This window comes from Tabrizicola sp. (assembly GCF_016793705.1).
In the GTDB taxonomy this organism is placed as follows: Bacteria; Pseudomonadota; Alphaproteobacteria; order Rhodobacterales; family Rhodobacteraceae; genus Tabrizicola.
In genome coordinates, this window is record NZ_JAEULO010000067.1 from 1 (window position 1) to 55221 (window position 55221).

A 55221-nucleotide genomic window follows, 5' to 3' on the forward strand; every position below is an offset into this window, starting at 1 on the left:
CACGGCATCGCGATCAACGTCGAGCCGGACCTGACGCATTTCGACGGAATCATCCCCTGCGGCATCCGCGACCACGGGGTGACAAGCCTGGTCGACCTCGGCCTGCCGGTGACGATGTCCGACCTCGACGCCGCGCTGATGGCGACCTTCCCGCGCCGGTTCCAGGGCTTCTGTTCCAGCCGGGATGTGGCATAGCATCAGGATGCTATTGCATAACAGCCGCCCCCGCCCCCATGTTTCGCCCGTGGAGGCGCTGCGATGCGCGCCCCGAACCAAGTGAGGACATCATGACGAAGTTCATCCTTCTTGCCGTTGCCGCCGCTGCCCTGGCGGCCCCCGCTTTCGCGGGCGACCCCGCGGCGGGCGAGGCTGCGTTCAAGAAGTGCAAGGCCTGCCATTCGGTCATCGGCGCCGACGGGACCGAGATCCAGAAGGGCGGCAAGACCGGCCCGAACCTTTATGGCGTGATCGGTCGCGCGGTGGCCTCGGACCCCGACTTCAAGTATGGCGACGGACTTCTGGCCGCCGGTGCCACCGGCGCGGTCTGGGACGAGGCCTCGCTGGCCGCCTATGTCGCCGATCCGAGCGCCTGGGTGCAACAGACCAGTGGCGATGCGGCGGCCAAGTCGAAGATGTCCTTCAAGCTTGCCTCGGGCGGCGAGGACGTCGCGGCCTACCTCGCCTCGGTCGCGCAGTAACGCCGCCGCCTGCGGTCGAACGCAAGGGCGCGATCCCCGCCGGGGTCGCGCCCTTTGCTTTTTCACCGGAATTTCTGCCCTCTGCGGCAAAGTCATGCATTGCGACCTTTCCTCTGCGGGGCTAAGACGGGATCGCAAGGGAAACCGGGCGGGCCTGCGGGCGCGTGAACGGACAAGACGAAACGACCATAGCGGGAGCAGCCAATGGCGGACGCAGCCATCCACGGCCACGAACATCACCGACCCGGGTTCTTCACCCGCTGGTTCATGTCGACCAACCACAAGGACATCGGGATTCTCTATCTCTTCGTCGGCGGTCTCGTCGGCCTGATCTCGGTCATCTTCACCGTCTACATGCGGCTCGAACTGATGGAACCGGGTGTGCAGTATATGTGTCAGGAAGGCGCGCGCTTCATCGCCTCCAGTGAGGTCTGCACGCCGAACGGGCACCTGTGGAACGTGATGATCACCTATCACGGCGTCCTGATGATGTTCTTCGTGGTGATCCCGGCGCTTTTCGGTGGCTTCGGCAACTATTTCATGCCGCTCCAGATCGGCGCGCCGGACATGGCCTTCCCGCGGATGAACAACCTCTCCTTCTGGCTCTATGTCGCCGGGACCTCGCTGGGCGTGGCCTCGCTTCTGTCGCCGGGCGGCGGTGGCGACCTCGGCTCGGGCGCGGGCGTGGGCTGGGTGCTTTACCCGCCGCTGACCACCACGGCGGAAGGCGGCTATGCGATGGATCTCGCGATCTTCGCCGTCCACCTGTCGGGCGCCTCCTCGATCCTGGGGGCGATCAACATGATCACCACCTTCCTGAACATGCGCGCCCCCGGCATGACGCTGCACAAGGTGCCGCTCTTCGGCTGGTCGATCTTCGTGACCGCCTGGCTGATCCTCTTGGCCCTGCCGGTGCTGGCAGGCGCGATCACCATGCTTCTGACCGACCGCAACTTCGGGACCACCTTCTTCACCCCCTCGGGCGGCGGCGACCCGATCCTCTACCAGCACATCCTGTGGTTCTTCGGCCACCCGGAGGTTTACATCATCATCATTCCGGCCTTCGGGATCATCTCCCAGGTGATCGCGACCTTCTCGCGCAAGCCGATCTTCGGCTACCTGCCGATGGTCTATGCGATGGTGGCGATCGGCGTCCTGGGCTTCGTCGTCTGGGCGCATCACATGTACACCGTCGGCATGTCGCTGACCCAGCAGAGCTACTTCATGCTGGCGACCATGGTCATCGCGGTGCCCACGGGCGTGAAGATCTTCTCCTGGATCGCGACGATCTGGGGCGGGTCGGTGGAACTCAAGACGCCGATGCTCTGGGCCTTCGGTTTCCTGTTCCTGTTCACCGTCGGCGGCGTGACCGGGATCGTCCTGAGCCAGGCCCCGGTGGATCGCGCCTACCATGACACCTACTATGTCGTCGCGCACTTCCACTACGTGATGTCGCTGGGCGCCGTCTTCGGCATCTTCGCCGGGGTCTATTTCTGGATCGGCAAGATGTCCGGCCGCCAGTATCCGGAATGGGCGGGCAAGCTGCATTTCTGGATGATGTTCATCGGCTCGAACCTCACCTTCTTCCCGCAGCACTTCCTGGGCCGCCAGGGCATGCCGCGCCGCTACATCGACTATCCCGAGGCCTTCGCCTACTGGAACTGGTTCTCCTCGGTCGGCGCCTTCATCTCGTTCGCGTCCTTCGTGTTCTTCATCGGCATCGTATTCTATACCCTGACCCGCGGCGCGAAGATCACCCAGAACAACTACTGGAACGAATACGCCGACACCCTGGAATGGACCCTGCCCTGCCCGCCGCCCGAACACACGTTCGAGCAGCTGCCGAAGCAGTCCGACTGGGACCGCAGCCACGCGCATTGAGCGCCTGACCTGATCGAAGGCCCCGGGTTGCGACCGCACCCCGGGGCCTTCTTCTTTCCGAAAGGGGCGCCCGATGCGTGTCGTGGTCTTTCTGGTCGTGCTCGTCGCCGTGGCGCTGGTGGGCTATGTCGGCATCAGCGGTTTCTTCCTGGCCCATACCGCGGCGGGCCTGCTGACGGTCGGGCCCCTTGCCGCCGCGCTGGCGACAGCCGAACCGCCGAGCGATCCGCTCGCGCTCGGCTACCGGGGCGATCCGATGGCGGCGCTTTCGCTGCCGTTCGAGACGGTCTCGCTGGCGACGCCCCTCGGCCCGGCCGAGGCCTGGCTTGTCCCCGCGGAGGGCGCCGAAGTGGGCCGCGCGGTCTATGTCCACGGCATCGCCGGCGCGCGGGAGGACGGCTATCGCGCGTTGTCCATCCTGCACGAGGCAGGGTGGTCCGTGCTCCTCATCACCTATCGCAACGACCCCGGCGCCCCGGCCAGCCCCGATGGCAGCTACGGTTTCGGCCTGACCGAATGGCCCGACCTGGAAGCCGCCGTCGCGGAACTGGCCCCCTCGGACAGCGACCCGAAACTCCTGATCGTCGCCGAGTCGATGGGCGGCGCGATTCTCGGCCAGTTCCTGATGCAAAGCCCGCTTGCCACCCGCGTGCAGGCTGTCGCCCTCGACAGCCCGGCAATCAGCTTCGGTGCCGTCATCAACCATCTCGCCGTACAGGGTGGCAAGCCCCTTCCCCGGCTCGTCTCCTGGGCGGCGCAACAGATGCTGACCGTCATCTCTCCCCTGCCTCTCGCCCGGTCGGACGTCGCCGCCGCCTTCGCTGCCTTCCCCGGGCCGCTGTTCCTAGCCCATGGCAGCGCCGACCGCATCGTGCCCATCGGCCCCTCGCAAGCCCTCGCCGCCGCCCGCAGCGTGCCGACCGTCAGCCTCTGGACCGGCGCCGACCACCTCGGCTCTTATGCCGAGGATCCGCAGGCCTACCGCGCCGCCTTCCGGGACTTCCTGGCACAGCTTTCACCCTGACGGCCCATGCCCTATGAATGGCTCCCCTCCGAGAGCGAAACCCACCGGCTGCATCTCTGGCCGCACCGTTCGCTGACGCAGCGCGGCTTCGTCTGGTTCGTCGGCCTCACCGCCGCGCTGATCGCCGTGCCGCTGTTCGCCCATCTTGGCAGCCCCGTCCTCTGGGCGCTCCTTCCCTTCCTCGTGGGCACGATCTGGGCGATCTGGTTCGCCCTGCGCAAGAACGGCCGCGACCGCGACATCGTCGAGGAGCTGACGCTTTCCCCCGACCGCATCACGCTGGTGCGCCACGGGCCGGGGGGCAAGCGGCAGGACTGGGAGGCGAACCCCTACTGGCTGCGCGTCACCCTGCATCAGACCGGCGGCCCGGTGCCGAACTACCTGACGCTGAAGGGCGAGGGCCGCGAGGTGGAACTTGGCGCCTTCCTGTCGGAAGAGGAGCGTGTGGCGTTGAAGGACGAACTGCAGGACCGCATCGCCCGGCTGCGTTGACTGCCCTTCGCCCCGGCTCGCTTCCAAGGGGCCGGCGCCTACCCCAGCCGCGCCTTGACCAGCGCGCCGACCGCGCCGAAATCCATCTGGCCGGTGTAGCGCGCCTTCAAGGCCGCCATCACCTTGCCCACGTCGCGGATCGAGGCCGCCCCCGTCTCGGCCACCGCCGCATCGACCGCCGCCGCAACCTCGGCCTGATCCATCTGGCGCGGCAGGAATTCCTGGATCACCCCGATCTCGGCCAGTTCCTTCTCGGCCAGCTCCAGCCGCCCACCCTCTTCATAGGCGCGGGCTGATTCCTGCCGCTGCTGCACCATCTTGCCCATGATCTGAAGGATCTCGGCCTCGCCGACCTCGCCGCCGTCCGCTTCGCCCCGCACGGCGATCTCGCGGTCCTTGATGGCGGCGTTGATCAGGCGCAGCGTCGACAGCCGGTCGGCCTCCTTCGCCTTCATGGCCTCTTTCAGGGCCGTCTGCAGACGGTCGCGCAAAAGCATGGTCGGTCTTTCCGGTAGTTTCCCCAAGGATCGGACATTACTCTGAACCGCACTGGACCGCAACCGTAGCGAATTTTTCCAAGATATTGATTTTATGTGAAAAACCTTTTAGCGCCCGCCCTTGACCCTGCGCGCCCCGCCCCTTAGTTTCCGCGCAATTTGCCAAATGGAGAGTCGATATGCCCGCCCCGCGCGATGCGACCGCCTGCCTCGCCCTTGCCGACGGCACGCTCTTCTACGGCAAGGGCTTCGGCGCCACCGGCGAAACCGTCGCCGAACTGGTCTTCAACACCGCGATGACCGGCTATCAGGAGATCATGACCGACCCCTCCTACGCAGGCCAGGTTGTGACCTTCACCTTCCCGCACATCGGCAACACCGGCATCACGCCCGAGGATGACGAGACGGCCGCCCCCGCAGCCGCCGGCATGGTGGTGAAATGGGATCCGACCGAACCCTCGAACTGGCGCGCGACCGGAGAACTGACCCAGTGGCTGACGAAGATCGGCCGCATCGGCATCGGCGGGATCGACACCCGCAGGCTGACCCGCGCCATCCGCCAGCAGGGCGCGCCGCATGTGGCGCTTGCCCATGACCCCGAGGGCCGCTTCGACATCGAGAAACTGGTTGCCAGGGCCCGGGCCTGGCGCGGCCTTGTCGGCCTCGACCTCGCCAAGGACGTGACCTGCGCCCAGTCCTACCGCTGGGACGAGAAACGCTGGGCCTGGCCCGAGGGCTATACCCGCCGCGACGGCCCCGGCCTGCGCGTCGTGGCGGTGGACTATGGCGCGAAACGCAACATCCTGCGCTGCCTTGCCTCGGTCGGCTGCGAAGTGACCGTCCTGCCCGCCACCGCGACCGCCGAGGACGTGCTGGCGCTGAACCCCGAAGGCGTGTTCCTCTCGAACGGCCCCGGCGACCCGGCGGCGACCGGCGAATATGCCGTACCGATGATCCAGGGCGTGCTGCAGAAGGACCTGCCCGTTTTCGGCATCTGCCTTGGCCACCAGATGCTCGCCCTCGCTCTCGGCGCCAAGACCCGCAAGATGAACCACGGCCATCACGGCGCGAACCATCCGGTGAAGGACCTGACCACCGGCAAGGTCGAGATCACCTCGATGAACCACGGCTTCACGGTCGATGCAGATACCCTGCCGAAGGGCGTCTCCGAGACGCATGTGAGCCTCTTCGACGGCACCAACTGCGGCATCGCGGTCGATGGCAAGCCGGTCTATTCCGTCCAGTACCACCCCGAGGCCTCGCCCGGTCCGCAGGACAGCTTCTATCTGTTCGAGCGTTTTGCCGAAGCGATGAAATCCCGCCGCGCCGCCTGAGCGGCGTTAACGGCCCGTTAACCCGCCGCGCGCAAGCTGAGGCGCGGACAACGGGGACCGGGCATGGGTGCGGCCGAAAGGATCAGGGTCGAACTGCCGCCAGTGGGGGCACGGGGTCCGCGCCGCAGCTTTGCGGTTGGCGCCTCGCTCTTGCGCGAAGGCGTGGTCTCGCCCGACGAGATGCTGACCGCCCTTTCGCATCAGGGGCGCGAATCGGGGCGGCTGCCGGATGTGCTGCGCGCGCGGCCTGGTGGTGGAACGCGACCTTCTCGGCGTCGACGCCCGGAACTGGGGCATTCGCCTTGTCGATCTTGACGCAGCCCTTCCCGATCCCCGGTTGATCGATGCCGTCGGCGTGCAGGATTGCCTGCGCCACGGTCTCGTCCCGTGGCAGAAGGCGGGTGACGTGACCATCGTTGCCACCTCCCGGCCCGGGGATTTCCGTCGGCTGCGCCCGATGCTGGAAGCGCGGCTCGGGCCGGTGGCGGCGGGCCTCGCGTCCCAGCGCGCGATCCTGTCCGCGATCCACGCCCGTCGCGGCGACCTTCTGGCCCGGGCGGCGGAAAACCGGGTCGCCGCCGCCGAAAGCTGCCGCAACTGGCCGGGTCTGCACCGCTCTCGCCTCGCGATGGCCCTGCTTGCGGTCGCGCTCGCGGCGCTGCTGATCGCGCCCCTGGCGACCGGCCTTGCCGCGCTGGCCTTCGCCGTCGTCTCGCTGGCCTGCATCGTCCTTCTGAAACTCGCCGCCACCATCGCCGCGCTCCGTGCGCCGCCGCTCAGCCCCGACCCGGCCAGCGACGCGATTCCGCCCGTGGTTTCGGTAATCGTGGCGCTTTACCGTGAGGCTGACATCGCCCCCCGCCTTGTCCGCCGCCTCGCGCGGCTTGATTATCCGGCCGAACTCCTCGATGTGATCCTTGCGGTCGAGGCCGAGGATCGCGTCACCCTCGACGCGCTCGCCAGCGCCGAGCTTCCGCCCTGGATGCGGGTGGTGGTCGTGCCGGAAGGTCAGGTCAAGACCAAGCCGCGCGCATTGAACCACGCGCTCGACCATGCCCGCGGCGCCATCGTCGGGGTCTACGACGCCGAGGACGCGCCCGACCACGACCAGTTGCAGCGCGTCGTCGCGCGCTTCCAGCGCTCGGGGCCGGAGGTTGCCTGCCTGCAAGGCATGCTCGACTACTACAACCCCCGCACCAACTGGCTCAGCCGCTGTTTCACCATCGAATATGCCGGCTGGTTCCGCCTGGTCCTGCCCGGCCTCGCGCGCCTCGGCCTCGTGGTTCCCCTCGGCGGCACCACGCTCTTCTTCCGGCGTGACGTGCTGGACCAGCTTGGCGCCTGGGATGCCCATAACGTGACCGAGGATGCCGATCTCGGCATCCGCCTCGCCCGCCACGGCTACCGGACCGAATTGATCGATACCGTGACGCAGGAGGAGGCGAACTGCCGCGCGCTGCCCTGGATCAAGCAGCGCTCGCGCTGGATCAAGGGCTACATCATGACCTGGGCTGTCCACATGCGGCAGCCCGTGCTTCTCTGGCGGCAGTTGGGGTGGAAGGGCTTTCTCGGCTTCCAGGTCCTCTTCCTCGGCACCATCGCGCAATTCCTGCTGGCGCCTTTGCTCTGGTCCTTCCTGCTTTTACCCTTCGGCTTCGTCCATCCACTCCACGCCGCCCTGCCCGGCCCCGCGCTCTGGACCATGGCCGCCGTCTTCTTCCTGTCCGAGGTTGCCAATATCTCCATCGGCGCGCTCGGCCTTCGCCGCACCCGGCATGGACTCAGCCTCCTCTGGGTGCTGACGCTGAAGGTCTATTATCCGCTCGCCTCGCTCGCCGCCTACAAGGGCCTCATGGAACTGGCGACCCGCCCCTTCTACTGGGACAAGACCACCCACGGGGTTTTCGACCACACTGAAGGGAAGGGCTGACGCGCCGCACCTGTTTACATGCAGCGCATCGACGGGGTTTCCCGGGGCTCACCGCGTCCGCAGTTCCCCGGCCTCCACCCGCAGCCGGGTCTCGAAGGCCTGACTGATATGCGACTTGAGCGCGAGGTAAGCCGCCTCGCCATCGCCCGCCTCGATCGCCGCGACGATCTTCGCGTGCTCGTCCAGCGCCACCTCGTCCCGCCCCTCGGCGGCGAAGGAGGTGTTCGCCATCAGGGCCATGCTGCGATGAACGAGGTCCAGCTGCTGCACCAGAAACCGGTTGTGGCTGGCAAGATGGATCTGCTTGTGGAACCGCTTGTTCGCGCGGGACAGCGCCTTGGGGTCGCCCCCCAGCAGCGCCCGGTCCTCGGCGACCATGCTTTTCAGCACCCGCACCTCCTCGGGCGTCGCGTGCCGGGCCGCCAGCCGCGCCGCCAGCCCTTCGAGTTCCGTCCGCACCGCGTAAAGCTCGGCCAGCTGGTTGTGGTCCAGCGACGCCACGATCAGGCTCCGCCCGTCCCGCGTCAGCATCGCCTGCGTCTCAAGCCGTTGCAGCGCCTCACGCACCGGCGTGCGGGAAACCCCCAGCCGTTCGGCCAGCTCGCTTTCCACCAGCCGGTCGCCGGGCTTGTAGACCCCGGCCTCGATCGCTTCCATCAGCAGCGTATAGGCGTCTTTCTGCACCGCATTGGCCCCTTCCCTTGCGGCGCGGACCCTAGCGCGCCCTGAGCCTTGCGATCAACCCTTCCCAATGCCGCAGTCCCGCACTACACCCGTTCCCATGCCGAAACAGGATTTCACCCCCGATTTCGCCCAGGTCACCACCTGGGTCTTCGACCTCGACAACACGCTCTACCCGCCGCACATGCGGCTATTCGACCAGATCGAGGTCCGGATGACCGACTGGGTCATGCAGGCGCTGCAGGTCGACCGCGCCCACGCCGACCATTTGCGCGCCTATTACTGGGCGACCTACGGCACCACGCTCGCCGGCCTGATGCGCGAACATGGCGTCGACCCCGGCCCCTACCTGAATGAAGTCCACGACATCGACTTCTCGGTTCTCTCGCCCGACCCCGACCTCGCCCGCAGCATCGCCTCCCTGCCCGGCCGCAAGATCATCTACACCAACGCCTGCGCGCCCTATGCCGAGAAAGTCCTTGCCGCGCGGGGGCTTGCCGGCCTTTTCGACGCGATCTACGGGGTGGAGCACGCCGAATTCCACCCCAAGCCCGACGCCCATGCCTTCGCCACCGTCTTCGCGAAGGACGGCCTCGACCCGACGCGCGGCGCGATGTTCGAGGATGACAGCCGCAACCTCGCGGTGCCGCACGCGCTGGGGATGAAGACCGTCCATGTCGCGCCCCGGCCCGAACCTGCGGACCACATCCACCACCACACCGACGACCTCGCCGCCTTCCTCGCCCGCCTTGTGGGGTGACACTCCGCCGCATCGCCCCTGCGCGCCATTGCCCTAGATGACCGGCATACGCTGCGCGAGGATGCCGATGACCGCCACCACCCTTCCCGCCCCCGGCCTGCCTGGCCGCCTTGTCCGCGCCCTTCCGGTGATCGGCCGCGTCATCCGCGAGGTGGAGCGCGAGATCGACGCCGTCTACTACCTGCTCACCATCTTCGTGACCGCCGTCGTCCTCGCCGTCCAGACCTGGGGCCTGCCCGCCCTGGTCCTGACCGCGCTCGCGCTGGTCCCGGTGATGTTCGTCCTCCTCGTCATCCTCGCCCGGCCCTGAGGCGTCCTGCCCTCTGGCCCCGGCCCGCGCCCCGCCCTATGCTGGCGACCGGAGACCCGACGATGCGCGAAACCACCGATATCCTGATTTCCGGCGGCGGCGTCGCCGGGCTGACCGCCGCCTGTGCCTTGGGCGCGGCGGGGTTCCGGGTGATCTGCGTCGACCCCACGCCCCCGGTCACGGAAGGCGAGGCCGAGGGCGCCGACCTGCGCACCACCGCCTTCCTGCAACCCTCGATCCCGGTGCTTGAGGCCGCAGGCCTCTGGTCGCGGCTGGAACCCCATGCCGCCGCGCTTCAGGTGATGCGGATCATCGACGCGGGTGGCCCCGAGCCCGAGGCGCGCCTCACCAAGGAGTTCGACGCCACCGACATTTCCGACGCGCCCTTCGGCTGGAACCTGCCCAACTGGCTCCTCCGCCGCGAGATGGTGGCCCGCCTTGCCGAACTGCCGAACGTGAGCTTCCGCCCCGGCACCGGCTTCGCCCGGATGCTGGCGCGCGAGGCCGAGGCTCTCGTCACCCTCACCGACGGCCGCCAGATCGCCACGAAACTGGTGATCGGCGCCGATGGCCGCAGCTCCCCCGTCCGCGAAGCCATTGGCATTGCAGCGAAAACCATCCGCTACGGCCAGAAGGCGCTGGCCTTCGCCGTGGCACACGACCTGCCACACCGGAACGTCTCGACCGAAGTCCATCGCAAGGGCGGCCCCTTCACCCTCGTGCCGCTGCCCGACCGAGAGGGCAAACCTGCCTCCGCCGTGGTCTGGATGGAGACGGGACCGGAGATCGCCCGCCTCGCCGCCCTGCCCGTACCGGCGTTCGAGGCCGAGATGACCACCCGCTCCTCCGGCATCCTCGGGCCGCTCAAGCTCCTCACCCGCCGCTCGGTCTGGCCGATCATCAGCCAGATCGCCGACCGGATGTCCGGCCCGCGGACGGTGCTGATGGCCGAGGCCGCGCATGTCGTCCCGCCCATCGGCGCGCAGGGGTTGAATATGTCGCTGGCCGATCTTGCCGTGCTCCTCGACCTGGCCGAGAGGCACCGCGAGGACCCCGGCGCCCGCGCCGTGACCGAGGCCTTCCACCGCGCCCGCCACCTGGAGGTGCAGGCCCGCGTCACCGGCATCGACATCCTGAACCGTGCCTCGATGGCCGAGACGCCGATGCTGCGCGACCTCAGGGCGCGGGGGCTGGAGGCGCTATATTCCACCCGTCCCGTGCGGCAGGTGCTGATGCGGGCCGGGCTTGGGGTCAGGTAAGGCGGGTTTCACCCAGCCTTCGAAGGCCCCGTAGAGTGGGTGAACCCTCCACCCCTCACAACACCGCATCCACCGCGCGTTTCAACCGCGCGACCGTGCCCTCAACGTCCTTCAGCTTGTCCAGCCCGAAGAGCCCCAGCCGGAAGGTGCGGAACTCCGGCCCCTCCCCCACCTGCAGGGGCACGCCCGCCGCGATCTGCAAGCCTTCGGCGCGGAACTTCGCGCCGTTCTGCACCTCGGGGTCGCTGGTGTAGCTCACCACCACCCCCGGCGCCTGGAAGCCTTCCGCCGCCACGGAGGGAACACCCTTCGCCGCCAGCATCGCCCGGACCGCGCGGCCGAGCGTCCATTGCGCCGCCTTGGCCTCGGCAAAGCCCATGTCCCTGGTCTCGACCATCGCATCGCGGAAACCCAGGATCGCATCGGTCGGCATGGTCGCGTGATAAGCGTGGCCGCCCTTCTCATAGGCCTCCATGATCGCGCGCCATTTCTTCAGGTCCAGCGCGAAACTGTTGGACGCCGTCTCTGCCAGCCGCGCCTCCGCCGTGGGCGACAGCACCACCACCCCCGCGGAGGGAGAGGCCGACCAGCCCTTCTGCGGGGCGGAGATCAGCACATCCACCCCGGTCGCGGCCATGTCGACCCAGACGCAGCCCGATGCGATGCAGTCCAGCACCATCAGCGCGCCCACCTCATGCGCGGCCGCGGCGATCTGCGTGATGTAGTCATCCGGCAGGATGATCCCCGACGAGGTCTCGACATGCGGCGCGAACACCGCATCCGGCTTCACCTCGCGGATCTTCGCCACCACCTCCTCGATCGGTGGCGGGGCATAGGGCGCACGCGCATCGTTCCCCGCCTGCCGCGCCATCACCACCGTGGTCTCGGCGGCGAAGCCCCCCGCCTCGAAGATCTGCGTCCAGCGATAGCTGAACCAGCCGTTCCTGACGATCAGCGCCCGGCCCCTGCTGAACTGCCGCGCGACCGCTTCCATCGCATAGGTCCCGCCCCCCGGCACCAGCGCCACCGCCGAACCCTTGTAGACCTCCTTCAGCAGCCCGGAGACATCGCGCATCACCTCTTGGAACCGCGCCGACATATGGTTGAGGCTGCGGTCGGTGAAGACCACCGAGAATTCCTGCAACCCCTCCGGGTCGATATGCGGATGCGGCAAAGTCATGTGGGCCTCCCTTTTTCCGGAAGCGTAACGGGGCGGCGCAGGGTGGGCAATACTGCCAAGGCTACCCCAGCGGCCCCGGCCTCCGCTCCTCGGTCAGCAGCACGTTGGCCTCGACGTTGCCCACCCCCGGCAGGGTCATGATCCGCCGCCTTAGCACCCGCTCGAAATCCGCCAGGTCGCGCGCCACCACCCGCAGCCGATAGTCGAAAAGCCCCAGCACATGCTGCACCACCTGCACTTCCGGAATCGCCTGCACCGCGCGCTCGAAATCCTCCAGCGAAACCCGCCCCTTGGTCGCAAGCTTCACCCCCAGGAAGACCGTCACCCCGAAGCCCAGCTTCTCGCGGTCCACCTCCACCGCCAGCCCCTTCAGCACCCCGGCCTCGGTCAGCCGCCTGACCCGCCGCCAGGCCGCCGGCTGCGACAGGCCCAGCCGTCGCCCCAACTCCCCCGCCGACAGCGTGCCCTCTGCCGAGAGCGCCCGCAGGATCGCGCGGTCGGTGTCGTCGAGATCCAGGCTCACAGCGGCAGCCCCCCGGTTTCCTTGATCGTGGCGACCAGCATCAGCGCCTCCACCTCGGCGATATGCGGCAGGGTCAGGATGCGGTCGCGGTAGATGCCGGTCCAGTGCCCCATGTCGCGTGCGATCACGTTCAGCCGCACATCGACCCGGCCGAGAAAGGTCTCGATGAAGGTCACTTCCGCCACCTCGCGCGCGGCCTGGATGAACTCGTCGAAGGCGCGCGGGTTGGTCTTGTCCAGCGTGAAGCGCAGCGAAACCTCCACGGCATATCCCAGCGCCCGCCAGTCGATCGCCGCGCCTTCCGCCTTGATCACGCCGCCCTCGCGCAGCCGGTCCAGCCGCCGCCACAGCGTCGCCGCCGTCACTCCGGCCCGTTCGGCAAGCTCGGCCCGCTCCAGCCCCGGCTCGGCCAGCCAGTGACGCAGGATGCGGCGGTCGGTGTCGTCGATCTGCATGAAAATCTCTTGATCAGGCTATTATGCGAATGATCTTTCGCATATCTTGCAAAATTCGTCAAAGATTGCACGGTCCGCAGCCGCCAGATCGCTATTGTCGCCCCATCAACCAGATGGAGGACGCCAAATGCGCGTTTACTACGACCGCGACTGCGATGTGAACCTGATCAAGGACAAGAAAGTCGCGATCCTCGGCTACGGCAGCCAGGGCCATGCCCATGCGCTGAACCTGCGCGATTCGGGCGCGAAGAACCTGGTCGTGGCACTCCGCGAAGGCTCGCCCTCGGCCAAGAAGGCCGAAGGCGAAGGCCTGAAGGTGATGGGTATCGCCGAGGCCGCCAAATGGGCCGACCTGATCATGTTCACCATGCCCGACGAACTGCAGGCCGAAACCTACAAGAAATACGTCCATGACAACCTGCGCGAAGGCGCCGCGATTGCCTTCGCCCACGGCCTGAACGTCCACTTCGGCCTGATCGAGCCGAAAAAGGGCGTCGACGTCATCATGATGGCCCCGAAAGGCCCCGGCCACACCGTGCGCGGCGAATACACCAAGGGCGGCGGCGTGCCCTGCCTCGTCGCCGTCCACCAGGACGCGACCGGCAAGGCGATGGAACTGGGCCTGAGCTACTGCTCGGCCATCGGCGGCGGCCGGTCCGGCATCATCGAGACCAACTTCCGCCAGGAATGCGAAACCGATCTCTTCGGCGAACAGGCCGTCCTGTGCGGCGGCCTCGTGGAACTGATCCGCATGGGCTTCGAGACCCTGGTCGAGGCGGGCTACGAGCCCGAGATGGCCTATTTCGAATGCCTGCACGAGGTGAAGCTGATCGTGGACCTGATCTACGAAGGCGGCATCGCCAACATGAACTACTCGATCTCGAACACCGCCGAATATGGCGAGTATGTCTCTGGCCCGCGCATCCTGCCCTATGATGAAACCAAGGCCCGGATGAAGGCGGTGCTGCGCGACATCCAGACCGGCAAGTTCGTGCGTGACTTCATGCAGGAGAACGCCGTCGGCCAGCCCTTCTTCAAGGCCACCCGCCGGATCAACGACGAACACCAGATCGAGAAGGTCGGCGAGAAGCTGCGCGACATGATGCCCTGGATCAAGAAGGGCAAGATGGTCGACCGCGCGCGGAACTGATCGCGCACCTGGCATGGACAACCGAAAGGGCGCCCTCGGGCGCCCTTTTCCTTTGCCGCAGTTGCAGGGCTGCGCCACAGTCGGGCGGCCCTTGCCAAGGAAAGCCGATGCGCCGCTGGATTCCCATCGCCCTGATCACCCTCGCCGTCCTCTGGTTCATCCTGACCAATGTCGGCTCCAGCCTGGCCCTCGCCGACATCGGCGCCCGGCCCATCCTCGCTTTGGCCAAAGGCGGCCAACGCATCCCGGTGGGACAGCCCGGCCAAACCGCCGCTGGCGACGAGGCGCGGGGTCAGGGCGGCGAGGGCGTGATGTTCGGCTATCGTTTCACCTACCTCTTGCCGGGCGGCGAGACGGTCGCCTGCACCATCCGCTTCAGAAGTCTTACTTGCACCGGCGGCTGGATACCCGAACGCACCCCCTGACCACGGGTGCGTCCCGCTACCCTTGACGCCGCGCGCCCCGACCGGCAACGCTTACTTGGCACGGCGCTGCCTCGGGGGAATAATGGCCACACTTCTGATCCTGATGCCCACCGGCGGCCGGATCGACACCCCCGCCGTCCACAGCTTGCTGGGCCTCACCCAGGCCCTGCCAAGGCGCGGCATCCCCTTCGCGCTGAAGACCTACGAATGGTCCGACCTCGTCATCTCGCGCAACTACCTGATGTCCTGCTTCCTCGCCGACCGGAAGTTCAGCCATGCGCTTCTTCTCGACAGCGACATGAGCTATCAGCCGCAGGTCTTCTTCGACCTCCTCGACTTCGATGCCGATTTCACCGTCGCGCCCTATCCGCAGCGGCAGATGCGCTGGAACTCCTTCCGCGCCCTGATTGAACGCGAGGCGGCGAAGCCCGAGGCCGAGCGTGCGCCGACCGACAGGCTGATCGCGGAATCCCTGCGCTACAATGTCTCCGAAGTCTTCGATGCCGGACAGCCCTGGCCCCACGAGGCGCGGGGTGGCTTCCGCAAGGTTCCGGGCGCGGGCACCGGCTTCATGCTGATCCGCCGCGCGGTTCCGGAGCGGATGGTCGACGCCGGCGTGGCGCAACCCGTTCCCGGCTTCAACGGCCCGGGCTATCCCGGCGCGGATTTCCACGATTTCTTCAGCCACCTGCGCGGGCGCGGCGGCGCGATCATGCATGGCGAGGACACTTCGTTCTGCCGCCGCTGGATCGAAGGCTGTGGCGGCGAGATCTGGTGCCACGAAAGCGCGAAGATCACCCATCACGGCGATCTTGCCTATCCGGGCGACTACGCGCTGGCCCCGAAGCCGCGCGGGTGAACTGGCCACCCCGGCGTCAGTTCTCGCGCTGGACAAACCCCGTCGCCGCCGTCCAGGTCCATGACGGTACATCCGGTCGACCCGGCGCGATCAATGTGACGACGCCATCCTCCGCCTTCACCGCCAGCGGAACGCAGCTCGTCAGCGGCCCGAACGGGTCTTCCGGGAAAAGGCCCAGCTTCACCACATAGTAGTCCAGCGGATCGCCGCCGTCGCAGGTCTGCGTCCCGGTAACTGATGCGACAACGAGCGGTGCCCCGAACAGCGCCTCGTTTTCCGTCCCATCGGCCACCGCGACGATGTCCACTTCCGCCCCGGACAGCATCTCGACCTGCTCGCTCCCCGAGGCGCTGATGCTCAGGACTTCCATGCCGTCGGCTGCCGTGATCGTCGCCACCTTGTCGTCCATCAGCCGGACTACCTGTGGCTCGGCCAGCGCCGCCGTGGTCGTCAGGATCATTCCCGCAAGAGCCAGCCGTGTCCTCATTCGCCCATCTCTCCGTTCAGTGCCGCCCAGGCCTCGACAGGCCAGTCGCCGGAATCCTCCGGCCAGAGATGCGGCTTGGCTTCGCCTGACACCGCCCAGGCCGCGAACACCCGCTGGCTTGCCGCGTGCAAATATAGCACAGCCCAGTCCGTCTCGCAGCTATACTTCAGGCAGGCCCGACCCAGATAGCCCTCGGCCGTCAGGTCGCCCGAGCCGAGGTCGGAAATCCGTTCCGCGAAGACCGGATAGTCGGCGCCAAGCCCCGTTTCCAGCGCAGACAGCACCGGCGCCAGCTTCATCGCATCGACCGGATGCGCCTGTGCCAGCGTCGGCAGGGCCTCCCATCCGGCACCGCTATCCGCACTGAACTCCTCGGGCAAGGCTTCGGTCAGGCCAGTGGTCGGGTTCCAGACCCAGACTTCGCCCGGCTCGGACGGCAGGGGTTCGATGGAAAACACCAGCGCCTCGGGCTGAACCTGCATCGTGAACTCGCGGCAGCTGTCGAGCGGCCCGTAAAGTGCAGGACCCGTTTCTTCCGGCAGCGCCAGCACGAAGGGCGCCGCCCCGCAGGCGTTCCCGCCGGACCCAGCAACCCCGGTGACGACCGTGACCCCGGCCAGCGTCTGCACTGCCTCGTCCAGGTAGATCACCCCGTTCTCGTGCAGCACCTCGCCATCGACCAGAAGGGCCGCACTGCCCATCCCGTCATCGGTGACGCTGAGCTTGTGCCCGGCAATCGTCAGGTCCTCGGCCCAGGCCGCCGAACTCCACAGCAGCACCGTCAGGCCCATTCCCTCGACCAGCTTCCGCATCTTTTGCTCCTGTCCTGTCATGTCCGGGCCAAGCTTGCCCGGCCAGCCAGCCCCGCACCAGATCGGAAAGCCTGACCTTCATCGCCCGCACCCAAGGCTTAAGATCACCTTAACAAGAAATGACAAGATGCTGTTTTTGCAGGATTTCGGAAGATTGTCCACCGTGGACAGGTTTCAGACCGCCGCCTCCACTGCCCCCACGATCTCGTCCACCACCGCCGTCAGCAGGGCCTCGTCCTCGCATTCCGCCATCACCCGGATCAGCGGCTCGGTCCCCGATTTCCGGATCAGGATGCGCCCCCTCCCCTCGATCCTCGCCTCGCTCGCCCGGATCACCGCCTGCACCGCTTCCACCTCCAAAGGCCGCGCACCGGCGGCGAAACGGACGTTCTTCAGCAGCTGCGGGACCGTCGCGAAGGACCGGGTCAGCTCGGACGCGGGCCGCCCGGTCCGCACCATCTCGGCCAGGAACTGCAAGCCCGCGACCAGCCCGTCGCCGGTGGTCGCATAATCGGTCATCACGATATGCCCCGACTGCTCGCCCCCGAGGTTGAACCCCCCCTCGCGCATCCGTTCCACCACATACCGGTCTCCCACCGCCGTCCGCTCCAGCCGCAGGCCCCGACCCTCCAGGAACCGCTCCAGGCCGAGGTTCGACATCACCGTCGCGACCAGCGCACCCCCGGCCAACCGCCCCTCATCGGCCCACCGCGCCGCCAGCAGCGCCATGATCTGATCGCCATCGGCGACCCGGCCGGTCTCGTCCAGGATCATGATCCGGTCCGCATCGCCATCCAGGCTGATCCCGACATGCGCGCCGTGGGCCACCACCCCCTCGGCCGCCGTCTCGGTGTGGGTCGAGCCGCAGCGGTCGTTGATGTTGGTCCCGTTCGGGGCGACGCCGACCGGGATCACCTCGGCCCCAAGCTCCCACAGCACCTCCGGCGCCGCCTTGTAGGCCGCCCCGTTGGCGCAGTCGATCACCACCTTCAGCCCGTCCAGCCGCAAACCGTTCGGGAAGCTCGTCTTGACGAACTCCTGGTAGCGCCCCCGCCCGTCCTCGATCCGCTTGGCCCGGCCGATGTTCTCTGGCTTGGCCGGCGCGATCTCGCCCTCCACCATCGCCTCGATCTCGGCCTCGGCGGCATCGGACAGCTTGAACCCGTCCGGGCCGAAGAACTTGATCCCGTTGTCCTGGTGCGGGTTGTGTGAGGCGCTGATCATTACCCCCACATCCGCCCGCATCGAGCGCGTCAGGTAGCCCACCGCCGGGGTCGGCACCGGGCCCAGAAGCAGCACGTTCATGCCCGTCGAGGTGAACCCCGCCGTCAGCGCGTTTTCCAGCATGTAACCCGAGAGCCGCGTGTCCTTGCCGATCACCACCCGGTGCGCGGCCGAGCCATCCCGGCGGAAGTAGCGCCCCGCCGCCGCACCCAGCTTCAGCGCCAGCTCCGCCGTCATCGGCCAGCTGTTCGCCCGGCCGCGCACGCCATCGGTGCCGAAAAGCTTGCGGGTCATGCGTCGTCCTCCAGATGATCGGTGTTCAGCGCCTGCCAGAGCCGCAGCGCCTGCCGCGTCTCGGCCACGTCATGCACGCGGATGACCTGCGCCCCCTGTGCCACCCCGGCGAGAGCGGTCGCAATCGACCCGGGCGCGCGGTCCTGCGGGTCGGATGCCCCGCCAATGGAACCGATGAACCGCTTGCGCGAGGTGCCAAGCAGGATCGGGCAGCCGAGGCCGTGGAAAAGCGACAGGCCCCGCAGGAGCGTCAGGTTGTGGGCTTGCGTCTTCCCGAAGCCGATGCCGGGGTCGAGCATGATCCGGGCGCGGTCGATCCCCAGGGCTTCGGCGCGGGCCAGCCGGGTGGCGAGCGCATCGTAGACGTCGAGTAGCACGTCGGCATAGCGCGGGTCGTCCTGCATGGTCGCGGGCACGCCTTGCGCGTGCATCAGGATGACCGGCACGCCCGCCCCCGCCACCAGGGGGCCAAGCGTGGGGTTGAAGTCGAAGGCCGAGACGTCGTTGACAAGGCTCGCCCCCGCCTCCAGAGCCGCTTCCGCGACCGGGGCCTTGCGGGTGTCGATGGAGATCGGCGCGGTCAACCCGCCCTCGCGCAGGGCGCGGATCACCGGGGCGGTGCGGGAAATTTCCTCGTCGACCGGCACCTCTGCCGCGCCGGGGCGGGTGCTTTCGCCGCCGATGTCGATGATCTCGGCCCCTTTCGCCATCGCCCGGGCTTGCGCCACGGCGGCCTCGGCGCCGAGGAACCGTCCTCCATCCGAAAAGCTGTCCGGGGTCACGTTCAGGATGCCCATCAGCCGGGGCCTTTCCAGCGCCAGCCCGGCGAACGAAGCGCGCGGGGCAGTCAGGCGGTGCAGGACCGGTGCGGGAAGCTCGGAGGCGGCGATGATCCGGCCCGCGACGGAGCGCGACAGAACCTCGACCCGGTCGAACCAGCACCAACCCCCGGCGAGCGTCAATGCCCCCGAAGGCCGGGCGACATCCGTCATCGCGATGGGGCGGAAATACTCCATGGGTTTGGGAGTGGCCGATGCCAAAGCCCTTGGCAAGGGGGAAGCGTCAGGCGCGTTTCACGGGGACGCGGCTTCCCGCCGGAACTGCAACCTGTCCGTGAACGACCAGCGCGGTGGCCGACATTGTTTCGGCAAGCCACAGGGCAAGCCCCACCGGATCGCTGCCCTTCGGCCCGTCCACCGCATCCAACACCAGCTTCGAGGGCGCCCAGACCACCGACTGCCCGCGCTTGATCGCCCAGTCGATCTCGGTCCGGGTCGCCACCACCACGCAGCGCGGGTCGCGGGCGGCAAGGGTCCAGGCGTTCTGTTCCACCGCCAGAAGGTCCACCCGGCGCTGGGTCGGCTTGTGGCCGGTGACGGGGCGCGGCAGATCGGGCAGGCCGACGGTCAGGATCAGCGGCAGACCTTCGGCCAGCAGCGCATCCAGCCGGGCGGAGAGGTCGGGCGCATGGATCGTCGCATTGTCGAGGAAGACGACCAGCGGATGCACCGCCTCCAGCCCCTCGTCGCCATGCTTCTGCACCGGATGCTCGGCGCGGGAGCGGACGATCTCCACCCCCAGCGCATAGGGGCCGACGTCCAGCTTCTCGATCCGCACGAAGACCCGCATCGCGGCGGGTTCGGCCAGGATGCGCTCGGCCACACGCTCGGCCAGTGTCTCCAGCAGGTTAAGCCGTTCCGCCGCGAGTTCCGCCGCGATGGATTCGGTGATCCGGTCGTAGCTGAGGATGCGGTCGACGTCATCCTCCAGCGGCTCTGTCACCGGGCGCACCTCGACCACCACGTTGAAGCGCAGGCGCTGCTTGTGGCCGCGTTCCTTCTGGAAGGCGCCGATATCGGCCTCGACCACATGGTCACGCAGGGAAATCCGGTCGCGCGGCGCGGCCCCGGCCGAGGCTTCGGCCCGGTCTTCCGGATGGGCAAAGGCCAGCTCGATGTCGGACATGGGGCGCGCGCAGCTCCTCGGCGGTTCGGCCCCTCATACCACGCGGAACGCGCGGGCCAAGCGATAAGGCGTCAGCTATGCAGCGATTGGCGACATCAGCCCTTGGCGCCAGGCTGACGATAGAAGAGATGCGCGCCGATGGAGGCCGTCTTGGCGAAACGCTTGGACCAGCTGGGGCGGACGCCCTTCGTGTGGAAATGCGTCGCACCATCCGTCAGGATCCGCGGCGCACCGTCCAGCATGGCCCGGGCAATACGGCCCGCGACGTCCCGGGCACCCTTCTCGCGCATCTTGGTCTTGCCGTTGCAGACGTAGGAGAACTGGCAGCCGCCACCGCCCCGCTGCTTGACCACGCCGCACACCGTGCGCGGGTAAAGCGGGCTGTCGACGCGGTTCAGGATCACCTCGGCCACGGCGATCTGGCCTTCCAGGCTTTCGCCGCGGGCCTCGAAATACAGCGCCTGGGTCAGGCACTCCCATTGCTCGTCACCCGTTGGCTCGGGCCGAGCCATCAACCAGTCCTCGGTGATGCCATTGGTCATCGCGATGGCCGGCAGGGGACCGTTCAGATCTGGCGCGGGAAGGCGCCTGAGGTCGGCTTCATAGGAGGCCGGGGTCGGCATCAGGCCGAACATGCCGGTCGCCCAGCTGGTATCTGCCGCAGCGGTACTGGCTGCCAGCGCCATCGCCAGCGCGAGGGCCGCAAGGTCGCGTTTCATTCTGCTCTTCCGTCTTTGGTTTCCCGGCGGAAGTCTCCCCGCCTTGGCAAGCTGGCGGCGAGGTACGGGAACCGCGGGCATGGGTCCACCGCTGTTGCGGAAATGCCACGGAAATTAATGCTGCATGAGCGAAATGTCGCCGAAAAATCGGCAGAATCTCTTAAGATTATTCAGCAAGCAACTGATATTAAATATCTTTCGTCCTGTCGTTGAGCGCGAGATGCGCCGCCGCCAGCCTCGCCATCGGCACCCGGTAAGGCGAACAGGAGACATAGTCGAACCCGGCCCGGCGGCAGAAGTCGATGGATTCCGGGTTGCCGCCATGTTCGCCGCAGATCGACAAAGTCAGATCTTTCCGGGTCTTGCGGCCCCTATCGGCCCCGATGTGCAGCAGTTCGCCCACCCCATCGACGTCGAGGATATGGAACGGGTCTTCCGGGAAGACACCCTGCCGGACATAGGTGTTCATGAACCGCCCGGCGTCATCACGGCTCAACCCGTAGGTCATCTGGGTGAGGTCGTTGGTGCCGAAGGACAGGAAGGCTGCGTGCTGGGCGATCTCTCCGGCCCGAAGCGCCGCGCGCGGGGTTTCGACCATCACCCCGAGCTTGTAGTCGAACCCGGCCCCCGCCTTGGTGCGCACCATCGCCGCCACCGCGTCGATCCGGGTCTTGACCAGTTCCACCTCGCGCCGGGCGCTGACCAGCGGGATCATGATCTCGGGCACCACCGGGGCGCCGCGGCGGGCGCTTTCGATGGTCGCCTCGAAGATCGCCTGGGCCTGCATGTCGTAGATTTCCGGCAGGACAACGCCCAGCCGGACGCCGCGCATCCCGAGCATCGGGTTCACCTCGGTCAGCGCCTCGGCCCGGCGGGTGACTTCGCTGAGGGGCCGGTCCAGAGCTTCGGACAGGTCGCGCAGGCCTTCGCGGTCCGAGGGCAGGAATTCGTGCAGGGGCGGGTCGAACAGGCGGATGCAGACCGGCAGTCCCTGCATGATTTCAAAGAGCTGCACGAAATCGGCGCGCTGCATCGGCAGAAGCCGGGCGAGCGCGGCGGCCCGGTCGCCGGGGCTGTCGGCGAAGATCATCTCGCGCATGACGATCAGACGATCCTCGTCGAAGAACATATGCTCGGTCCGGCAGAGGCCGATCCCTTGCGCCTCGAACTTCCGCGCAGTTTCGGCATCGGCGGGGGTATCGGCATTGGCGCGGATACCGATGTCGCGCACCTCGTCGGCCCAGGCCAGCAGCCTGCGGAAACTGTCGTCCAGCCCGGGGGGCAGCATTTCCGCAGCACCCGCCAGCGCCTCGCCCTTCGATCCGTCCAGGGTCACCACGTCGCCCTCGCGGAAGATGCGCCCGTCGATCGCGGTCAGCTTCCTGTCGCGCGCATCCAGCCGCAGTTCCGACGCGCCCACCACGCAAGGCAGCCCCAGCCCCCGCGCGATCACCGCGGCGTGCGAGGTCATGCCGCCGCGTTCGGTCAGCACCGCCGCTGCCGAATGCATGCCGCGAATATCCTCGGGCGCGGTTTCCCGGCGGACGAGAATGCAGGCCTCGCCCCGCGCCGCCGCTGCCTGCGCTGCGGTGGAGGAAAACACCAGAATCCCCGTTGCCGCCCCGGGTGAGGCCGCGATTCCCCGGGCGATCACATCGCGTTCCCCGCGCGGGTCGACCTGGTGGTGAAGGAGTTCGGACAGCGCGCGCGGTTCGACCCGCAGCACCGCCTCGTCCTTCGGGATCACCCCATCCTCGGCCAGCGCCACCGCGATCCGCAGCCCCGCCCGGGCCGAACGTTGCACCTTGACAGCGTCCAGCACGGCCAAGCGGCCATCCTCGATGGTGAATTCGACCTGCATCTCCTCGCGGAGACGGGTGCGGCAGGTGGTACCGAACTCCACCAGTTTCGCGAAGATCTCGGGCGAGACATCCTCCAGCGAGGGCCCACGCGGGTCGCGCGTCAGATACAGGGCCTCGGTCGTCTTCAGCGCGTCGCGGCCCTGGCTTTGCCCCAGATAGCGCCCGGTGATCTGCGGTTGGCCCGTCACCGGATCGACGAACTGGATCACACCCGAGCCGGAAATGCCCTGCCCGATCCCCTGCGCCATCTCCTGCACGACAAGGCCCAGCGCCGCCTCGTCCGGGGCGCCCTTGGCCTGGCGCAACAGGCGGGCGGAAGTTCCTTCCCACGCCCGCGCCATCGACCGCAGAACTTCCGACAGCTGCTGAGCGGGATCCTGCGGGAAGGGCTCGTCGGTCTCGACCTCGTATTCCCGCAGCGCATCCTTCAACGCGCCCGGCCCCGGCTTCAGCCCGTCGAACACGTCGGGGTCGAGCCTTGCCACATGGATCGCATAGGCCTGCACGAAGCGCAGATACAGCGCATCCGCCGCCGCCTCGCCATGGGTTTCGGCCAGCCGGGCATGGCGCTTGGCGTTGAGGCCGATGTTGAGGATCGTCCCCGGCCCGCCCCAATCGGGGTTCGCGGGGCTGGGGCGCACGCTGATCAGCGGGCCATCACCGAAATGGTCGAGGATACCGGCAGCATCCACCCCATGCCCTGCGGCGATGGCGCGGATGGTGGTTGCGGGCAGGGCCACGGATTTCGGCACCGGCAGGTCCAGCCGCACCAGCCGTTGCAGGCATTTTGCCCGCCAGCCATGCGCCGCCGTCGCGATCTGCGCCGAGGGCGTGATCTGGACGAACTCCGCGATGGGATCGTGTTTCTGCACCGCAGCACCTTTTGTTCAGGTGCAGAATACGCCGAAAGACCCGTCACGCAAGCGTCACATGGGGCGTCGGTGCTGAATCTTCGGGCGACAGGAAAACCCGCCCCGGACTTGATCCGGGGCCTCGTGGGTCAAAGGGAGGCCCCGGATCAAGTCCGGGGCGCTCTCCCTAGCCTTCGATCCGCGTCAGATCGGCAACGCCGGAACAGATGGTCCTGATGCGGTGGAGGAGGTTCAGCCGGTTCCGGCGGATGATCTCGTTGTCCGCGTTCACCTGAACGGCGGTGAAGAAGGCATCGATGGGCGCGCGGAGGGCGGCCATCGCGGACATGGCGGTGGCGAAATCCTCTTGTGCCATAGCGGGCGTGATGGTCGCCTCGGCCTTGTCCAGCGCGGCGAATAGGGCGCGTTCCGCATCGGTTTCGGCGAACTTCGGGTCCGCGCCGAAGGAATATTCCACGCCGTCCTTGGCCTCGGCTTGGCTCAGGATGTTGTTCGCCCGCTTGAACCCTTGCAGAAGGTTCGCCCCGTCCTCGGTTTTCAGCGTTTCCGACAGCGCCGTGGCCCGCTTGACGAGGAGCGTCAGGTCGTCGTTCCCCGGCATGGCGAGGCAGGCGTCGATGACATCGTGCCGGATGCCCTGGTCCTTGAGGTAGACCTTGAGGCGGTCGTGGAAGAAATCCAAAAGCGCCTGGCTCAGTTCCTCAATCTTATACTGGATCTCTTCAGCCGTGAGCGGCTCAACCCTTCTTTGATCGTGCTGCTGCGAGCGCACAGCGTCTTCCAACGCCCCACGGTAGATTGCGCTAATCGCCAAATTCTTCACTTGATTATTCAGTACGAGGCGAATGCATCCAATGGCTGCGCGTCTCAGAGCAAACGGGTCTTTCGATCCGGTGGGCAACTCTTCAATGCCAAAGAATCCGCCCAAGACGGCACCCTTGTCGGCCAGCGCCACGGCGACCGAGACCGGCTCGGTCGGCACCCCGTCCCCCTCCCCCTTCGGCCGCCAGTGGTCTCGCGCCGCATCCGCCACCGCAGGCTTCTCCCCCGCCTCCAGCGCGTAATAGCGGCCCATCACGCCCTGCAACTCGGGGAACTCGCCCACCATCGAGGAGCGCAGGTCCAGCTTCGCCAGCCGCGCCGCGCGTTCGGAATCCTCGGGATCGGCCCCGACCAGCGGCGCAATCTCCCGCGCCAATGCCGCGATCCGGTCGATCCGTTCCGCCTGGCTCCCGAGCTTGTTGTGGAAGGTCACGGCCTTCAGACCCTCGGCCCATTCGGCCATCCCGGCCTTGGCAACCCGCAGGTCGTTTTCCCAGAAGAACTTCGCGTCGGAGAGCCGCGCCGCGAGGACCTTCTGGTTGCCCTTCAGGATCACCGCGCCGCCGTCCGGGGCCTCGATGTTGGCGACCGTCACGAAGCCCTCGATCCGCCCGGTCTTCGGGTTCCTGACCGAGAAGAACTTCTGGTGCTCCTTCATCGAGGTCTGCAACACCTCCGGCGGCAGGGCGAGGAACTGGTCAGCGATCCGCCCCATCAGCGGCACCGGCCATTCGACCAACCCCGCGACCTCGGTCAGCAGGCCCGGATCGCCGACCACTTCCATCCCGGCGGCGAAGGCCAGGTTCTGCGCCCCCTGCCAGATCGCCGCCTCGCGTTCCGCCGTGTCCAGCACCACCCGCGCGCGCTTCAGCTTCACAGCGTAATCATCGAAGCCCTGGACGGTGAACCGCCCGTTGCCCATGAAGCGGTGGCCTTCGGTCACGTTGCCCGCGACGATCCCGTCCACGGTCAGCGGCACCACATGCGCGCCGCCTTCATCGGACAGCAGGCAGATGATCGACTGCAAGGGCCGCACCCAGCGCAACGACCCCGCGCCCCAGCGCATCGACTTCGGCCAGGGGAAGGCGCGGATCACCGCTTCCAGCACCTCGGCCACGATCTCCGCCGCCTCCCGGCCCGGCTTTTCGACCACGGCATAGAAGGTCTCGCCCTTCTTCTCCGTCCGCCGCTCCAGCTGGTCCAGCGTCAGGCCCGTGGAGCGCAGGAACCCCTCCACCGCCTGCGCGGGGGCAGAGGTCGACGGCCCCTTGCGTTCCTCCCTGACCGGGCGGCTCTCGGCGGTCAGCCCCTCAACCGACAGCACCAGCCGCCGCGGCGTCGAAAAGGCCCCGGCAGAGGCATAGGTCAGCCCGGCCTCGACCAGCCCGTCCGTCACCAGCCTGCGCAGGTCGTCGCGGGCCTTTCCCTGCATCCGCGCCGGGATTTCCTCGGAGAAGAGTTCGATCAAGAGGTCGGGCATCACTTCAGTCCTTCGGGCACGGGCGGGCAGCCCTCCGGCGCGGGGCGTCCCTCGAAGACTTCCCTGCCGCAGGCATTGATCTGGTTCCAGGCGAAGCCGCGCCCGTCGCCCATCACGGCGACCACACGGTCGACGCCATAGGTGATGTTCGGCTCGGACAGGAAGGCCAGCGCCTCCCCCTTCTCCAGCGCGCCACCGATGGCGGCGGCATCGAAGCAGTCGAAGCCTGAGGGCGCGATCAGGGGCTCGGCACCGGGATAGTCCCGGTAGGTCTCGGTCAGCGTCGCCAGCGTCAGCGGCGTGGTGAAACAGGCGCGGAACTTGATAGGCGAGCTGTCGGCGTCGATCCCCTGCACTCCGTTGACGATGATCGCCTCGGGCTGGTCGCTGGTCAGCGGCACCAGCCGGATCTCCGCGCCCGGCTGGAAGGCGACGGGCGTGTAATAGGCGCGCTCGGCGGTATACCACAGGAAGCCGCCCGTAATGGCCGCAACGATCACGATAGCCCCCACGATGAGCTTGCCGGCATTGATCGGGCCCGCATTCACGCGTCCATCCCCGCCTCGGTCAGCCGGAAGGCATCGGCGCATTTCTTCGCCAAGGCCCGCACCCGGCCGATATAGGCCTGGCGTTCGGTCACGCTGATCACACCCCGCGCGTCGAGCAGGTTGAAGAGATGGCTCGCCTTGATCGTCTGGTCATAGGCGGGATGCGCCATGATGATCCGCTTGCCCGTCTTCGGGTCCTCGGGCTCGAAGGCGAGGAGACGCTCGCATTCGGCCTCGGCGTCCTGGAAATGCCGGAACAGCATCTCGGTCGTCGCACCGTCGAAGTTGTGGCGGGAGTATTCCTCCTCGGTCTGGCGGAAGATGTCGCCATAGGTCAGCGGGATCGGGCTGTCGGGGTCGTTGAAGGGCATGTCCATGACGTGATCGACGCCCATCACATACATCGCCAGCCGTTCCAGCCCATAGGTCAGCTCGCCACTGACGGGCTTGCAGTCATGCCCGCCGACCTGCTGGAAATAGGTGAACTGGCTGACCTCCATCCCGTCGCACCAGACCTCCCAGCCCAGGCCCCAGGCGCCGAGGGTGGGGCTTTCCCAGTCATCCTCGACAAAGCGGATGTCGTGCAGGCCAAGGTCGATGCCGATGGCCGCGAGCGAGCCGAGATAGAGGTCCTGAAGGTTCGCAGGCGAGGGTTTGATGATCACCTGGTACTGGTAATAGTGCTGAAGCCGGTTCGGGTTCTCGCCATAGCGCCCGTCGGTCGGGCGGCGCGAGGGCTGGACATAGGCCGCCGCCCAGGGCTTCGACCCCAGGGACCGCAGCGTGGTGGCGGGGTGGAAGGTGCCCGCGCCCACTTCCATGTCATAGGGTTGCAAGACCGCGCAGCCCTGCGCCGCCCAGTAGGATTGCAGCCGCAGGATGATTTCCTGAAAGCTCTTCGGGGTCGTCGGGGCGTCGGACATGGGCGGCCTCTGGCGGGGGCGGAACGTGCCGCCTTCCCTATCCACTGGGGGCCAGAGGGTCAATTCCGGAAAGGACCGGCGCAAACGTGACCCGTTTCACCCTTGCCGCCGCGCGCGCATTTACTAATGTCGCGCGAAGCGCTTCCGCCTTTCAGGACCTCTTCATGTTCAGACCCGTTGCCCTTCTTGCCCTGCTTCTCTCTGCCCTCATCCTGTTGCAGCCAAGGGCGGGCGCCGCGCAGGACGACACAGTCTGGCTTCAGGTCGAGGCCCTGCCAAACATGGTCTCCGCGAAGGATCGGGCGCAGGCCTACACCTCGCTTTTCCCCGACACGGCAGGCTTCCAGCTGCGTTCGGGATGGTATGGCATCATGATCGGCCCCTACCCGGCTGCCGAAGCGGCCATCAAGCTTGAAGCGCTCAAGCGCGAAGGACAGATCCCCGCCGACAGCTTCATCGCCTATTCCCGCGATTTCCGCGACCAGTACTGGCCGGAAAACGGAGACCCGCCACTGATCCCCGCAACCAATGATGCTGCCACCGCCGAACCCGACCCCGCCGTCGACCCCGAACCCGCCGAGGCGCCCGACGAAACCCGCGCCGAGGCCCGCGACAGCGAGGCGCTGCTTCTGCCCGAGGATCGCAAGGACCTGCAAACCGCGCTGCAATGGTTCGGCTTCTACGCCAGCGGCATCGACGGCGCCTTCGGGCCCGGCACCCGCAATTCCATGGCCGCCTGGCAAGAGGCTGAGGGGCTGGAGCCGACCGGCATCCTGACCACCCGCCAGCGCCGTGCGCTCCTCGACGCCTGGAAGGGCGAGCTTTCGACCTTCGGCTTCACCGAGGTGGTCGAGGCCGAATCCGGCATCACCGTCACCCTGCCGCTGGGCCTTGTCGAATTCGACCATTACGAGCCGCCCTTCGTCCACTACCGCGCCAAGGCCGAGGGCGCCCCCCGCATCCTCCTCATCTCGCAGCCGGGCGACCAGGCCGCGCTCTATGGGCTTTACGACGTGCTGCAGACGCTGGAATCCGTGCCGCTCGACGGCGCGCGCGACCGGGGGGATCGCGATTTCCGCATTCGCGGCACCAGCGCCACCACCGACACCACCGTCTTCGCCGCGCTGAAGGGCGACCGGATCAAGGGCTGGATGCTGATCTCCACCCCCGGCAACGAGGCGCGCGACGCCCGCATCCTGCAAGTGCTGGAACAAAGCTTCAAACCCGACGGGGACAGCGTGCTTGACCCCGGCATGGTGGCGATGGACGCCGGCACAAGGGCGGGGCTCCTCTCCGGCCTCGAAGTGCGGAAACCGAAGCTCAGCCGCACCGGCTTTTTCATCTCGCCCGAAGGCGCGGTACTGACCACCACCGAGGCCGTCGCCGAATGCGGTCGCGTCACCATCGACCGCGCCACGGAGGCCGAGGTCACGCTGACCGACGCGAGGAGCGGACTTGCGCTTTTGAAACCGAAATCGCCCCTCGCCCCCCGCGCCGTGGCAGGCTTCGCCACCACCCCCGGTCGGCCCGGCAGCGAAGTGACCGTTCCCGGCTATTCCTACGAAGACCGCCTGCCCGCCCCCACCCTGACCTTCGGCACGCTCGACGACCTGACCGGCCTGAACGGCGAGTCGGGGCTGAACCGGCTGTCGCTGCAATCGCTGCCCGGCGATGCGGGCGGCGCGGTGCTGGATGCCTCGGGTGCCGTCCTGGGCATGCTGTTGCCCGCCGCCCCCGCTGGCGGCAAGCAGCTGCCCGCAGGCGTGGCCTTCGCACTTCCCAATGCCGAGATCGCCCGCCTTCTGACTCCCACCGGGGTGACGCCTCTTCCTGCAACCAACACCAGCGCCCTTTCGCCCGCCGCACTGGCCGACACCGCGATGGGGATGACCGCGCTCGTCTCCTGCTGGGAGTGACGCTCAGCGCCGCCAGAAGCTTGGGAGCACCATGACAAGGATGGCCAGCAGGCCAAGGCGGCCCAGGATCATGCAAAGCGACATGATGGCGATGGCGCCGGGCGGAAAGTCGATGAAGGTTCCGGTCCGCTCGACCAGCGGCCCGAAGCCGTAGCCGACATTGCCCAGCGAGGTCCAGACCGCGAACAGGGCCGAGACGGTGTCGACGCCCATCAGCGTCATCGCCACGCTCATCGTGCCGAGGATCAGGATGAAGCTCGACACGAAGAGGATCAGCGCGTTCAGCACGTCCTCCTCTACCGGGCGGCCCTCGTAGCGGATCGGGTCGACTGCCGAGGGATTGCCGATCCGCCGGATCTCGCGTTTCAGGACGGCGATCACCAGCTGCACCCGGAAGACCGACAGGCCCGCCGCCGAGGACCCCGAACAGGCGCCGATCACCCCGATCACGAAGGCAACCACCAGCATGAAGCCGCCCCAGCCCGCAAAGCTTGTCGTGCCGAAGCCGGTCGATGACATGATCGAACTCAGGTTGAACAGGCTCTGCCTGATCGCCTCCTCGACGCCGATGTTCGTGGTCAGTATCCGCCAGAGCGCGACGGCGGCGACCGCCATACCCAGCCAGCGCGCATAGGCCCGGACCTGTGCATCCTGCCACAGCGGCACGACCGAGCCGTTCATCAGCTGGACGTAACGGATGTAGGGCAGGCTTGCCAGGAACATGAACAGCGACGAGGCGTACTGGATCGGCGCATTGTAGCGGGTGAAGGAATCGTCATTGGTCGAGAACCCCCCTGTCGCCACGGTGGACATGCCATGCACCACCGCCTCGAAGGATGGCATCCCCAGCACGGCATAGACGACCATCGTGGACCCGGTCAGCGCCAGGTAGACCACCAGCAGCTGCTGGGCGATGTCGGTGGCGCGCGGCAGCACCTTGCCGAAGGTGTCGAAGCCCTCGGTGCGGAAGAACTGCATCCCGCCGATCCGCATCAGCGGCAGGAAGATCATCGCGATGAAGGCGATGCCAAGCCCGCCAAGCCAGTTCAGCATCCCGCGCCAGAGGGTCATGCCCTGCGGCAGGTCCGCCAGGCCCGAGATCACCGAAGCCCCGGTCGTGGTGATGCCGGAAACCGCCTCGAAATAGGCGTTGTTCAGCGAAAGCCCCGGGGCTCCGATCCAGAACGGCAGCGCGCCGAAGAAGGGGACCAGGAACCAGATCGCCGAGGTCAGAAGATAGGCCTGCCGCGTGTCCAGCCCGCGACCCAGCGCATTGCCGGTGGAAAGCGTCAGCCCTCCGCCCACCACCCCGGTCAGCGCGGCGCAAGCGAGGAAATGGTAGCCGTTCTGAAGCCCCGCGCGCCAGTCGATGATGGCCGGGGCCAGCATCAGGATCGCGAGGACGATCAGGATGCGGCCGATGACATAGGCGACGGGGCGGAGGTCAACCATGGTCGGGCATGGCTACGCGGCGCCGCGCGTCACGTCAATCCGGACCGTCAGCGCCCGGTCACCGGCTGTGGATCAGCGTCTGGAAGAGATGAGGGTCGAGGCTTGCCGTGGCGAAGGTCTCACCCTCGGTCAGAAGACTGACCGCATCGTGGCTGTGGAGCGATTCCTGATGGCTCGCCACCACCCGGAAATCGCCGATCCGCGCGTCCCTGCGCAAAGCCTCGCAGAAGAGCCGCGCCGCATCCTCGACGAAGATCGGGTTGGCCGCATTCAGTTCCGCGAAGGCCTGCTCGTCCTCGCGCTTGACCATCACCTGCGTCTCGGTGACGACGGCACCCCGCGCAAGGTCCACCAGATCCTCCAGCGCCATCTCGCCCGCCAGCACCACCGACAACCGCGCGACCGAGCGCTGCGAATGCGGCGTCGCCAGCTGTCCCCGCGTGGCGCGGGCGTGCTCCGACAGCTCCAGACTGCAAGGGCAGGTCGAGGAGTAGACATAGTCCAGATGCACGATCCGCGTGCGGATCCCGGCCTCTTCCACCAGTTCCAGCGCGATGTCGTAGTACTGCCAGCCCGACAGGCCCGAGCGCAGCGACTGCAACTGCATCGGGAACGACAGCCGCATCTGGATGCGCGCGTCGAAGGCCCCGAGGTCGGCCTTGTAATCGTCCAGCGCCGCCTCGATCACCCCGAAGGAAAACTCCTTCTCGGCATGGGCATAGAAGGACCGCATGATGCGGCTCATGTTGATGCCCTTCTTCTCGGCCTCCAGGCTGACCGTCCCGGTGACGCTGGTCTCCAGCACCAGCGCCGCGCCCTCGCGGGTCGCATAGCGGATCGGCAGGCGGAAGTTGGAGATCCCGACATGCTGGATGCGCGACTTCGCGCCCCGGATCAGGCTGGACGGCCCGTTCTGAAGGTCGGGCATCGACGCGCGATAGGCCTCGTCAGCGCGGAACGTTTCCGGATAGACGCGCGACAGCGCCGGATAGCCCTGTCCCGGCACCAACCAGCCCACCGCCGAATCCAGCCGCGAGATGTCCTCGTCGGACGATTTCCCCGCCCATTGCCGTAGCACGGCCAGCGCCGCTTCTGCCTCTTCCCGCGTGGGAAGCCGGTCGATCTCGGGGGTATGGATGTTCATCGGGCTGGTCCTTTCGGTTCGGGCGGGCCATGGCCGCGCCGTCAATTTCCGGAATCTTCTACGAGAGAGGCCCGCCGCCGGATCACCCTGGTCCGGGGCAGGTCTCCATCACATAGGCATTCCGCCGCCCAAAGCAAGCGCCGATTGCGACGATCACGCGACCGAAAGCGCCCGCGTCAGGTCGGCGATCAGGTCATCCGCATCTTCCAGCCCCAGCGACAGCCGGATCAGGCCGGGGGTGATCCCCAGCGCATCCTTCTGGTCCTGCGGCAGCCGCTGGTGCGTCGTGGTCGCCGGATGGGTTGCGATGGTTTTCGCATCGCCCAGGTTGTTCGAGATCTTCACGATCTCCAGCGCGTTCATGAAGCGGAAGGCCGCCTCCTTGCCGCCCGCCACCTCGAACGTGACCAGCGTGCCGCCCGATCCCATCTGCGCCATCGCCAGCGCGTGCTGCGGGTGGCTGGCGAGCCCCGGGAAGATCACCTTCGTCACCTTCGGATACGCCGACAGCGCCCTGGCCACCGTCAGCGCGGTATCGGCCATCGCCCGGCAGCGCAAATCCAGCGTCGCCATACCGTTCAGGTGCATCCAGGCAGTGAACGGGCTCATGCTGCCGCCGGTGTGCTTCATGTAGGGTTCCAGCACCTTGCGGATGAACTCCTGCGTACCGCAGACCACGCCCCCCAGCGCCCGGCCCTGGCCATCGACATGCTTCGTCGTGGAATAGACCACCACATCCGCACCCTGCTCCACCGCGCGGGAAAAGACCGGCGTCGCGAAGACGTTGTCGCAGATCACCAGTGCCCCCGCGGCATGGGCGATCTGGCTCACGCCGCGAATGTCCACCAGCTCCAGCGTCGGGTTCGACATCGATTCGAAGAACACCGCCTTGGTTCCCGGCACCACCGCCTTGCGCCACTGGTCGAGGTCGGCGCCGTCGACGAAGGTCACCTTGACACCGAAGCGCTGGAGCACCTCCTCCAGCACGTAAAGACAGGACCCGAAGAGCGCGCGGGAACTGACCACATGATCCCCGGCCCGCAGGCAGGACATCAGCGCGCCCGAGACAGCCGCCATCCCGCTCGCCGTCGCGAAGGCGTCCTCCGTGCCCTCCAGCGCGGCGATCCGCTCCTCGAACATGCGGGTCGTCGGGTTGCCGTAGCGGGCATAGATGAACTCGTCCTCGCCCGCCTTCACGAAGCGCGCCTCCGCCGCCTCGGCGGTGGGGTAGACAAAGCCCTGCGTCAGGAAGATCGCCTCGGCCATCTCGCCATATTGGCTGCGGCGGGTGCCTTCGTGCACCAGTTGCGTGCGGGTCTTCCAGTCCTTCGATGACATCGCGGGCCTCCCGGCCAATAAAAAGCCCCGGACAACCAAAAGGTGCCGGGGCAACGCCCTTCACCTCTTTAGCGGCTTGTTTAACGTGGCCCGCAATCCGGTAACAAAGCGCCACGGAGGCCTGCATACGCCCGTGGCTCGGCAGGGTCAATGCCGCCGCTCCCATCGCCCTTGATTTTCCCCGACAGGTGACGGACGCTCCAGCCGCAACCACTTTGCAGGCCCCCATGCGCCCGTTCCTCTTCGTCCTTGCCGCCCTGATCCCCGCCGCCGCCCAGGCTCAGACCTGCGACGACCGCGGCCAGGATTACGAGGCCCGGATCGCCCTTTGCGACCAGGCCTTCGAGGCCGCCGAAACACCCGAGGCCGCCGCCCAGGCCCTGTCGCTCAAGGGTGAGGCGCAGCGGATGCTCGGCCAGCTCGACGAGGCTGCCGCCACCCTGCAACAGGCGCTCGGCTACACGCCGGAAAACGCCTGGGTCTGGGTCGAGCTGGGCAATGTCCGCTACGACCAGGGCGACAGCGCCGGGGCGCTCGCGCATTATTCCGCCGCGCTGGCGGTCGAGGACTATATCGACGCCTGGGCCAACCGGGCCGAAAGCTGGTGGCAGTTCAACGCCGGCCAGCGCTGTTCCGACGATGCCGACAACGCCCTTCGGATCGACCCGCAATATGCCTATGCGAACGAGATCAAGGGCCGCTGCCTGATCGACCTCGGCCGGGCGGAAGAGGCGCTGTCCTACTTCGACACCGCGATCTCGCTGGTCCCCGGCTACCAGAACGCCTACCGCAACAAGCTGGCCGCGCTGGCCGCCCTTGGCCGGTACGAGGATGTCGTCGCCGTCGCGGACGAAGCGCTCCGCCCAGACGTGGTCGCCGATCCGAACCCGTCGATCGAGGAAGACATCCTCGCCCGCCGCCTTCTCGCCCTTGGCGAATACGCGCCCCCCGCGACGGTGGCGACCGAGGCAGAGGCGCTGCTCAAGCGCTATCCGGAGAACCTTGCCGCGGTGAACGTGCAAGGCGCGGCCTTGCTGGCCAACGGCAAGGCCGAGGAGGCCGACCGCGTGACCCAGGTCCTGCGCCAGAACCCGAACGGCGCCCGGATGGAGGCCACCTATCACGACACGCTGGCCCGGATCGACGCCGCCCTGGGCCGGATGGAGGATGCCTATGCCAATTTCGAGGCCGCGCTGAACCTCGACGCCGCGCTCTCGAAGACCTATGCCCGCAAACTGTCGGAACTGGGCTTCCTGCCCCTGTCGAACGCGCCCTCCGGGGTGTTGACCGCGCTTCGGCGCTGCATCGACGTGAAGAAGGCCGCCTGCGTCATGTCGCAATGAAAAGGGCGCCCGCAGGGGCGCCCGGAACGCGGCGGTGTCACGCCCCTCAGGCCTCGTGGCCCGCATCCAGGTTGATCACCGTCAGCACCATGGCGCGCAACACCGTATGCCCGATGATCGGCAGCACCGCCCAGAACAGAAGCCAGTGCGACGGATCGACCGCGCGGATCATGGTTTCGTTCAGCAGGAGGAAGCCGAAGTTGTAGACCACCATCATCCTGGTCAGGTTCGGCAGGTGCTCGGCCATCTCGGCATCCGGCCAGAAGCTTGCGGCGGTCGAGACGCGCTTGTTCAGCACGTCCTGAAGGAAGACGCCCGCGATCACCACGTAGAACGCGCTCTGCATCCGCTGGCACCACAGCGGATCGTCGACCATTGCCACCACCAGCAGCGGCAGGCCCGCGAAAAGCACTGCGAAGACCACGGCCTGCGCCACCGAATAGCGCGTCAGCATGCGGCGCACCATGCCCTCGAACCCCATGCCGACCCGCACCGCCAGCGCCAGCAGGAAGGCTGTGGCAAAGGCCTGTCCGCCCTGCTCCGGCCCCAGAGCCACCGACAGCACCGGATAGCCGATGAGCAGCACCGCGCCGGGCAGATACAGCGCGCGCGACAGGGGCGGCAGGTCCTGGAACAGGCTCAGGAACAGGCGGAGAAGATCGAATGGCGTGCGGTGCATGGTGAACCCCTCTGAAGCTCACCTTCGGGTTTAGAGAGGCATCAAGGCAGAGCTGGGGCAGAACCCCGCCCCAAGCGGGGCATTCCTGTGCCGCGCCTCAGGCTTCGTCCTCCGGCTCCTCGATCAGGTAGCCGTGCAGCGCCATGAAGTTCGCCATCAGGAACAGAAACAGCGCCGCGGGCATCGCGAAGGTCTCCAGGATGACCCAGGTCTCTTCGGACTGGGTGCGCCAGATCACCTCGTTCGCCACCGCAAGGGCCGCAAACATCAGTGCAAGCCTGCGGGTGAGTATCATCCAACCCTCTGGTTTCATGGGCAAAGCCTCGGCCATCACCCATTGCAGCAGACTCTTGCCGCGGACAAGGCCCGCCCCCAGGATCAGCGCGAAGGTGCCATAGACGAAGGTTGTCTTCATCTTGAAGAAGGTCGCGTCGTTGAACCAGGCCGTGAGCCCGCCGAAGAAGACGACCATCACACCGACGAAGACCTGCATCCGGCTGATCGTGCCCGTCAATAACCAGAGGATGAGTGATGCAACCAGAAGCAACGGAACCAGGATCAGCGCCGCCACAATGAAGCCAGAATACTCGGTCGCGCCGAAGGTGAACGACTCATCCTTGATCCGCATGTAGATCAGGAAGAAGACCACGGTCGGGCCCAGTTCCAGCACCTGCTTGAGAATCGGGTTGATCTTCCGCTCGGCCATCGCCTCATCCTTCCTGGCAACTCTGGCCTATCTGGCGCGGATCATCGCCATGTTCAAGGACCAAGCCCCGGCTGCCAGTCGACCGTCAGCACGGCATCCGCCAAAAGCCGTGCAAGCGCCGCCGCCCCCGAAGGATCGTCCGACAGAGCCAATGGCCCGAGGCGAGCCGCGCCCAGTCCGGCCTCGGAGGTGAAATCGAGCACCATCCTTCCCCGACCCTGCGGCAGAGCGGCCACGACAGCCTCAAGCTCGGAGGCAGTGTCGCCCGCAAGTCTCGTGATCGGCAGGTTCTCCAGCAGCCGGCGCAGCGCCTCACGCGCCGCATCCACAGCGGCATTGCCGGTCGCGCCTTCGGCAAGTCGGCCTCCCGCCGCCTCCATGACCGGCCGCAAGAGCCGGCCATCATTGCGCCAGTCGAGGCGCAGGCCAGTCAGCGTCGCCAAGGCCAGGCTCTCCCGCGAAAACCCTCCGCCGCTCAGCTCTGCCTCCAGCAACAGCTCGGTGCCGCCCGAAAGCACCACCCTCACGTCGCGCAATTCCAGCCCGTCCCGCTCTGCAGACCGCTGCAATGTCAGCGTCGCATCCACGGTCTGAAGCCGCAGGACCGATCGCAGCACGGCATCTTCGGACCGGTCGCCCACCTGCGGCGCGATCCGCGCCCGGCCAACCCGCAGCGACAGGCTTTCCGGTCCATCCCCGGTTTCGCTGCCTGCCAGTTCCAGCCGCTCGACACTGATCCTGGGCAGGTCCCCGGCGCGCAGCGTGGCACCCTCGGCCACGCACCAGCCGTCGACTGTCGGGCTCGGCGGCAGGGTCACGCCGTAGCCGGTCAGTCCCTGAAACAGCGCCGCAAGCCTGTCGCATCCCATGGCCACCGGCTCGGCCGCGACTGGTGCCGTCAGCCCGAACGCAAATGCGAGCGCGAGCCTAAGGCGCATCGGCGTGTGTCCAATCGACATCCAGCGACACTCCGTCGAACAGCGGCGCAGCCTCGGCGATCGTGTCCGGCACGCCGGTCGCCGCATAGCCCGCCACCCGCGCCGGACCGGTCCCCGGCGCGGCGCGCAGCGCCATGGTCAGTTCGCCAGAGGGATTCGGCAACTCCATGATCAGGGCAAGAAGCGCGTCCTTGCTGGCGACCGAGAAGCTGGATTCTGGCAAGTTGACCACGACAGTGATCAGATCTGTCCGAAGCGCATCCACAGCGGCAACCATATCGCCTTCATACGGCAAGAAAGCTGTTCCGAGAGGCATCAGCAGATAGCCCTCGAACAACCCGTGCGTGGTGATCCGCAGGTCAGCCTCCGACAGTACAAATCCGGTCATGGACATCTGTCCCGCGCCCGGCGACGACAGATCGACCCGGTCCACCCGCGCCGAAAGCTCCACCAGGTTGTCGCCGGGGAAGTCCACGCTCAGCACATCCAGCCGCAGCACCTTCTCCCCCGCGTCCCAGGAGAGCGAGGCCTGCGCATCAATCCCGTTCGGACGCGCCTGCGCCGCGAACAGCCAGTCCATCTGCGGGTTTCCGGTCTGAACGACCATACGCAGCCCCTCGACCACGATTTCCAGGTCTTCCGGCGCGGTCGAGCCGTCCGCAATCCAGCCCAGCGCCGACCCGCGAAACATCAGCCGGTCGACGTGCAGGTCGGGGGTGTACTGCCCCTCAAGGTCAAGAACCGGGGCCCGCACGCTGCACCAGTCCCCGTCCTGCGTCACCTCGGCCGTCAGATTCGTGCCAAGACCGGCCAGGCCCTCGCTCACTTTGGCCCAGGCCGCTGCGCACAGGGCCTGCCCCGCCAGCCCCTCGGCGCCCGCCGGGCTTGCCAGCACCAGCGCCAGAAGCCCCGCGCGGATCATGCCTCCGCCCCGACCAGCGCGCGGGCGAACTCCTCCGGGTCGAAGGGTGCCAGGTCGTCGATCTGCTCGCCCACGCCGATGGCATGGATCGGCAGCCCGAACTTGTCGGCCAGTGCGACCAGCACGCCGCCCTTGGCCGTCCCGTCCAGCTTCGTCATCACCAGACCGCTCACCTCTGCGATCTTGCGGAAGATGTCGACCTGCGTCACCGCGTTCTGACCCGTCGTCCCGTCCAGCACCAGAAGCGTATTGTGCGGCGCCGTCGGATCGACCTTGCGGATGACGCGCACGATCTTCGCCAGTTCCTCCATCAGGTCCTGCCGGTTCTGCAACCGCCCCGCCGTGTCGATCATCAGAAGGTCCGCGCCATCGGCGCGCGCCCTGGTCAAGGCGTCGAAGGCCAGCGAGGCCGGGTCCGACCCCTCCGGCGCGGTCAAGACCGGTACGCCAGCCCGCTTGCCCCAGATCTGCAACTGCTCCACCGCCGCCGCGCGGAACGTGTCGCCCGCCGCGATCACCACTTCTTTCCCCGCCGCCTTGAACTGGCTGGCCAGCTTGCCGATCGTGGTGGTCTTGCCCGAGCCGTTCACCCCCACCACCAGCACCACCTGCGGCTTCTGCGGGTACAGGGGCATCGGCCGCGCCACCGGCTCCATGATACGCGCCACCTCGGCCGCCAGGGCCGCCCGCAGCTCGCCGGTGGAAATCCGCCGACCGAACCGCCCCTCGGCGATGTTCGCCGTTACCCGCACCGCCGTGTCGACCCCCATGTCGGCCTGGATCAGCAGTTCCTCCAGGCTTTCCAGCATGGCGTCGTCCAGCACCCGGCGCGGCTCCTCGCTCCGGCCCATCAGCCGCCCGAAAAGCCCCGGCTTCTCCAACGCCGGCTTCGGCTCGACCGGCTTCGGCGGCGCGGGCTCCGGCGCGGCTGGCTCCGGCGCCTTTGCAACGGGCTCAGCGGGGTCCTCCGCCATCGGCGCACCTGCCTGCGCAGGCGCCTCGGGCTCGGGCGACAGGGCCTCGCCGGTCTCCGCCCCTTCCGCCACCAGCGCCTCCAGCCCCTCGCCGATCTTGTCCGACGACCGGAACAGCCGATCCTTGAGTTTCTTGAAGAACGACATGGGCGGCACCCCTGGCTGGTTTTCCCTCACCTAGTCGCTTTGACAGGCCATGGAAAGGCCGTCAGCCCGTGGCCGCGCCCCAGAACACCAGTGCCCCCCAGCCGATCAGCGCCTGCCCGGTCCAGTAGGCGGGCCAGAGCATCAGCGCCAGCCCGCGCCGCAAGGCCGGGTCGCGGGCGACGAACATCTGCACCGCCAGCATAAGGTCGGACAGGATGAACAAGGCCGCCCCCGCCCGCAGCATCCCTTGCCCCGGCGCCCCAGGCAGAAGCACCGCCGCCGCCCCCATCAGCCCGATCAGCGCCACGTAAGCACGCACCGGCCCCCGCAGGCTGCCCGTGCACGGGGCCAGCCAGACCTCGGTCGAGACCAGCAGCGCCGCCAGCCCCGCCAGCGCGGCGCCCGTGCCGGGAGAAACCGCGTCGAACCCCAACTCCCCCGACCGCAACAGGAAGCCGCCCGCATAGGCCAGATGCCCCAGCCCGAAGGCTCCGACTCCCGCCAGGAACGCCCTCTCTGCCTTCCACGCCAGACACAGATCGCCCAGCGCGCCCAGCGCAAGGCCCAGAGGCACCAGACAGAACCACCCGCCGCCGCGCTGCCCGGCCAACGCGACTGCCAGCGCGAGGAGCGCGGTGGAGGCCGTCTTGACCGCGGCCCCAAGCACCCCCTTCACCTCCCGCATCGCAAAGTGCAGCCCGTAGACCACCGCTGCCCCCAGCGCCAACCCCGCGAGCACGCCGCTCCCCCACTCCATTCCGCCCATCTCCGCGATACCCTGCAAAGCCAAGGGTGCGCCCTGGCCCACCCGCCGACAAGTCCTCGCCCCCGATTTCGCAAGCACTCTGCCTGCCGCCCGCGCCAGCCCATGGGAACGCCACACCTTCCCTTCCTCTTGGTCCTGATATTCCCTTCACGCGCCCCCCACGCCCCCGGCCGCCAGCTCCCTCGCGACGAGAAGACGCAGTCGCACGAGGAGCCTCCCCGCGACAGAAAACCCGGTTGCGCCCGGAGCGATTTCCTCGAAAGCTGCCCGCACACCCTTCAACCGGACCACCACCCTGACCCGTCCCCTCTCCCTTGCCGCCTTCGCTGCAGCCTCGCTCCTGCCGCTCGCCCTCCTCGGCCTTGGCCTGACCCTCGGGGGCGCATGGCTCTGGGCCGCCTTCCTCTACATGGCCTGCCTCGGCCTCCTCCTCGACCAGCTCATCCCGCTCGTCCCCGGCCAGGCCGAGGGCACCGAATTCCCCGCCGCCGACCTCCTCCTGATCGCCATCGGCCTCGGCGCACTTGCCCTCCTTCCCGCCGCCACCTGGGCCATCGCCGGAGCCTCTCCTCTCACCCCCGCGCAACGGTTCCTCGCCTTCCTCGCGACCGGCTTCTGGCTTGGCCAGGTCGTCCACCCCGCCGCGCACGAACTTATTCACCGCCCGCAGCGCGCCCTCTTCCGCCTCGGCGCCACGGTCTACGCAGCCCTCCTCTTCGGACAGCACACCAGCGCCCACCGCCTTGTCCACCACCGCGCCGTCGCCACGCCGGACGACCCGAACTCCGCCCGGGCCGGGGAAAGCTTCTACCGCTTCGCCCGCCGCGCCTGGATCGGCAGCTTCCGGCAGGGAGCCCGCGCCGAATCCGCTCTCCGCGCCGGCCGCGCGGGCCTCCACCCCTATGCCACCTGGCTTGCCATCAGCGCCGCCGCACTGATCCTCGCCACCCTTGTCGCGGGCCTGCCCGGGTTCCTAGCCTGGACCGGCCTCGCGCTTCACGCGCAAAGCCAGGTCCTCCTCTCCGACTATGTCCAGCACTACGGCCTGACCCGCGCCCGCCTGCCCGACGGCCGGTACGAACCGGTCGGCCCCGCCCACAGCTGGAACACCGCGCACTGGTTCACTTCGGCGATGATGCTGAACGCGCCGCGCCATTCCGACCACCATGTCCATCCCGCGCGCCCCTATCCCGCGCTGCGCCTGACCGACGCGGCGCCCCGCCTGCCCTGGCCGCTGCCGCTCGCCTGCGCCATGGCGCTTGCCCCCCGGCTCTGGCGCCGCGCCATGGCCCCCCATCTCGCCCGATGGCGGGAATCCAGACCTGTGGACACCCCAGAAGACACGGCGGCTTGACTGGCCAATCCCGCGCCGCTCTGGCACTCTGACGCCCAGTCCAACGGAGCCCCCGGATGCGTGCCCTTTTCCTTGTCCTTGCCCTTGCCACCACCCCGGCGCTTGCCGAAACCCCGCTCGACGCCGACCAGTTCGACTCCGCCACCCGCGGCGACACCATCACCTACGATTATGGCAACGGCCTCTTCGGCACCGAGGAGTACCTTGACGGCCGCCGCGTCCGCTGGGCCTTCGAGGGCGACCTCTGCATCTATGGCGTCTGGTATCAGAAGGGCGACGAGATCTGCTTCGAGTACGAGGATGACCCCACCCCCGCCTGCTGGCTGTATTTCCTGGAGAGCGACCGGATCAGGGGCCGCTACATGGGCGAGGGCGGCGGCTGGGAGATCCTGGAGTCGTCCCGCGAAGGCGGTCCCCTGCCCTGCGCCGGGCCCGATGTCGGCGTCTAGGGCGATGCGCACAGCCCTTGTCCTCGGCGCGGTGCTGACCGGCCCGGCCCAAGCCGAACCGCCGATGACGGCTGCCGAATTCTCCGCCTATGTCGGCACCGACACGCTCACCTACGGCTACAGCACTGGCATCGTCGGCATCGCCGCTTACGGCCCCGACCAGACGCTGGTCTGGCGCTATGAAGGCAGCGACTGTGTCAACGGCCGCTATTACCAGTCGGGCGACGAGATCTGCTTCAGCTTTGAGGTCAGGGAAATATCGGTCTGCTGGCATTTCGCTCTGGGCTCCGGTCGGCTGCATGGCACGGCCACCAACACCCCCGGCAACGACCGCATCTTCGAGATCGGCCGCTCCGACCGCCCGCTCGACTGTCCCGATCTCCGACCGGGAGTGTGAAGCGATGTGTCTGAAGACGCTTCCCGTTCTTCCCGCCCTCCTCCTCGCCGCTCCGGCGCTGGCCGAGACCCCGATGACCGGCGAGGAGTTCGAGGCCTACGTGACCGGGAAGACCATGGACTACTTCGCCGACGGCCAGACCTTCGGGCGCGAGGTCTACCTGCCCGGTCGCAAGGTCCGCTGGGCCTATACTGCCGACGAGTGCAAGATCGGGCACTGGTTCGCCGAAGGCGAGACCATCTGCTTCCTTTACGACGGTGACCCCGAGTCGAAATGCTGGATCATCTGGCCCGATGGCCAAGGCCTCTCCGCCAGCTACATGACCGACACCCCCGACATCGCGCCGCGCACCGTGCGCGAGACGACCGAACCGCTCGCCTGCCCCGGCCCCGATGTGGGAGTGTGACCCGATGCTCCGCCCGACCGTTGCCCTCGCGCTCTTCTTCCTGGCCACTCCCTCCCTTGCCGAAACCCCGATCACGGCCGAGGTCTTCGAGGCCCATGTCACCGGCAAGACCCTGACCTATCGCCAGTTCGGCAACCTCTTCGGGATCGAGCAATACCTGCCAGACCGCAAGGTCCGCTGGTCGACCGCGCCGAACGAATGCCAGTATGGCAGCTGGTATCCGCAGGGCGAGAACATCTGCTTCGTCTACGAATACGATCCCACCCCTGCCTGCTGGACCTTCTGGATGAAGGACGGCGCCTTGGTGGCGCTTTCCACCAGCGGCGTCGCGGGCGAGGAGCTGCACGAGGTCGACGCCTCCGACCAGGGCCTGCCCTGCCCCGGGCCCGACGTGGGGGTCTGATGCTGCGCGCCGCCCTAAGCCTTGTCTGCCTCGCCACGGCGGCCGCTGCGGAAACTCCGATGACCGTCGCCGAGTTCGAAGCCTGGTCGACCGGCCGGACGCTAGACTACTTCGTCGACGGCGCGCTCTGGGGCAGCGAGATGCACCTGGCAGGTCGCGCCACCGTCGATGCGGATGCGGGCGGGATCTGCCGGTCGGGTCATTGGTATCCGCAAGGCGACGACGTCTGCTTCGTCTACGATCTCAATCCCGGCCCCTATTGCTGGCGCTTCTTCCGGGACGGCGATCAGGTCCGCGCCGAATTCCTGGGCGAAGCCTTTGCCGACACTATCACCATCACCCTCTCCGACGCAGCAATCCCCTGTACCCCCGAGGTGGGGGTCTGACATGCGCGCTTTCCTCGTCCTTCTCCTCTCCGTCACCCCGGCGCTTGCCGAACCCCTCGTCACCGCCGAGGAATTCGATGCCCTCACCCTGGGCCGCACGATGACCTGGTCCGAATTCGGCGCGGTCTACGGCGTGGAGCAATATCTGCCGGGTCGCAAGGTGCGCTGGACGGTCCTCGGCGACGATTGCAAGACCGGCCACTGGTATCAGGACGGGACGGCGATCTGCTTCCAGTATGAAGACGACATCGCGCCCGACTGCTGGGAGATCACCGCCTCCGGCCCCGATCTTCTGGCCCGCTACACCACCAACCCGCCCGAGGCCGACCCCGTGATCGTGACCGAAACCACCGAGCCCCTCGCCTGCTTCGGCCCCGAGGTCGGCGCCTGATGCGTGCGCTTGTTTTCGCACTCCTGCTTCTGCCCGCCGTCGCCCTTGCCGAAGGCACCGCGCCGCAACCCGCCGATCCCCCGATGACCGCCGAAGCCTTCGAGCGTTTCGTTCAGGGCCGCACCATGGACACCCACGACCGGACCGGCCGCTACGGGGTGGAGACCTTCCTCCCCGGCCGCCGCGCGATCTGGCGCGATGCGGCGCAATGCCTGGAAGGCAGCTGGCGTCCGCAAGGCGACCAGATCTGCTTCGACTACCGGGGAATCGACACGCCCTATTGCTGGACCTACCACGACCGCGGCGGCTGGCTGATGGCCTGGCTCGACGGCAACCGCGCGGGTGAAGCGATCATGCTCTATCCGGCGGAAGAGGTGGTCACCTGCGAAGGGTTTCTAGGAGCTTAGTGATCACCTGACATTTGCAAAGCGAGGTATGTCTCAATCTCGATGGCCACTTCCTCGTATGGTACGGAGAACCATTCGGCACCAAAGCCATTTTCAATGCGACGTGACCCAAATCGCCTATGCAGAAAGGTTTCCAGCCCTACCTCTCTGTCGGTTCTGGCAATGACGCGAAGAACGGGGTGGCCCGGATTTCCTGTTGAGTATTGGCTCAGAATTCGTCGCAGAACCTCACCCCCGCCGCTTCGGTCATGCCGACCGATTTTGGTGCATTTGTCACCCAGACGATCAAGCCTCGAGTCGGTGTAGACGTAGACAGCCCGCGAGCCTTCTCCGATGACGGTCGCCTGCGCGACGATCTCTTTGGCCCGAACCGAGAGTGCCCGATTACCCCCAAACTCGATTTCGATGGCAACCGCGGCTTCAAGCTCGATCCTGACCGTGGACCACGACGAAAGCATACCGTCTTTCGACAGATGCACTACCTTGCCTTTTGCAAAGCCATTTCTCATCAGAGTCCAAATGGCCGCTGATCGGATGTCATCTTTCCAGCCTTTACCATCGTCAAAATGGAAGGGCGCGCCGATTCTGTCCGCATAGCGATCAATAACTTCGTCTACCGACGTTGGCATATCGCCGTTCGTGACATCCTCTATCAAGAGCGGCGCGACCGCGCGCTGAAGAGGTCGGATCGCGCGAATAACATCTGCCGTCTTCATCGTTTATCCCACCTCTACAAGCTAGCGCTCCATTCGGTAGTGAACCATCTTGCTCGAAATTCGCCGAAAATATGACTGTGCCGGAACGTCAGAACAGGCTCCCCTGCCCGCTCTCCCCGTCCCCCTTCGGCCGCTTGCCGGCCCGGCCCCCGACCGGAAGCCGCCCGTCCCGGAACTCGATCTCCAGCGCCGAGGCCCTCTCCGCCGCCGCCTTCGAAGTGACGACCGCCCCGTCCCCCCGCACGACCGCATAGCCCCGCTTCAGGGTCGCCGCGTAGCCCAGCGTCGCCCGCGTCCGGTCCAGCGCCTCCAGCCGGTCATTGAGCCGCGCGAAGCGGGTGGCGGGCGCCGCTTCCAGCCGCTCGGAAAGCCGCGCCAGATCGCGCCGCCCCTCCGCCGTCTTCCGCCCCGCATCGCCCAGCATCCGGGCCAGCGCCGGAGCCAGCCGCGCCGCCAGCGCCTCCAGCCGCTCCCCCCGCCGCTCCAGCCGCAGAAGCACCGCCCGCCCCAGCCGCTCCCCGCGCGAGGTCAGCATATCCCCCTGACGCGCCAGCCCGGCCCGCAGCGCCTGCGGCTGCAACCGCCCCGCCAGCCGGTCGAACTCCCGGTGCTTCTTCGCGACCGCCAGCCCCAGCCCGGTCCCGAGCCGCAGCGCCCCCGCGTCCAGCCGCTGCCGAGGGGTTGCGACCAGCACCTCCACGCGCGGCAAGGCCCGCGACAGATCGCGCAGCCGCTGCCGCCGCAGCACCACCCCCTGCCCGATCCCGCGCACCAGTCGCGCGCCCAGCGCCTCCAGCGTCGCCAGAAGCTCCAGTCGCACCGGCACCGCCAGCTCTGCCGCAGCCGTGGGCGTCGGCGCGCGCAGGTCGGCGGCGAAGTCGATCAGCGTCGTGTCGGTCTCATGCCCGACGGCCGAGATCAGCGGGATCGCCGACGCCGCCGCCGCCCGCACGACGATCTCCTCGTTGAAACCCCAGAGGTCCTCCAGCGACCCGCCGCCCCGTGCCACGATCAGCACGTCGGGGCGCGGGATCGCCCCGCCCTCGGGCAGCGCGTTGAAGCCCCGGATCGCGGCGGCCACCTGCGCCGCGCAGTCCTGCCCCTGCACCGCCACCGGCCAGACCAGCACATGCCGGGGAAAGCGGTCTCGCAGCCGATGCAGGATGTCCCGGATCACCGCGCCACTGGGAGACGTCACCACCCCGATCACCCGCGGCAGATAGGGGATGGCCTTCTTCCCTGCGGCGTCGAACAGCCCCTCCGCCGCCAGCGCGGCGCGGCGCTTCTCCAGCATCGCCATCAAGGCGCCCGCCCCCGCCGGGGCCACGTCCTCGACGATCAGCTGGTATTTTGATTGGCCGGGAAAGGTGGTCATCCGCCCGGTGGCGACCACCTCCATCCCCTCCTCGGGCCGGACCTGCATCCGCGACACCTGGCCCTTCCAGCTGATCGCCGCGATCACCGCCCGGTCGTCCTTCAGGTCGAAATACAAGTGCCCCGAGGCCGGTCGCGACACCCGTCCCACCTCGCCCCGGACCCGCACCAGCCCGAACTCACCCTCGATCACCCGCTTCACCGCGCCCGAAAGCTCGGAGACGGTGTATTCCGGCTGGTTGCCCGGCGGGGCGGGATCGTCGATCAGGTCCATGGCGCATTGATGCCCCGGCCCGGGCCGGGTTGCAACACGGGGCCGGGGTGACGGCGCAGTGGTTTCAACCGGCGGGGCAGGTTAAACTTCGGTCACGAGCCGTGTCACCCTCCCGCCGCAGGTCCCGACCGATGTTCCGCAACCCCGCCCTTCCTGCAATCCTTGCGGCGCTTCCGGCGATGGGCGAACTCACCCTTGCGTCCCCGGCATTCGCACAGGACTGCGACCCGAACTATTCCGGCAAATGCGTCCCCGTCGCGTCGGACGTCGACTGCGCCGGGGGAAACGGCAACGGGCCTGCCTATGTGGATGGGCCGGTCTATGTCGTCGGCAGCGACATCTACGGGCTGGACCGGGACGGCGATGGTGTGGCCTGCGACAGGTAGCCCCGGCGCTCAATCGTCATCCCCCATCCTTTCCGACCCGCCCTGCCGCGGCGGAAGCGGACCGTGCTTCCGGCGATAGGCCGCATAGCTTCCGACAACCATCACCGCGCCGATCCCCGCCAGCCACAGGGGGCCCATCCCGATCCCCCAGAAGATCACCGCCATCCCCGCTGCCTCGGTCAACCAGACCAGAGGCGATGGCTTCGGTCGGTCCGGCTTGCCGACGCCCAGGGTCACCGCAACATCCGGTTCCACGCTTGCCTCCCACACGCCCGCATCCTAAGAGGCCTTCACTTTCAGGCCAAGCGGGGGCGCTTCCATGAACATCCTTATCCTCGGTTCCGGCGGTCGCGAACATGCCCTTGCCTGGGCGGTGAAGCAGAACCCGAAATGCGACCGGCTGATCGTCGCCCCCGGCAACGCGGGGACCGCAACGCTTGCCGAGAACGCCGACATCGACATCCTCGACGGCGCCACCGTCGTCACCTTCTGCGAGGAGAATGCCGTCGACTTCGTCATCATCGGCCCCGAAGCCCCCCTCGCCGCCGGTGTCGCCGACGCCTGCCGCGCAGCGGGACTGCTCACCTTCGGCCCCTCCGCAGCGGCCGCAAGGCTTGAGGCTTCGAAGGCCTTCACCAAGGACATCTGCGACGCCTGCGGCGCACCGACCGCAGCCTGGGCCCGCTTCACCGAAGCCGCCTCCGCCCGCGCCTATGTCCAGGCGCAGGGCGCGCCCATCGTGGTCAAGGCCGACGGCCTCGCCGCCGGGAAGGGCGTCGTCGTCGCGATGACCGAGGCCGAGGCCCTTGCCGCCCTCGACGAGATGTTCGGCGGCAGTCTCGGCGCGGCGGGCGCTGAGGTGGTGATCGAGGAGTTCATGGCTGGCGAGGAGGCCAGTTTCTTCATCCTCACCGACGGCACCACCGCGCTCCCCATCGGCACCGCGCAGGACCACAAGCGGGCCTTCGACGGCGATACCGGCCCGAACACCGGCGGCATGGGCGCCTATTCCCCCGCCCCCGTGCTGACCGAGGCGATCCAGAAGCAGGCGATGGACGAAATCGTCCTGCCCGCCATTGCCGAAATGGCGAGGCGCGGCACGCCCTACCAGGGGGTGCTCTATGCGGGCCTGATGATCCAGGACGGCAAGGCACGGCTGGTCGAATACAACTGCCGCTTCGGCGACCCCGAGGCGCAGGTACTGATGATGCGGCTCGGTGCACAGGCGCTGGACCTGATGCACGCCTGCGCCGAGGGGCGGCTGACCGGAGCGCGGGTCAACTGGGCCGACGACCATGCCCTGACCGTGGTGATGGCCGCCAAGGGCTACCCCGGCGCCTATGCGAAAGGCTCCGAGATCCGCGGCCTCGACCGCTGCCCGGAGGACAGCCGCCACATGGTCTTCCATGCCGGAACGGTGGAGACTGACGGGCGCATCCTCGCCAATGGGGGGCGGGTGTTGAACGTCACCGCCCGCGGCGACACGCTGGAGGACGCCCGCAACCGCGCCTATGCGATGATCGACCACCTGCGCTGGCCCGAGGGCTTCTGCCGCTCCGACATCGGCTGGCGGGCGCTTCGGAAATAGGGCGCTGGCGTGCGCATTTTCGCCGCCCCGGCCACTTGCACCTGCGACGGGGCTTGCATAAGACGCGCGGGACTTCTGACGGGCCCTTGGAGGGGACCATGCCGCTTCTGGTGATGAAATTCGGCGGAACCTCGGTCGCCGACCTCGCGCGGATCGAGAACGCCGCGAAGAAGGTGCAGGCCGAGGTCGAACGTGGCTATGACGTGATCGTCATCGTCAGCGCCATGTCGGGCAAGACCAACGAACTGGTCGGCTGGGTCGAGACCACCTCCAAGCTTTACGACGCCCGCGAATATGACGCCGTGGTCGCCAGCGGAGAGAACGTGACCGCCGGCCTGATGGCGCTGCGCCTGCAGGAAATGGGCATCCCGGCGCGCAGCTGGCAGGGCTGGCAGGTGCCGATCAACACCACCTCGGCGCATTCCTCGGCCCGCTTCGTCTCGATCCCGCGCGACCACCTCGATGCCAAGTTCGCCGAGGGCTTCAAGGTCGCCGTCGTCGCGGGCTTCCAGGGCGTCAGCCCCGAGGGCCGGATCACCACCCTTGGCCGGGGCGGCAGCGACACCACCGCCGTCGCCTTCGCCGCCGCCTTCGGGGCGGAGCGCTGCGACATCTACACCGATGTCGATGGCGTCTACACCACCGACCCGCGCATCAGCCCGAAGGCCCGGAAGCTCCCGAAGATCGCCTTCGAGGAGATGCTGGAACTCGCCTCGCTGGGCGCCAAGGTCTTGCAAACCCGCTCGGTCGAGCTGGCGATGCGCTACAAGGTGCGGCTGCGCGTGCTGTCCTCCTTCGAGGACACCGACGAAACATCTGGAACCCTGGTCTGCGACGAGGATGAAATCATGGAATCGAAAGTAGTCTCCGGCGTCGCCTATTCCCGCGACGAGGCGAAGATGACGCTTCTCAAGGTCGAGGACCGGCCCGGCGTCGCCGCCGCCATCTTCGGCTCGCTGGCGGATGCGGGTGTCAATGTCGACATGATCGTGCAGAATATCTCCGAACAGGACGACCCCGCCGACAAGCGCGCCCATACCGACATGACCTTCAGCCTGCCGACCAACCAGGTCGACCGCGCGAGAAAGGCCATCGACGAGGCGGCGGCGGCGGGCAAGTTCGTCTTCACCTCGGTCGTCACCGATACCGATGTCGCCAAGGTCTCGGTCGTGGGGATCGGGATGCGGTCGCAGGTCGGCGTTGCGGCCCGGATGTTTGCGGCGCTGGCGGCGGAAAACGTGAACATCAAGGTGATCACCACCTCCGAGATCAAGATCTCCGTCCTGATCGACCGCAAATACATGGAGCTTGCCGTCCAGGCGCTGCACGACACGTTCGAGCTGGAAAAGGCCTGACACCCGCGAGGGCTATGCCGCCCCGGCTTCCGGTCCGTCGGCGGGCGATCCGGCCAGATCCCGCACGCAGCGGGCCAGATGATCGCTGACCACGGGCTTGCGGAACCAGCCCGCGCCGGTCAGACCATGCCGGATGGCACTGTCCTGATCCTCGCCGATGATGAGAACCGGCACCCCCGCCCCGGCCCGGTCCAGCGCCAGGACAATCTGCTCGGGACCGGCGTCGTCGATGTCGAGGATGACCGCCCGATAGTGAAGCGACGGATCGGCGTGGTCATCGACCGCGAACCCTTCCGCCCACAGCGCCTGCCTCAAGTCCAGCCCCAAGACGGCGTTCCTGAGCAGGCACAGCACGGCGCCCGTCTCGACTTTCACCTCGAATTGGCCCTGCATGCCTGTCCTCCTTTTGCCATCATGCCAGAGTCATCAAGAAATAATATTGATTTCATATACTTGCTATTATCACTCTGGGCCAACCCCATGCCTGGAGAGAACCGCGCAACCAAAGGGATAGAAGAGGATCACGGCACAACCATCTCTTGCAGACTTTCAGTATTTCACGCATAATGAGCAAGATATTCCGCTCATGACGGCGCTGCCGATGAACGACCCGAAAACCACCGCAGGGACCCCCGAAATCGGCAAGCGCGCCGAAAGGCTTCAGGTCATGCTGGCGGAAGAAGAGCTTACGGCGCTCGACGACTGGCGCTTCAACGCCCGGATGCCCAGCCGATCGGCCGCTGTGCGCGAACTGATCCGCCGTGGCCTCGCCGCCGAGGGCTATTTCACGCAGGCGACGCAGAACGACCAGTCGTCCAGCTTCGGCATTTTCGACCGCAAGGGCTAAGCCGGCCAAACCGCCCCCGACCGCCGCGACAGTGACCATTCGCACCGATCACGTCCTGCTGCCCGATCCGCAGGCACCGGCACAAAGCCCCGCAACCCGCGCGCGCAAATCCGTTTTCTTCCTGTCACGGCCCACCTATAGAGAGAGGAAGACCGGAAGGACGCCGCCATGCCCGAACGCAGCGAAAGTGACAGCCGCAAGCTTCTGCGCCGTCTGCGCGACATGCTGGCCATTCCCGGGCGCGGCCAGGACCGGCTCGACCAGATCACCCATCTGATCGCCGACAGCATGAAGACCGAGGTCTGCTCGATCTACCTCTTCCGCGATCCCGAAACGCTGGAACTTTGCGCCACCGAGGGCCTGAAGCCCGAAGCGGTCCACCAGACCCGGATGAAGCTGGGCGAGGGCCTTGTCGGGCGTGTCGCCCGCTCTGGCCAGCCGGTCAACACCGCGAACGCCCCGGGCGAGAAGGGCTTCCGCTTCATGCCCGAGACGGGCGAGGAGATCTATTCCTCCTTCCTCGGCGTACCGATCCAGCGGGTCGGCGAGAAGCTCGGCGTCCTCGTCGTCCAGTCCAAGACCGCCCGCGAGTTTTCCGAGGACGACATCTACGCTCTCGACGTCGTCGCGATGGTGCTGGCCGAGATGACCGAGCTTGGCGCCTTCACCGGCGAGGAAGGCGGCATGAAGGCGCTGCACAAGCAGCCGGTGATGTTCCGCGCCACAAGCGGACAGGAAGGCGCGGCGGAAGGCCGGGTCTGGCTGCACGAACCCCGCGTCGTCATCACCAACCCCGTCGCCGACGACCCGTTGACCGAGATCGACCGCATCCGCGGCGCGGTGGGGGAATTGCGGGTGTCCATCGACGACCTCTTGGAAGCCGAGCAACTCGACAAGGACCAGAAACAGGTCCTGGAAGCCTACCGGATGTTCGCCCATTCCCGCGGCTGGCTGCGCCGGATGGAGGAAGACATCATGCGCGGCCTCTCCGCCGAGGCGGCGGTGGAAAAGGAACAGTCCGCCGCCCGCGCCCGGATGGAGCAGGTCCCCGACCAGTATCTGCGCGAGCGTCTTCAGGACCTTGACGACCTGTCGAACCGGCTTCTGCGCATCCTGACCGGCCAGGGCAAGGACACCGGGGCCGAGATGCCCGACAACCCGATCCTCGTCGCCCGCAACATCGGCCCGGCCGAACTGCTGGACTATGGCCGCAAGCTGAAGGGCGTGGTGCTTGAAGAGGGTTCGGTCGGCAGCCATGCCGCCATCGTCGCCCGTGCGCTGGCGATCCCGCTGGTGATCAGCGCAAGTCGCGTCGTGGCCGAGGCGCTGAACGGCGATCACATCCTTGTCGACGGCGATCAGGGCATCGTCCATCTGCGACCCGAGGAAACCGTCGCCCGCGCCTTCCGTGACAAGATCGCCATGCAGGCCGAAGCGCAGAAGCGCTACGCCTCGCTTCGCAAGCTCCCCGCTACCACGCTCTGCGGCACGACGATCGGGCTGCACATGAACGCGGGTCTGATGGCCGACCTGCCCAGCCTTGAAAACTCGGGCGCGGACGGGGTGGGCCTGTTCCGCACCGAATTGCAGTTCCTCATCCGCTCGAAGATGCCGCAGCGGGCAGAGCTTGCAGCGCTCTACGCCCGCGTGATGGATGCCGCCAAGGGCAAGCGCGTCGCCTTCCGCACCCTCGACATCGGGTCGGACAAGGTGCTCCCCTACATGAAGCCGCCCGAGGAGCCGAACCCCGCGATGGGCTGGCGCGCGGTCCGCGTCGGGCTCGACAAGCCGGGCGTCCTCAGGATGCAGTTGCAGGCGCTGATCCGCGCCGCGAGGGGCCGCTCCCTGACGGTGATGTTCCCGCTGATCACCGAGCTGAGCGAGTTCCAGCAGGCCCGCGCCCATGCCCTGCGCGAACTGCACCGCGAGAAATCGCTGGGCCACCCCGTCCCCGAACGGCTGGAAATCGGCGCAATGATGGAGACGCCGAGCCTCGCCTATGCGCCCCGCGCCTTCTACGAGCTGACGGATTTCATCAGTGTCGGCGGCAACGACCTGAAGCAGTTCTTCTTCGCCGCCGACCGCGAGAACGAGCTGGTCCGCCGCCGCTACGACACGCTGAACCTGACTTTCCTCGCCTTCCTGGAACATATCGTCGCCCGCTGCGCCGAGACCGGCACCGCGCTCTCCTTCTGCGGCGAGGATGCGGGCCGCCCGATCGAGGCGCTGGCGCTGGCCGCGATCGGCTTCCGCACCCTCTCGATGCGTCCGGCCTCGGTCGGCCCGGTCAAGGCGCTTCTGCGCAAGGTGAACCTGACCGAGGCGCGCGCGGTGATCGACCGGGCGCGGGCCGAGGGGGCCGAAAGCGCGCGGCCCGCACTGATGGAATGGCTGGCGACGGTCGGGGCGTAGACGCGGGTTACTATTGCCGGTTCCGAAACGATCTGTCCGCCGAACGCGTTGCAGCGCGGACCCCGGGCTTGACCCAAGTCAAACGCTGCGCGGCACAGGCTGGCTACATTTGGCCGGGATATTTCTTCCCTTGTCAGGTGCCCCAATGGAATTCGGTCTGTTCTTTTTCGCCAACGATACCTCCGGCGCCGGTCAGACCGGCAAATACGACCTGATCTTTCAGGCCGCCCGCTGGGCCGATCAGAACGGCATGGCCCGGCTCTGGGTGCCCGAGCGCCATTTCCACAGCTTCGGCGGGCTTTCGCCCAACCCCTCGGTCTTGGCCGCCGCGCTGGCCGGGGTGACAAGCCGCATCCAGATCTGCGCGGGCAGCGTCGTCCTGCCGCTGCACGACCCGATCCGCGTCGCCGAGGAATGGTCCATCGTCGACAACGTCTCGGGCGGACGGGTCGGTCTCGGCATCGCCAGCGGCTGGGTGCCGAACGACTTCGTCATCTCGGGCCACCAGGACGATTTCCGGAACCGCAAGCAGGTGTTCCGCGACCGCACCGAAACCCTGCGGCGTCTGTGGCGGGGCGAGCCGCACCGCGTGCAGAATCCCTTGGGCGAAGAGGTCGATGTCCGCGTCATGCCCCGCCCGGTACAGCCGGAGCTGCCAATCTGGATCACCGCCGCCGCCAACCCCGAAACCTTCGTCGAGGCCGGGGCAATGGGTGCGAACGTGCTGACCCATCTCCTCGGCCAGACGGTCGAGGATCTGGCGCAGAAGATCACCGCCTATCGCGCGGCCCGCGCCGCCGCCGGACATCCGGGGCGCGGCCTCGTCACCCTGATGCTGCACACGCTGGTCGGCGATGACGACGACGAGGTGCACGACCTCGCCCGCCAGCCGATGATGGACTACCTCGGCGCCTCCTTCGACCTCGCGTCGAAGCACCTCGCCTCGGTGCCCTTCCTCAAGGACCCCGGCAAGATCGACGTCACGCAGCTGACGCCGGACCTCGCCGAGGCCGCACTGGAGGCTTCGTTCGAGAAGTACTTCTACATGGGCAGCCTGTTGGGCTCCTACGACAAGTGCCTCGCGACGGTGGACCATCTGGCCAAGCTGGATGTCGACGAGGTGGCCTGTCTGGTCGACTTCGGCGTCGATCCTGCGGTGGTGATGAAGGGGCTGGAGAACCTGAACGTGCTGCGCAAGCTGGCGAACCCCGAGCCCCTGCGCGCCGCCTGATCGGGTTTGCCGGAAGCTCCTCGTGCGCCTTCGGCTTCTCGTCGGAGCCTCCGTAGGGTGGGTGCCAACCCACCATCCCACCCATCCACCCGCGCAATGCGGTGGGTTTCACCCACCCTACAGGTCCCTTCCCGCGCGAGGGGCGACGCAGTCGGGTAGGGTGGGTGCCAACCCACCATTCCCTTACCCCGCGGCGGGGCGCAAAAATCATCGATCAACCGACGCCCGGCCCCAAATTCCAAGCCTTTCCAAATCCTTAACATCCACGCATAACTTATTGATTCTAAATATAAACCAGATATGTCCACCGTGGACACATCCCTCACCCGCCCGAGAAAAGCCCCGCGTGGGCCCGTCGCAGCTCGGCCTTCTGGACCTTCCCCATCGCATTCCTCGGAAGCTCCTCCAGCACCAGCACCCGCTTCGGTATCTTGAACCCCGCCAGCCGCTCCCGCAGCGCCTCCCGGACCGCAGCCTCTTCCACCGACCCCACCACGCAAGCCACCACCGCCTCACCGAAGTCCGGGTGCGGCACCCCGATCACCGCCGATGCGGCGACCCCCGGCAGATCGTCCAGCGCCGCCTCCACCTCCGCCGGGTAGACGTTCAGCCCGCCGGTGATCACCAGATCCTTGGCCCGGCCGAGGATCGAGAGATACCCCTCCCCGTCGAAGGCCCCCATGTCCCCGGTGACGAACCAGCCCTCCCGGAACTCCTCCGCCGTCTTCTCCGGCAGCCGCCAGTAGCCCTTGAAAACGTTCGGCCCCCTCACCTCGATCGCCCCCGCCTCGCCCGGCGGCAGCACCCCCTCCGGCCCCGCGATCCGCACCTCCACCCCCGGCAGCGGCATGCCGACGGTGCCGGCCTTCCGCGCGCCCTGATAGGGGTTCGAGGTGATCATGTTGGTCTCGGTCATCCCGTAGCGTTCCAGGATCGCATGACCGGTCCTCTCCTTCCACTCCGCGTGGGTGGCGGGAGAAAGCGGCGCGGAGCCGGAGATGAAGAGGCGCACCCCGGCGCAGACCTCACCCGTCAGGCCGGGGTCGGAAAGGAG

57 protein-coding genes, 1 pseudogene and 1 riboswitch (1 of these 59 only partly in view) are annotated in these 55221 nt (G+C 67.4%); of the genes and pseudogenes, 29 read left to right on the plus strand and 29 right to left on the minus strand.

What is annotated here, in order from left to right:
• The 5 genes and pseudogenes from JNJ68_RS17115 to JNJ68_RS17135 all read left to right on the plus strand — a co-directional run.
• Positions 1–195 (plus strand): annotated as a pseudogene (locus JNJ68_RS17115) (lipoate-protein ligase B); the annotation flags it as partial.
• Positions 196–287: 92 nt separating this feature from the next.
• Positions 288–698, plus strand: a complete 411-nt coding sequence (locus JNJ68_RS17120) for a cytochrome C (protein WP_294984246.1) — start codon at positions 288–290, stop codon at positions 696–698.
• A gap of 204 nt (positions 699–902) precedes the next feature.
• Positions 903–2579, plus strand: coding sequence for a cytochrome c oxidase subunit I (gene ctaD, locus JNJ68_RS17125; RefSeq protein ID WP_294984249.1), 1677 nt, complete (start codon positions 903–905; stop codon positions 2577–2579).
• A 73-nt stretch (positions 2580–2652) separates the two neighbouring features.
• A complete protein-coding gene (locus JNJ68_RS17130) occupies positions 2653–3603 on the plus strand; it encodes a hypothetical protein (RefSeq protein ID WP_294984251.1) in 951 nt (316 codons plus the stop codon).
• A 6-nt stretch (positions 3604–3609) separates the two neighbouring features.
• Positions 3610–4095, plus strand: a complete 486-nt coding sequence (locus JNJ68_RS17135) for a DUF2244 domain-containing protein (RefSeq protein WP_294984254.1) — start codon at positions 3610–3612, stop codon at positions 4093–4095.
• A gap of 38 nt (positions 4096–4133) precedes the next feature.
• Here JNJ68_RS17135 and JNJ68_RS17140 read toward each other — a convergent pair whose 3' ends face one another.
• Positions 4134–4592, minus strand: coding sequence for a GatB/YqeY domain-containing protein (locus JNJ68_RS17140; RefSeq protein WP_294984256.1), 459 nt, complete (start codon positions 4590–4592; stop codon positions 4134–4136).
• Between the two features lie 179 nt (positions 4593–4771).
• On the opposite strand from JNJ68_RS17140, the gene carA reads away from it, so the two are divergent.
• Both carA and JNJ68_RS17150 read left to right on the plus strand, forming a co-directional pair.
• Positions 4772–5926, plus strand: coding sequence for a glutamine-hydrolyzing carbamoyl-phosphate synthase small subunit (carA, locus tag JNJ68_RS17145; RefSeq protein WP_294984259.1), 1155 nt, complete (start codon positions 4772–4774; stop codon positions 5924–5926).
• Between the two features lie 229 nt (positions 5927–6155).
• A complete protein-coding gene (locus JNJ68_RS17150; RefSeq protein WP_294984263.1) occupies positions 6156–7856 on the plus strand; it encodes a glycosyltransferase in 1701 nt (566 codons plus the stop codon).
• A 48-nt stretch (positions 7857–7904) separates the two neighbouring features.
• On the opposite strand, the gene JNJ68_RS17155 is transcribed toward JNJ68_RS17150, so the two are convergent.
• A complete protein-coding gene (locus JNJ68_RS17155; protein WP_294984266.1) occupies positions 7905–8540 on the minus strand; it encodes a GntR family transcriptional regulator in 636 nt (211 codons plus the stop codon).
• A 97-nt stretch (positions 8541–8637) separates the two neighbouring features.
• Here JNJ68_RS17155 and JNJ68_RS17160 point away from each other — a divergent pair, with 97 nt between their 5' ends.
• The 3 genes from JNJ68_RS17160 to JNJ68_RS17170 all read left to right on the plus strand — a co-directional run bounded on the left by JNJ68_RS17160 (position 8638) and on the right by JNJ68_RS17170 (position 10866).
• The gene (locus JNJ68_RS17160; RefSeq protein ID WP_294984268.1) at positions 8638–9297 is read left to right on the plus strand and encodes a pyrimidine 5'-nucleotidase; all 660 of its coding nucleotides are present in this window, start codon (positions 8638–8640) and stop codon (positions 9295–9297) included.
• A gap of 67 nt (positions 9298–9364) precedes the next feature.
• Positions 9365–9607, plus strand: coding sequence for a hypothetical protein (locus tag JNJ68_RS17165; RefSeq protein WP_294984271.1), 243 nt, complete (start codon positions 9365–9367; stop codon positions 9605–9607).
• Positions 9608–9669: 62 nt separating this feature from the next.
• Positions 9670–10866, plus strand: a complete 1197-nt coding sequence (locus tag JNJ68_RS17170; protein WP_294984274.1) for a UbiH/UbiF family hydroxylase — start codon at positions 9670–9672, stop codon at positions 10864–10866.
• A 55-nt stretch (positions 10867–10921) separates the two neighbouring features.
• Here the strand turns inward: JNJ68_RS17170 and JNJ68_RS17175 are convergent, their stop codons facing one another.
• The 3 genes from JNJ68_RS17175 to JNJ68_RS17185 form a co-directional block, all read right to left on the minus strand.
• Positions 10922–12046, minus strand: a complete 1125-nt coding sequence (locus JNJ68_RS17175; protein ID WP_294984276.1) for an aminotransferase class V-fold PLP-dependent enzyme — start codon at positions 12044–12046, stop codon at positions 10922–10924.
• A gap of 61 nt (positions 12047–12107) precedes the next feature.
• On the minus strand, positions 12108–12569 hold the full coding sequence (locus JNJ68_RS17180; protein WP_294984278.1) for an Lrp/AsnC family transcriptional regulator: 462 nt from the start codon (positions 12567–12569) through the stop codon (positions 12108–12110).
• Positions 12566–13024 carry an Lrp/AsnC family transcriptional regulator gene (locus JNJ68_RS17185; protein WP_294984280.1) on the minus strand — a complete coding sequence of 153 codons (459 nt, stop codon included), beginning with the start codon at positions 13022–13024 and terminating at the stop codon, positions 12566–12568. Before JNJ68_RS17185 ends, JNJ68_RS17180 begins: the two co-directional genes overlap by 4 nt.
• A gap of 127 nt (positions 13025–13151) precedes the next feature.
• Between JNJ68_RS17185 and ilvC the strand changes: the two genes are divergently transcribed.
• The 3 genes from ilvC (at position 13152) to JNJ68_RS17200 (ending at position 15458) form a co-directional block, all read left to right on the plus strand.
• Positions 13152–14174: a ketol-acid reductoisomerase gene (ilvC, locus tag JNJ68_RS17190; RefSeq protein ID WP_294984283.1), complete on the plus strand. Its 1023-nt coding sequence runs from the start codon at positions 13152–13154 to the stop codon at positions 14172–14174.
• A gap of 107 nt (positions 14175–14281) precedes the next feature.
• Positions 14282–14599: a hypothetical protein gene (locus JNJ68_RS17195; RefSeq protein WP_294984286.1), complete on the plus strand. Its 318-nt coding sequence runs from the start codon at positions 14282–14284 to the stop codon at positions 14597–14599.
• Positions 14600–14681: 82 nt separating this feature from the next.
• On the plus strand, positions 14682–15458 hold the full coding sequence (locus tag JNJ68_RS17200) for a hypothetical protein (protein WP_294984288.1): 777 nt from the start codon (positions 14682–14684) through the stop codon (positions 15456–15458).
• 16 nt (positions 15459–15474) lie between these two features.
• On the opposite strand, the gene JNJ68_RS17205 is transcribed toward JNJ68_RS17200, so the two are convergent.
• The 10 genes from JNJ68_RS17205 to JNJ68_RS17250 form a co-directional block, all read right to left on the minus strand.
• Positions 15475–15945, minus strand: coding sequence for a hypothetical protein (locus JNJ68_RS17205; protein WP_294984291.1), 471 nt, complete (start codon positions 15943–15945; stop codon positions 15475–15477).
• Positions 15942–16757, minus strand: coding sequence for a hypothetical protein (locus JNJ68_RS17210; protein ID WP_294984293.1), 816 nt, complete (start codon positions 16755–16757; stop codon positions 15942–15944). Before JNJ68_RS17210 ends, JNJ68_RS17205 begins: the two co-directional genes overlap by 4 nt.
• A 174-nt stretch (positions 16758–16931) precedes the next feature.
• The gene (gene glmM / locus JNJ68_RS17215) at positions 16932–18275 is read right to left on the minus strand and encodes a phosphoglucosamine mutase (RefSeq protein WP_294984295.1); all 1344 of its coding nucleotides are present in this window, start codon (positions 18273–18275) and stop codon (positions 16932–16934) included.
• Positions 18272–19291, minus strand: a complete 1020-nt coding sequence (folP, locus tag JNJ68_RS17220) for a dihydropteroate synthase (protein ID WP_294984297.1) — start codon at positions 19289–19291, stop codon at positions 18272–18274. Before folP ends, glmM begins: the two co-directional genes overlap by 4 nt.
• A gap of 46 nt (positions 19292–19337) precedes the next feature.
• A complete protein-coding gene (locus JNJ68_RS17225) occupies positions 19338–20240 on the minus strand; it encodes a dihydroneopterin aldolase (RefSeq protein WP_294984300.1) in 903 nt (300 codons plus the stop codon).
• Between the two features lie 95 nt (positions 20241–20335).
• Entirely contained in the window at positions 20336–20959 is a 624-nt protein-coding gene (locus JNJ68_RS17230) for a cell wall hydrolase (protein ID WP_294984304.1), read from the minus strand.
• 187 nt (positions 20960–21146) lie between these two features.
• Positions 21147–23693, minus strand: coding sequence for a putative PEP-binding protein (locus JNJ68_RS17235; RefSeq protein WP_294984306.1), 2547 nt, complete (start codon positions 23691–23693; stop codon positions 21147–21149).
• Between the two features lie 166 nt (positions 23694–23859).
• Entirely contained in the window at positions 23860–25995 is a 2136-nt protein-coding gene (gene glyS / locus JNJ68_RS17240; RefSeq protein WP_294984309.1) for a glycine--tRNA ligase subunit beta, read from the minus strand.
• Entirely contained in the window at positions 25995–26543 is a 549-nt protein-coding gene (locus JNJ68_RS17245) for a DUF6446 family protein (RefSeq protein WP_294984312.1), read from the minus strand. The genes glyS and JNJ68_RS17245 overlap by 1 nt, the downstream gene beginning before the upstream one ends.
• Positions 26540–27466, minus strand: coding sequence for a glycine--tRNA ligase subunit alpha (locus JNJ68_RS17250; protein WP_294984313.1), 927 nt, complete (start codon positions 27464–27466; stop codon positions 26540–26542). Before JNJ68_RS17250 ends, JNJ68_RS17245 begins: the two co-directional genes overlap by 4 nt.
• 164 nt (positions 27467–27630) lie before the next feature.
• Between JNJ68_RS17250 and JNJ68_RS17255 the strand changes: the two genes are divergently transcribed.
• Positions 27631–29382: a trypsin-like peptidase domain-containing protein gene (locus JNJ68_RS17255; RefSeq protein WP_294984316.1), complete on the plus strand. Its 1752-nt coding sequence runs from the start codon at positions 27631–27633 to the stop codon at positions 29380–29382.
• Positions 29383–29385: 3 nt separating this feature from the next.
• On the opposite strand, the gene JNJ68_RS17260 is transcribed toward JNJ68_RS17255, so the two are convergent.
• From JNJ68_RS17260 to metZ, 3 genes are all read right to left on the minus strand, one after another.
• Positions 29386–30834: a TrkH family potassium uptake protein gene (locus JNJ68_RS17260; protein WP_294984317.1), complete on the minus strand. Its 1449-nt coding sequence runs from the start codon at positions 30832–30834 to the stop codon at positions 29386–29388.
• Between the two features lie 58 nt (positions 30835–30892).
• On the minus strand, positions 30893–31978 hold the full coding sequence (gene folE2, locus JNJ68_RS17265) for a GTP cyclohydrolase FolE2 (RefSeq protein WP_294984320.1): 1086 nt from the start codon (positions 31976–31978) through the stop codon (positions 30893–30895).
• A 153-nt stretch (positions 31979–32131) separates the two neighbouring features.
• Positions 32132–33316, minus strand: coding sequence for an O-succinylhomoserine sulfhydrylase (gene metZ, locus JNJ68_RS17270; protein WP_294984323.1), 1185 nt, complete (start codon positions 33314–33316; stop codon positions 32132–32134).
• A 47-nt stretch (positions 33317–33363) separates the two neighbouring features.
• Positions 33364–33441, minus strand: a riboswitch (SAM riboswitch).
• Positions 33442–33543: 102 nt separating this feature from the next.
• Here metZ and JNJ68_RS17275 point away from each other — a divergent pair.
• Positions 33544–34659 (plus strand): tetratricopeptide repeat protein, encoded by a 1116-nt coding sequence (locus tag JNJ68_RS17275; RefSeq protein WP_294984326.1) that lies wholly within the window; start codon positions 33544–33546, stop codon positions 34657–34659.
• A gap of 46 nt (positions 34660–34705) precedes the next feature.
• On the opposite strand, the gene JNJ68_RS17280 is transcribed toward JNJ68_RS17275, so the two are convergent.
• The 6 genes from JNJ68_RS17280 to JNJ68_RS17305 all read right to left on the minus strand — a co-directional run bounded on the left by JNJ68_RS17280 (position 34706) and on the right by JNJ68_RS17305 (position 39782).
• Complete coding sequence (locus JNJ68_RS17280; RefSeq protein WP_294984328.1) at positions 34706–35338, minus strand: hypothetical protein; 633 nt, start codon at positions 35336–35338, stop codon at positions 34706–34708.
• A gap of 97 nt (positions 35339–35435) precedes the next feature.
• Positions 35436–36044: a septation protein IspZ gene (locus JNJ68_RS17285; protein WP_294984330.1), complete on the minus strand. Its 609-nt coding sequence runs from the start codon at positions 36042–36044 to the stop codon at positions 35436–35438.
• Between the two features lie 53 nt (positions 36045–36097).
• Positions 36098–36982, minus strand: coding sequence for a hypothetical protein (locus JNJ68_RS17290; protein ID WP_294984332.1), 885 nt, complete (start codon positions 36980–36982; stop codon positions 36098–36100).
• Positions 36972–37904, minus strand: a complete 933-nt coding sequence (locus tag JNJ68_RS17295; protein ID WP_294984336.1) for a hypothetical protein — start codon at positions 37902–37904, stop codon at positions 36972–36974. The genes JNJ68_RS17290 and JNJ68_RS17295 overlap by 11 nt, the downstream gene beginning before the upstream one ends.
• Positions 37901–39025 (minus strand): signal recognition particle-docking protein FtsY, encoded by a 1125-nt coding sequence (gene ftsY / locus JNJ68_RS17300; RefSeq protein ID WP_294984339.1) that lies wholly within the window; start codon positions 39023–39025, stop codon positions 37901–37903. Before ftsY ends, JNJ68_RS17295 begins: the two co-directional genes overlap by 4 nt.
• A 61-nt stretch (positions 39026–39086) precedes the next feature.
• Positions 39087–39782: a lysoplasmalogenase gene (locus JNJ68_RS17305; RefSeq protein ID WP_294984342.1), complete on the minus strand. Its 696-nt coding sequence runs from the start codon at positions 39780–39782 to the stop codon at positions 39087–39089.
• Between the two features lie 418 nt (positions 39783–40200).
• On the opposite strand from JNJ68_RS17305, the gene JNJ68_RS17310 reads away from it, so the two are divergent.
• The 8 genes from JNJ68_RS17310 to JNJ68_RS17345 are packed head-to-tail and all read left to right on the plus strand — an operon-like array spanning position 40201 to position 43984.
• A complete protein-coding gene (locus JNJ68_RS17310) occupies positions 40201–41145 on the plus strand; it encodes an alkane 1-monooxygenase (protein WP_294984344.1) in 945 nt (314 codons plus the stop codon).
• Between the two features lie 56 nt (positions 41146–41201).
• The gene (locus tag JNJ68_RS17315; RefSeq protein WP_294984347.1) at positions 41202–41594 is read left to right on the plus strand and encodes a hypothetical protein; all 393 of its coding nucleotides are present in this window, start codon (positions 41202–41204) and stop codon (positions 41592–41594) included.
• Between the two features lie 4 nt (positions 41595–41598).
• Complete coding sequence (locus JNJ68_RS17320; protein WP_294984349.1) at positions 41599–41991, plus strand: hypothetical protein; 393 nt, start codon at positions 41599–41601, stop codon at positions 41989–41991.
• 4 nt (positions 41992–41995) lie between these two features.
• On the plus strand, positions 41996–42397 hold the full coding sequence (locus JNJ68_RS17325) for a hypothetical protein (protein WP_294984352.1): 402 nt from the start codon (positions 41996–41998) through the stop codon (positions 42395–42397).
• A gap of 4 nt (positions 42398–42401) precedes the next feature.
• The gene (locus JNJ68_RS17330) at positions 42402–42800 is read left to right on the plus strand and encodes a hypothetical protein (protein WP_294984354.1); all 399 of its coding nucleotides are present in this window, start codon (positions 42402–42404) and stop codon (positions 42798–42800) included.
• Positions 42800–43186: a hypothetical protein gene (locus tag JNJ68_RS17335; protein ID WP_294984356.1), complete on the plus strand. Its 387-nt coding sequence runs from the start codon at positions 42800–42802 to the stop codon at positions 43184–43186. The genes JNJ68_RS17330 and JNJ68_RS17335 overlap by 1 nt, the downstream gene beginning before the upstream one ends.
• A gap of 1 nt (position 43187) precedes the next feature.
• Positions 43188–43577, plus strand: a complete 390-nt coding sequence (locus JNJ68_RS17340) for a hypothetical protein (RefSeq protein ID WP_294984359.1) — start codon at positions 43188–43190, stop codon at positions 43575–43577.
• Positions 43577–43984 carry a hypothetical protein gene (locus JNJ68_RS17345; protein WP_294984361.1) on the plus strand — a complete coding sequence of 136 codons (408 nt, stop codon included), beginning with the start codon at positions 43577–43579 and terminating at the stop codon, positions 43982–43984. Before JNJ68_RS17340 ends, JNJ68_RS17345 begins: the two co-directional genes overlap by 1 nt.
• Here JNJ68_RS17345 and JNJ68_RS17350 read toward each other — a convergent pair.
• The gene (locus JNJ68_RS17350; protein ID WP_294984363.1) at positions 43981–44700 is read right to left on the minus strand and encodes a GIY-YIG nuclease family protein; all 720 of its coding nucleotides are present in this window, start codon (positions 44698–44700) and stop codon (positions 43981–43983) included. The two genes, JNJ68_RS17345 and JNJ68_RS17350, sit on opposite strands and share 4 nt — an antisense overlap.
• 88 nt (positions 44701–44788) lie before the next feature.
• Positions 44789–46348 carry an exodeoxyribonuclease VII large subunit gene (gene xseA / locus JNJ68_RS17355; RefSeq protein WP_294984365.1) on the minus strand — a complete coding sequence of 520 codons (1560 nt, stop codon included), beginning with the start codon at positions 46346–46348 and terminating at the stop codon, positions 44789–44791.
• Between the two features lie 131 nt (positions 46349–46479).
• On the opposite strand from xseA, the gene JNJ68_RS17360 reads away from it, so the two are divergent.
• Entirely contained in the window at positions 46480–46734 is a 255-nt protein-coding gene (locus JNJ68_RS17360) for a hypothetical protein (RefSeq protein ID WP_294984367.1), read from the plus strand.
• A gap of 9 nt (positions 46735–46743) precedes the next feature.
• Here JNJ68_RS17360 and JNJ68_RS17365 read toward each other — a convergent pair whose 3' ends face one another.
• Positions 46744–46989, minus strand: a complete 246-nt coding sequence (locus JNJ68_RS17365; protein ID WP_294984369.1) for a hypothetical protein — start codon at positions 46987–46989, stop codon at positions 46744–46746.
• A 64-nt stretch (positions 46990–47053) separates the two neighbouring features.
• Between JNJ68_RS17365 and purD the strand changes: the two genes are divergently transcribed.
• Both purD and JNJ68_RS17375 read left to right on the plus strand, forming a co-directional pair.
• Complete coding sequence (gene purD / locus JNJ68_RS17370; RefSeq protein ID WP_294984372.1) at positions 47054–48322, plus strand: phosphoribosylamine--glycine ligase; 1269 nt, start codon at positions 47054–47056, stop codon at positions 48320–48322.
• A gap of 98 nt (positions 48323–48420) precedes the next feature.
• Positions 48421–49677, plus strand: coding sequence for an aspartate kinase (locus JNJ68_RS17375; RefSeq protein WP_294984374.1), 1257 nt, complete (start codon positions 48421–48423; stop codon positions 49675–49677).
• Between the two features lie 12 nt (positions 49678–49689).
• On the opposite strand, the gene JNJ68_RS17380 is transcribed toward JNJ68_RS17375, so the two are convergent.
• A complete protein-coding gene (locus tag JNJ68_RS17380) occupies positions 49690–50070 on the minus strand; it encodes a hypothetical protein (RefSeq protein WP_294984376.1) in 381 nt (126 codons plus the stop codon).
• A gap of 208 nt (positions 50071–50278) precedes the next feature.
• On the opposite strand from JNJ68_RS17380, the gene JNJ68_RS17385 reads away from it, so the two are divergent.
• The 3 genes from JNJ68_RS17385 (at position 50279) to JNJ68_RS17395 (ending at position 54167) form a co-directional block, all read left to right on the plus strand.
• A complete protein-coding gene (locus tag JNJ68_RS17385) occupies positions 50279–50524 on the plus strand; it encodes a hypothetical protein (RefSeq protein WP_294984378.1) in 246 nt (81 codons plus the stop codon).
• 168 nt (positions 50525–50692) lie between these two features.
• Complete coding sequence (ptsP, locus tag JNJ68_RS17390) at positions 50693–52936, plus strand: phosphoenolpyruvate--protein phosphotransferase (protein WP_294984381.1); 2244 nt, start codon at positions 50693–50695, stop codon at positions 52934–52936.
• Between the two features lie 145 nt (positions 52937–53081).
• Positions 53082–54167, plus strand: a complete 1086-nt coding sequence (locus JNJ68_RS17395) for a MupA/Atu3671 family FMN-dependent luciferase-like monooxygenase (RefSeq protein WP_294984384.1) — start codon at positions 53082–53084, stop codon at positions 54165–54167.
• A 322-nt stretch (positions 54168–54489) separates the two neighbouring features.
• Here JNJ68_RS17395 and JNJ68_RS17400 read toward each other — a convergent pair whose 3' ends face one another.
• Positions 54490–55221 carry the 3' portion of an AMP-binding protein gene (locus tag JNJ68_RS17400; RefSeq protein ID WP_294984387.1) on the minus strand. It continues 726 nt past the right edge of the window, so the window shows 732 of its 1458 coding nt (coding positions 727–1458); its start codon lies beyond the right edge, outside the window — the gene reads right to left on this strand; its stop codon occupies positions 54490–54492.

Bases quoted from the DNA above. Each gene is read 5' to 3' on its own strand.
- JNJ68_RS17120 (WP_294984246.1), top strand. From the start codon at position 288: ATGACGAAGTTCATCCTTCTTGCCGTTGCCGCCGCTGCCCTGGCGGCC.
- ctaD (WP_294984249.1), top strand. From the start codon at position 903: ATGGCGGACGCAGCCATCCACGGCCACGAACATCACCGACCCGGGTTC.
- JNJ68_RS17130 (WP_294984251.1), top strand. From the start codon at position 2,653: ATGCGTGTCGTGGTCTTTCTGGTCGTGCTCGTCGCCGTGGCGCTGGTG.
- JNJ68_RS17135 (WP_294984254.1), top strand. From the start codon at position 3,610: ATGCCCTATGAATGGCTCCCCTCCGAGAGCGAAACCCACCGGCTGCAT.
- JNJ68_RS17140 (WP_294984256.1), bottom strand. From the start codon at position 4,592: ATGCTTTTGCGCGACCGTCTGCAGACGGCCCTGAAAGAGGCCATGAAG.
- carA (WP_294984259.1), top strand. From the start codon at position 4,772: ATGCCCGCCCCGCGCGATGCGACCGCCTGCCTCGCCCTTGCCGACGGC.
- JNJ68_RS17150 (WP_294984263.1), top strand. From the start codon at position 6,156: ATGTGCTGCGCGCGCGGCCTGGTGGTGGAACGCGACCTTCTCGGCGTC.
- JNJ68_RS17160 (WP_294984268.1), top strand. From the start codon at position 8,638: ATGCCGAAACAGGATTTCACCCCCGATTTCGCCCAGGTCACCACCTGG.
- JNJ68_RS17165 (WP_294984271.1), top strand. From the start codon at position 9,365: ATGACCGCCACCACCCTTCCCGCCCCCGGCCTGCCTGGCCGCCTTGTC.
- JNJ68_RS17170 (WP_294984274.1), top strand. From the start codon at position 9,670: ATGCGCGAAACCACCGATATCCTGATTTCCGGCGGCGGCGTCGCCGGG.
- JNJ68_RS17175 (WP_294984276.1), bottom strand. From the start codon at position 12,046: ATGACTTTGCCGCATCCGCATATCGACCCGGAGGGGTTGCAGGAATTC.
- JNJ68_RS17185 (WP_294984280.1), bottom strand. From the start codon at position 13,024: ATGCAGATCGACGACACCGACCGCCGCATCCTGCGTCACTGGCTGGCC.
- ilvC (WP_294984283.1), top strand. From the start codon at position 13,152: ATGCGCGTTTACTACGACCGCGACTGCGATGTGAACCTGATCAAGGAC.
- JNJ68_RS17195 (WP_294984286.1), top strand. From the start codon at position 14,282: ATGCGCCGCTGGATTCCCATCGCCCTGATCACCCTCGCCGTCCTCTGG.
- JNJ68_RS17200 (WP_294984288.1), top strand. From the start codon at position 14,682: ATGGCCACACTTCTGATCCTGATGCCCACCGGCGGCCGGATCGACACC.
- JNJ68_RS17205 (WP_294984291.1), bottom strand. From the start codon at position 15,945: ATGAGGACACGGCTGGCTCTTGCGGGAATGATCCTGACGACCACGGCG.
- JNJ68_RS17210 (WP_294984293.1), bottom strand. From the start codon at position 16,757: ATGCGGAAGCTGGTCGAGGGAATGGGCCTGACGGTGCTGCTGTGGAGT.
- glmM (WP_294984295.1), bottom strand. From the start codon at position 18,275: ATGACCCGCAAGCTTTTCGGCACCGATGGCGTGCGCGGCCGGGCGAAC.
- folP (WP_294984297.1), bottom strand. From the start codon at position 19,291: ATGGAGTATTTCCGCCCCATCGCGATGACGGATGTCGCCCGGCCTTCG.
- JNJ68_RS17225 (WP_294984300.1), bottom strand. From the start codon at position 20,240: ATGTCCGACATCGAGCTGGCCTTTGCCCATCCGGAAGACCGGGCCGAA.
- JNJ68_RS17230 (WP_294984304.1), bottom strand. From the start codon at position 20,959: ATGAAACGCGACCTTGCGGCCCTCGCGCTGGCGATGGCGCTGGCAGCC.
- glyS (WP_294984309.1), bottom strand. From the start codon at position 25,995: ATGCCCGACCTCTTGATCGAACTCTTCTCCGAGGAAATCCCGGCGCGG.
- JNJ68_RS17250 (WP_294984313.1), bottom strand. From the start codon at position 27,466: ATGTCCGACGCCCCGACGACCCCGAAGAGCTTTCAGGAAATCATCCTG.
- JNJ68_RS17255 (WP_294984316.1), top strand. From the start codon at position 27,631: ATGTTCAGACCCGTTGCCCTTCTTGCCCTGCTTCTCTCTGCCCTCATC.
- JNJ68_RS17260 (WP_294984317.1), bottom strand. From the start codon at position 30,834: ATGGTTGACCTCCGCCCCGTCGCCTATGTCATCGGCCGCATCCTGATC.
- folE2 (WP_294984320.1), bottom strand. From the start codon at position 31,978: ATGAACATCCATACCCCCGAGATCGACCGGCTTCCCACGCGGGAAGAG.
- metZ (WP_294984323.1), bottom strand. From the start codon at position 33,316: ATGTCATCGAAGGACTGGAAGACCCGCACGCAACTGGTGCACGAAGGC.
- JNJ68_RS17275 (WP_294984326.1), top strand. From the start codon at position 33,544: ATGCGCCCGTTCCTCTTCGTCCTTGCCGCCCTGATCCCCGCCGCCGCC.
- JNJ68_RS17280 (WP_294984328.1), bottom strand. From the start codon at position 35,338: ATGCACCGCACGCCATTCGATCTTCTCCGCCTGTTCCTGAGCCTGTTC.
- JNJ68_RS17285 (WP_294984330.1), bottom strand. From the start codon at position 36,044: ATGGCCGAGCGGAAGATCAACCCGATTCTCAAGCAGGTGCTGGAACTG.
- JNJ68_RS17290 (WP_294984332.1), bottom strand. From the start codon at position 36,982: ATGCGCCTTAGGCTCGCGCTCGCATTTGCGTTCGGGCTGACGGCACCA.
- JNJ68_RS17295 (WP_294984336.1), bottom strand. From the start codon at position 37,904: ATGATCCGCGCGGGGCTTCTGGCGCTGGTGCTGGCAAGCCCGGCGGGC.
- ftsY (WP_294984339.1), bottom strand. From the start codon at position 39,025: ATGTCGTTCTTCAAGAAACTCAAGGATCGGCTGTTCCGGTCGTCGGAC.
- JNJ68_RS17305 (WP_294984342.1), bottom strand. From the start codon at position 39,782: ATGGAGTGGGGGAGCGGCGTGCTCGCGGGGTTGGCGCTGGGGGCAGCG.
- JNJ68_RS17310 (WP_294984344.1), top strand. From the start codon at position 40,201: ATGGCCTGCCTCGGCCTCCTCCTCGACCAGCTCATCCCGCTCGTCCCC.
- JNJ68_RS17315 (WP_294984347.1), top strand. From the start codon at position 41,202: ATGCGTGCCCTTTTCCTTGTCCTTGCCCTTGCCACCACCCCGGCGCTT.
- JNJ68_RS17320 (WP_294984349.1), top strand. From the start codon at position 41,599: ATGCGCACAGCCCTTGTCCTCGGCGCGGTGCTGACCGGCCCGGCCCAA.
- JNJ68_RS17325 (WP_294984352.1), top strand. From the start codon at position 41,996: ATGTGTCTGAAGACGCTTCCCGTTCTTCCCGCCCTCCTCCTCGCCGCT.
- JNJ68_RS17330 (WP_294984354.1), top strand. From the start codon at position 42,402: ATGCTCCGCCCGACCGTTGCCCTCGCGCTCTTCTTCCTGGCCACTCCC.
- JNJ68_RS17335 (WP_294984356.1), top strand. From the start codon at position 42,800: ATGCTGCGCGCCGCCCTAAGCCTTGTCTGCCTCGCCACGGCGGCCGCT.
- JNJ68_RS17340 (WP_294984359.1), top strand. From the start codon at position 43,188: ATGCGCGCTTTCCTCGTCCTTCTCCTCTCCGTCACCCCGGCGCTTGCC.
- JNJ68_RS17345 (WP_294984361.1), top strand. From the start codon at position 43,577: ATGCGTGCGCTTGTTTTCGCACTCCTGCTTCTGCCCGCCGTCGCCCTT.
- JNJ68_RS17350 (WP_294984363.1), bottom strand. From the start codon at position 44,700: ATGAAGACGGCAGATGTTATTCGCGCGATCCGACCTCTTCAGCGCGCG.
- xseA (WP_294984365.1), bottom strand. From the start codon at position 46,348: ATGGACCTGATCGACGATCCCGCCCCGCCGGGCAACCAGCCGGAATAC.
- JNJ68_RS17360 (WP_294984367.1), top strand. From the start codon at position 46,480: ATGTTCCGCAACCCCGCCCTTCCTGCAATCCTTGCGGCGCTTCCGGCG.
- purD (WP_294984372.1), top strand. From the start codon at position 47,054: ATGAACATCCTTATCCTCGGTTCCGGCGGTCGCGAACATGCCCTTGCC.
- JNJ68_RS17375 (WP_294984374.1), top strand. From the start codon at position 48,421: ATGCCGCTTCTGGTGATGAAATTCGGCGGAACCTCGGTCGCCGACCTC.
- JNJ68_RS17380 (WP_294984376.1), bottom strand. From the start codon at position 50,070: ATGCAGGGCCAATTCGAGGTGAAAGTCGAGACGGGCGCCGTGCTGTGC.
- JNJ68_RS17385 (WP_294984378.1), top strand. From the start codon at position 50,279: ATGAACGACCCGAAAACCACCGCAGGGACCCCCGAAATCGGCAAGCGC.
- ptsP (WP_294984381.1), top strand. From the start codon at position 50,693: ATGCCCGAACGCAGCGAAAGTGACAGCCGCAAGCTTCTGCGCCGTCTG.
- JNJ68_RS17395 (WP_294984384.1), top strand. From the start codon at position 53,082: ATGGAATTCGGTCTGTTCTTTTTCGCCAACGATACCTCCGGCGCCGGT.